Source organism: Paenibacillus sp. P46E (assembly GCF_001909095.1).
GTDB lineage: Bacteria > Bacillota > Bacilli > Paenibacillales > Paenibacillaceae > Paenibacillus_AQ > Paenibacillus_AQ helianthi.
In genome coordinates this window covers 1-57,178 of sequence record NZ_LVYZ01000026.1, presented here as the reverse complement: position 1 = coordinate 57,178, position 57,178 = coordinate 1, and the positions used below count along the sequence as shown (strand labels likewise).

At 46.2% G+C, this 57,178-nt stretch carries 64 protein-coding genes, 1 tRNA gene and 2 pseudogenes (1 of these 67 cut by a window edge); 9 read left to right on the top strand and 58 right to left on the bottom strand.

From position 1 onward, the window contains the following. From fliG to A3849_RS05380, 13 genes are all read right to left on the bottom strand, one after another. Window positions 1-391, bottom strand: the start of a protein-coding gene (gene fliG / locus A3849_RS05440) for a flagellar motor switch protein FliG (protein ID WP_074088093.1). Its footprint begins 626 nt before the window's first position; only the first 391 of its 1,017 coding nucleotides appear in the window; its start codon is at window positions 389-391; its stop codon lies beyond the left edge, outside the window. 4 nt (window positions 392-395) lie between these two features. Continuing rightward, a complete protein-coding gene (gene fliF, locus A3849_RS05435; RefSeq protein WP_074110505.1) occupies window positions 396-1,985 on the bottom strand; it encodes a flagellar basal-body MS-ring/collar protein FliF in 1,590 nt (529 codons plus the stop codon). Between the two features lie 34 nt (window positions 1,986-2,019). Next, window positions 2,020-2,328, bottom strand: coding sequence for a flagellar hook-basal body complex protein FliE (fliE, locus tag A3849_RS05430; protein WP_074110504.1), 309 nt, complete (start codon window positions 2,326-2,328; stop codon window positions 2,020-2,022). A 33-nt stretch (window positions 2,329-2,361) separates the two neighbouring features. Next, the gene (gene flgC, locus A3849_RS05425; protein ID WP_074110503.1) at window positions 2,362-2,811 is read right to left on the bottom strand and encodes a flagellar basal body rod protein FlgC; all 450 of its coding nucleotides are present in this window, start codon (window positions 2,809-2,811) and stop codon (window positions 2,362-2,364) included. Window positions 2,812-2,817: 6 nt separating this feature from the next. After that, window positions 2,818-3,225, bottom strand: coding sequence for a flagellar basal body rod protein FlgB (gene flgB / locus A3849_RS05420; protein WP_074110502.1), 408 nt, complete (start codon window positions 3,223-3,225; stop codon window positions 2,818-2,820). A 378-nt stretch (window positions 3,226-3,603) separates the two neighbouring features. Continuing rightward, entirely contained in the window at window positions 3,604-5,004 is a 1,401-nt protein-coding gene (hslU, locus tag A3849_RS05415) for an ATP-dependent protease ATPase subunit HslU (protein ID WP_074110501.1), read from the bottom strand. Window positions 5,005-5,036: 32 nt separating this feature from the next. Then, window positions 5,037-5,579, bottom strand: coding sequence for an ATP-dependent protease subunit HslV (hslV, locus tag A3849_RS05410; protein ID WP_074110500.1), 543 nt, complete (start codon window positions 5,577-5,579; stop codon window positions 5,037-5,039). 113 nt (window positions 5,580-5,692) lie between these two features. Continuing rightward, window positions 5,693-7,051, bottom strand: coding sequence for an FADH(2)-oxidizing methylenetetrahydrofolate--tRNA-(uracil(54)-C(5))-methyltransferase TrmFO (gene trmFO, locus A3849_RS05405; protein WP_074110499.1), 1,359 nt, complete (start codon window positions 7,049-7,051; stop codon window positions 5,693-5,695). Window positions 7,052-7,075: 24 nt separating this feature from the next. Next, complete coding sequence (gene topA, locus A3849_RS05400; protein ID WP_074110498.1) at window positions 7,076-9,172, bottom strand: type I DNA topoisomerase; 2,097 nt, start codon at window positions 9,170-9,172, stop codon at window positions 7,076-7,078. Window positions 9,173-9,204: 32 nt separating this feature from the next. Next, a complete protein-coding gene (dprA, locus tag A3849_RS05395; RefSeq protein ID WP_074110497.1) occupies window positions 9,205-10,323 on the bottom strand; it encodes a DNA-processing protein DprA in 1,119 nt (372 codons plus the stop codon). 202 nt (window positions 10,324-10,525) lie between these two features. Further along, the gene (sucD, locus tag A3849_RS05390) at window positions 10,526-11,455 is read right to left on the bottom strand and encodes a succinate--CoA ligase subunit alpha (protein ID WP_074101788.1); all 930 of its coding nucleotides are present in this window, start codon (window positions 11,453-11,455) and stop codon (window positions 10,526-10,528) included. Between the two features lie 30 nt (window positions 11,456-11,485). Further along, on the bottom strand, window positions 11,486-12,643 hold the full coding sequence (gene sucC, locus A3849_RS05385; protein WP_074110496.1) for an ADP-forming succinate--CoA ligase subunit beta: 1,158 nt from the start codon (window positions 12,641-12,643) through the stop codon (window positions 11,486-11,488). A 351-nt stretch (window positions 12,644-12,994) separates the two neighbouring features. After that, entirely contained in the window at window positions 12,995-13,459 is a 465-nt protein-coding gene (locus A3849_RS05380) for a MarR family winged helix-turn-helix transcriptional regulator (protein WP_074110495.1), read from the bottom strand. A 147-nt stretch (window positions 13,460-13,606) separates the two neighbouring features. Between A3849_RS05380 and A3849_RS05375 the strand changes: the two genes are divergently transcribed. Then, complete coding sequence (locus A3849_RS05375) at window positions 13,607-14,035, top strand: organic hydroperoxide resistance protein (protein WP_074107692.1); 429 nt, start codon at window positions 13,607-13,609, stop codon at window positions 14,033-14,035. A 98-nt stretch (window positions 14,036-14,133) separates the two neighbouring features. On the opposite strand, the gene A3849_RS05370 is transcribed toward A3849_RS05375, so the two are convergent. From A3849_RS05370 to A3849_RS05320, 11 genes are all read right to left on the bottom strand, one after another. Further along, window positions 14,134-15,804 (bottom strand): YifB family Mg chelatase-like AAA ATPase, encoded by a 1,671-nt coding sequence (locus A3849_RS05370; protein WP_074110494.1) that lies wholly within the window; start codon window positions 15,802-15,804, stop codon window positions 14,134-14,136. Window positions 15,805-16,003: 199 nt separating this feature from the next. Then, the gene (locus A3849_RS05365; RefSeq protein ID WP_074110493.1) at window positions 16,004-16,513 is read right to left on the bottom strand and encodes a metallophosphoesterase; all 510 of its coding nucleotides are present in this window, start codon (window positions 16,511-16,513) and stop codon (window positions 16,004-16,006) included. Window positions 16,514-16,558: 45 nt separating this feature from the next. Further along, a complete protein-coding gene (locus tag A3849_RS05360) occupies window positions 16,559-16,975 on the bottom strand; it encodes a hypothetical protein (RefSeq protein WP_083613373.1) in 417 nt (138 codons plus the stop codon). A gap of 130 nt (window positions 16,976-17,105) precedes the next feature. Further along, window positions 17,106-17,492, bottom strand: a complete 387-nt coding sequence (locus A3849_RS05355; protein ID WP_074110491.1) for a YraN family protein — start codon at window positions 17,490-17,492, stop codon at window positions 17,106-17,108. After that, window positions 17,489-17,791, bottom strand: coding sequence for an EscU/YscU/HrcU family type III secretion system export apparatus switch protein (locus tag A3849_RS05350; RefSeq protein ID WP_074110490.1), 303 nt, complete (start codon window positions 17,789-17,791; stop codon window positions 17,489-17,491). The genes A3849_RS05355 and A3849_RS05350 overlap by 4 nt, the downstream gene beginning before the upstream one ends. Beyond that, the gene (locus A3849_RS05345; protein WP_074110489.1) at window positions 17,788-19,998 is read right to left on the bottom strand and encodes a hypothetical protein; all 2,211 of its coding nucleotides are present in this window, start codon (window positions 19,996-19,998) and stop codon (window positions 17,788-17,790) included. Before A3849_RS05345 ends, A3849_RS05350 begins: the two co-directional genes overlap by 4 nt. Window positions 19,999-20,150: 152 nt before the next feature. After that, the gene (locus A3849_RS05340; protein WP_074110488.1) at window positions 20,151-20,762 is read right to left on the bottom strand and encodes a ribonuclease HII; all 612 of its coding nucleotides are present in this window, start codon (window positions 20,760-20,762) and stop codon (window positions 20,151-20,153) included. A gap of 203 nt (window positions 20,763-20,965) precedes the next feature. Beyond that, on the bottom strand, window positions 20,966-21,826 hold the full coding sequence (gene ylqF / locus A3849_RS05335) for a ribosome biogenesis GTPase YlqF (protein WP_074110487.1): 861 nt from the start codon (window positions 21,824-21,826) through the stop codon (window positions 20,966-20,968). Between the two features lie 29 nt (window positions 21,827-21,855). Further along, window positions 21,856-22,476 (bottom strand): signal peptidase I, encoded by a 621-nt coding sequence (gene lepB / locus A3849_RS05330; RefSeq protein ID WP_074110486.1) that lies wholly within the window; start codon window positions 22,474-22,476, stop codon window positions 21,856-21,858. 191 nt (window positions 22,477-22,667) lie between these two features. Continuing rightward, a complete protein-coding gene (rplS, locus tag A3849_RS05325) occupies window positions 22,668-23,012 on the bottom strand; it encodes a 50S ribosomal protein L19 (RefSeq protein WP_074088051.1) in 345 nt (114 codons plus the stop codon). A 148-nt stretch (window positions 23,013-23,160) separates the two neighbouring features. Next, window positions 23,161-23,448, bottom strand: a complete 288-nt coding sequence (locus tag A3849_RS05320; protein ID WP_074110485.1) for a hypothetical protein — start codon at window positions 23,446-23,448, stop codon at window positions 23,161-23,163. 364 nt (window positions 23,449-23,812) lie between these two features. On the opposite strand from A3849_RS05320, the gene A3849_RS05315 reads away from it, so the two are divergent. After that, window positions 23,813-24,697 carry a hypothetical protein gene (locus tag A3849_RS05315; RefSeq protein ID WP_074110484.1) on the top strand — a complete coding sequence of 295 codons (885 nt, stop codon included), beginning with the start codon at window positions 23,813-23,815 and terminating at the stop codon, window positions 24,695-24,697. 90 nt (window positions 24,698-24,787) lie between these two features. Here the strand turns inward: A3849_RS05315 and A3849_RS05310 are convergent, their stop codons facing one another. After that, window positions 24,788-25,039, bottom strand: a complete 252-nt coding sequence (locus tag A3849_RS05310; protein WP_074088046.1) for a hypothetical protein — start codon at window positions 25,037-25,039, stop codon at window positions 24,788-24,790. 229 nt (window positions 25,040-25,268) lie between these two features. On the opposite strand from A3849_RS05310, the gene A3849_RS05305 reads away from it, so the two are divergent. Beyond that, the gene (locus tag A3849_RS05305) at window positions 25,269-25,475 is read left to right on the top strand and encodes a hypothetical protein (RefSeq protein WP_074110483.1); all 207 of its coding nucleotides are present in this window, start codon (window positions 25,269-25,271) and stop codon (window positions 25,473-25,475) included. 170 nt (window positions 25,476-25,645) lie between these two features. Here the strand turns inward: A3849_RS05305 and A3849_RS05300 are convergent. The 9 genes from A3849_RS05300 to A3849_RS05260 all read right to left on the bottom strand — a co-directional run bounded on the left by A3849_RS05300 (window position 25,646) and on the right by A3849_RS05260 (window position 32,994). Next, window positions 25,646-25,719 (bottom strand) — tRNA-Pro (locus A3849_RS05300). An 818-nt stretch (window positions 25,720-26,537) separates the two neighbouring features. After that, the gene (gene trmD, locus A3849_RS05295; RefSeq protein ID WP_074110568.1) at window positions 26,538-27,290 is read right to left on the bottom strand and encodes a tRNA (guanosine(37)-N1)-methyltransferase TrmD; all 753 of its coding nucleotides are present in this window, start codon (window positions 27,288-27,290) and stop codon (window positions 26,538-26,540) included. Then, window positions 27,290-27,814, bottom strand: coding sequence for a ribosome maturation factor RimM (gene rimM, locus A3849_RS05290; RefSeq protein ID WP_074110482.1), 525 nt, complete (start codon window positions 27,812-27,814; stop codon window positions 27,290-27,292). Before rimM ends, trmD begins: the two co-directional genes overlap by 1 nt. 105 nt (window positions 27,815-27,919) lie before the next feature. Further along, window positions 27,920-28,150, bottom strand: coding sequence for a KH domain-containing protein (locus A3849_RS05285; RefSeq protein WP_074088041.1), 231 nt, complete (start codon window positions 28,148-28,150; stop codon window positions 27,920-27,922). A gap of 22 nt (window positions 28,151-28,172) precedes the next feature. Beyond that, window positions 28,173-28,445 carry a 30S ribosomal protein S16 gene (gene rpsP / locus A3849_RS05280; protein WP_019910363.1) on the bottom strand — a complete coding sequence of 91 codons (273 nt, stop codon included), beginning with the start codon at window positions 28,443-28,445 and terminating at the stop codon, window positions 28,173-28,175. 377 nt (window positions 28,446-28,822) lie between these two features. Next, complete coding sequence (ffh, locus tag A3849_RS05275; protein WP_074110481.1) at window positions 28,823-30,208, bottom strand: signal recognition particle protein; 1,386 nt, start codon at window positions 30,206-30,208, stop codon at window positions 28,823-28,825. Window positions 30,209-30,229: 21 nt separating this feature from the next. After that, a complete protein-coding gene (locus tag A3849_RS05270; protein ID WP_074088036.1) occupies window positions 30,230-30,586 on the bottom strand; it encodes a putative DNA-binding protein in 357 nt (118 codons plus the stop codon). 149 nt (window positions 30,587-30,735) lie between these two features. Then, window positions 30,736-31,383 carry a PAQR family membrane homeostasis protein TrhA gene (trhA, locus tag A3849_RS05265; protein WP_074110480.1) on the bottom strand — a complete coding sequence of 216 codons (648 nt, stop codon included), beginning with the start codon at window positions 31,381-31,383 and terminating at the stop codon, window positions 30,736-30,738. Window positions 31,384-31,476: 93 nt separating this feature from the next. Then, entirely contained in the window at window positions 31,477-32,994 is a 1,518-nt protein-coding gene (locus tag A3849_RS05260; RefSeq protein WP_074110479.1) for a carboxypeptidase M32, read from the bottom strand. Between the two features lie 172 nt (window positions 32,995-33,166). Here A3849_RS05260 and A3849_RS05255 point away from each other — a divergent pair, with 172 nt between their 5' ends. From A3849_RS05255 to A3849_RS05240, 4 genes are all read left to right on the top strand, one after another. Beyond that, complete coding sequence (locus tag A3849_RS05255; RefSeq protein ID WP_074110478.1) at window positions 33,167-33,628, top strand: nucleoside deaminase; 462 nt, start codon at window positions 33,167-33,169, stop codon at window positions 33,626-33,628. A 448-nt stretch (window positions 33,629-34,076) separates the two neighbouring features. After that, window positions 34,077-34,655, top strand: coding sequence for a beta-class carbonic anhydrase (locus tag A3849_RS05250; protein WP_074110477.1), 579 nt, complete (start codon window positions 34,077-34,079; stop codon window positions 34,653-34,655). A gap of 197 nt (window positions 34,656-34,852) precedes the next feature. Beyond that, window positions 34,853-35,290 carry a hypothetical protein gene (locus A3849_RS05245; RefSeq protein ID WP_178382613.1) on the top strand — a complete coding sequence of 146 codons (438 nt, stop codon included), beginning with the start codon at window positions 34,853-34,855 and terminating at the stop codon, window positions 35,288-35,290. Between the two features lies 1 nt (window position 35,291). Further along, window positions 35,292-35,588 carry a YxcD family protein gene (locus A3849_RS05240; protein WP_074110476.1) on the top strand — a complete coding sequence of 99 codons (297 nt, stop codon included), beginning with the start codon at window positions 35,292-35,294 and terminating at the stop codon, window positions 35,586-35,588. A 50-nt stretch (window positions 35,589-35,638) separates the two neighbouring features. Here A3849_RS05240 and A3849_RS05235 read toward each other — a convergent pair whose 3' ends face one another. The 7 genes from A3849_RS05235 to A3849_RS05205 all read right to left on the bottom strand — a co-directional run bounded on the left by A3849_RS05235 (window position 35,639) and on the right by A3849_RS05205 (window position 41,996). Continuing rightward, a complete protein-coding gene (locus A3849_RS05235; protein ID WP_074110475.1) occupies window positions 35,639-36,655 on the bottom strand; it encodes a S66 family peptidase in 1,017 nt (338 codons plus the stop codon). A gap of 135 nt (window positions 36,656-36,790) precedes the next feature. Beyond that, window positions 36,791-37,156, bottom strand: a complete 366-nt coding sequence (locus A3849_RS05230) for a hypothetical protein (RefSeq protein WP_074110474.1) — start codon at window positions 37,154-37,156, stop codon at window positions 36,791-36,793. A 79-nt stretch (window positions 37,157-37,235) separates the two neighbouring features. Continuing rightward, entirely contained in the window at window positions 37,236-37,583 is a 348-nt protein-coding gene (locus tag A3849_RS05225) for an Asp23/Gls24 family envelope stress response protein (RefSeq protein ID WP_074110473.1), read from the bottom strand. Between the two features lie 102 nt (window positions 37,584-37,685). Further along, entirely contained in the window at window positions 37,686-38,792 is a 1,107-nt protein-coding gene (locus A3849_RS05220; RefSeq protein WP_074110472.1) for an AI-2E family transporter, read from the bottom strand. Between the two features lie 34 nt (window positions 38,793-38,826). After that, window positions 38,827-40,245, bottom strand: a complete 1,419-nt coding sequence (locus tag A3849_RS05215) for a sensor histidine kinase (protein ID WP_074110471.1) — start codon at window positions 40,243-40,245, stop codon at window positions 38,827-38,829. After that, window positions 40,223-40,927 (bottom strand): response regulator transcription factor, encoded by a 705-nt coding sequence (locus A3849_RS05210; RefSeq protein ID WP_074088018.1) that lies wholly within the window; start codon window positions 40,925-40,927, stop codon window positions 40,223-40,225. The genes A3849_RS05215 and A3849_RS05210 overlap by 23 nt, the downstream gene beginning before the upstream one ends. A gap of 229 nt (window positions 40,928-41,156) precedes the next feature. Next, entirely contained in the window at window positions 41,157-41,996 is an 840-nt protein-coding gene (locus A3849_RS05205; protein ID WP_074110470.1) for a DegV family protein, read from the bottom strand. A gap of 165 nt (window positions 41,997-42,161) precedes the next feature. Between A3849_RS05205 and A3849_RS05200 the strand changes: the two genes are divergently transcribed. Beyond that, window positions 42,162-42,380: a hypothetical protein gene (locus A3849_RS05200; RefSeq protein WP_074110469.1), complete on the top strand. Its 219-nt coding sequence runs from the start codon at window positions 42,162-42,164 to the stop codon at window positions 42,378-42,380. Between the two features lie 188 nt (window positions 42,381-42,568). On the opposite strand, the gene A3849_RS05195 is transcribed toward A3849_RS05200, so the two are convergent. Next, window positions 42,569-43,555, bottom strand: coding sequence for an aldo/keto reductase (locus A3849_RS05195; protein WP_074110468.1), 987 nt, complete (start codon window positions 43,553-43,555; stop codon window positions 42,569-42,571). Between the two features lie 160 nt (window positions 43,556-43,715). Then, entirely contained in the window at window positions 43,716-44,402 is a 687-nt protein-coding gene (locus A3849_RS05190) for a metal-dependent hydrolase (protein WP_074110467.1), read from the bottom strand. A 204-nt stretch (window positions 44,403-44,606) separates the two neighbouring features. Here A3849_RS05190 and A3849_RS05185 point away from each other — a divergent pair, with 204 nt between their 5' ends. Further along, window positions 44,607-45,395: a PaaX family transcriptional regulator C-terminal domain-containing protein gene (locus A3849_RS05185; protein WP_074110466.1), complete on the top strand. Its 789-nt coding sequence runs from the start codon at window positions 44,607-44,609 to the stop codon at window positions 45,393-45,395. Window positions 45,396-45,514: 119 nt separating this feature from the next. Here the strand turns inward: A3849_RS05185 and A3849_RS05180 are convergent, their stop codons facing one another. The 15 genes and pseudogenes from A3849_RS05180 to A3849_RS05115 all read right to left on the bottom strand — a co-directional run. Beyond that, window positions 45,515-47,440 carry a thioredoxin domain-containing protein gene (locus tag A3849_RS05180; protein WP_074110465.1) on the bottom strand — a complete coding sequence of 642 codons (1,926 nt, stop codon included), beginning with the start codon at window positions 47,438-47,440 and terminating at the stop codon, window positions 45,515-45,517. A gap of 35 nt (window positions 47,441-47,475) precedes the next feature. Beyond that, on the bottom strand, window positions 47,476-47,637 hold the full coding sequence (locus A3849_RS32740) for a DUF255 domain-containing protein (RefSeq protein WP_074110464.1): 162 nt from the start codon (window positions 47,635-47,637) through the stop codon (window positions 47,476-47,478). A gap of 390 nt (window positions 47,638-48,027) precedes the next feature. Continuing rightward, window positions 48,028-48,438, bottom strand: coding sequence for a hypothetical protein (locus A3849_RS05170; protein ID WP_074110463.1), 411 nt, complete (start codon window positions 48,436-48,438; stop codon window positions 48,028-48,030). Window positions 48,439-48,681: 243 nt separating this feature from the next. Further along, window positions 48,682-48,834, bottom strand: a complete 153-nt coding sequence (locus A3849_RS32735) for a hypothetical protein (RefSeq protein WP_178382612.1) — start codon at window positions 48,832-48,834, stop codon at window positions 48,682-48,684. Between the two features lie 41 nt (window positions 48,835-48,875). Continuing rightward, on the bottom strand, window positions 48,876-49,277 hold the full coding sequence (locus A3849_RS05165; protein ID WP_074110462.1) for an Imm7 family immunity protein: 402 nt from the start codon (window positions 49,275-49,277) through the stop codon (window positions 48,876-48,878). 205 nt (window positions 49,278-49,482) lie between these two features. Beyond that, window positions 49,483-50,205, bottom strand: coding sequence for a HEAT repeat domain-containing protein (locus A3849_RS05160; protein WP_074110461.1), 723 nt, complete (start codon window positions 50,203-50,205; stop codon window positions 49,483-49,485). A gap of 177 nt (window positions 50,206-50,382) precedes the next feature. Beyond that, a complete protein-coding gene (locus A3849_RS05155) occupies window positions 50,383-50,673 on the bottom strand; it encodes a DUF255 domain-containing protein (RefSeq protein ID WP_256700659.1) in 291 nt (96 codons plus the stop codon). A 119-nt stretch (window positions 50,674-50,792) separates the two neighbouring features. Next, window positions 50,793-51,893: a DUF1648 domain-containing protein gene (locus tag A3849_RS05150; protein WP_074110460.1), complete on the bottom strand. Its 1,101-nt coding sequence runs from the start codon at window positions 51,891-51,893 to the stop codon at window positions 50,793-50,795. Window positions 51,894-52,590: 697 nt separating this feature from the next. Continuing rightward, window positions 52,591-52,767, bottom strand: a pseudogene (locus A3849_RS05145) (DUF255 domain-containing protein); the annotation flags it as partial. A gap of 206 nt (window positions 52,768-52,973) precedes the next feature. Continuing rightward, entirely contained in the window at window positions 52,974-53,693 is a 720-nt protein-coding gene (locus tag A3849_RS05140) for a hypothetical protein (protein ID WP_143191744.1), read from the bottom strand. A gap of 465 nt (window positions 53,694-54,158) precedes the next feature. Beyond that, entirely contained in the window at window positions 54,159-54,851 is a 693-nt protein-coding gene (locus A3849_RS05135) for an abortive infection family protein (protein ID WP_218619209.1), read from the bottom strand. Window positions 54,852-55,084: 233 nt separating this feature from the next. Next, window positions 55,085-55,621 (bottom strand): hypothetical protein, encoded by a 537-nt coding sequence (locus A3849_RS05130; protein ID WP_074110458.1) that lies wholly within the window; start codon window positions 55,619-55,621, stop codon window positions 55,085-55,087. Between the two features lie 254 nt (window positions 55,622-55,875). After that, window positions 55,876-55,959, bottom strand: a pseudogene (locus A3849_RS05125) (DUF255 domain-containing protein); the annotation flags it as partial. Between the two features lie 77 nt (window positions 55,960-56,036). Then, a complete protein-coding gene (locus tag A3849_RS05120; RefSeq protein ID WP_074110457.1) occupies window positions 56,037-56,513 on the bottom strand; it encodes a hypothetical protein in 477 nt (158 codons plus the stop codon). 41 nt (window positions 56,514-56,554) lie between these two features. Next, on the bottom strand, window positions 56,555-57,178 hold a 624-nt coding region (locus A3849_RS05115; protein ID WP_218619208.1), incomplete at its 5' end, for a hypothetical protein.

Here is a 57,178-nt window from a genome sequence, read left to right as displayed (position 1 = left end):
CATTTTCATTCTGGATAAAGTTCAGGATTTGGTTCGGATCAGCCTTACGGGCAAAATCGAACGGCCGTACCTGAAGAGTTGCCGTCAGGCGGTTGATAACTTCCATCGCCTTGGTCGAGCCAAGCGCTTTTTCCAGAATTTCTTTGGCGTAATTGATACCGCCTTGGGATATATATTCTTGGGCGAGACAGATTTGATGAAACTCAGCCATTATGGACTCTTTTTCCGAACTGTCTACTTTACGGACATTTGCGATTTCCAGAGTCAGCTGTTCGATCTCCTCGTCCCTCAGATGTTTAAATATTTGTGCCGATACCTCGGGCCCAAGTGTGATAAGCAGGATAGCCGCCTTTTGACGGCCGCTAAGCACCTGCTGAGCGGCTTTTGCCATTATTTCACCTCTGTTCGTCTGCTAGCCATGTACGCAGCAGATTTACGAATTCATCCGGCTTCTTCTTCGCCAGACTTTCCAGTTGCTTACGAACCTGACTTTCGTTCGTCACGCTCTCCATATTAATCGATGGGAATTCGGTAGGAATCTGAAGCGGAATATCTTCTTCCACTTCTTCTTCAGCCTTCTTCTTACGGCTGCGATAGATAAGGAACCCACCTCCTGCACCGACCAGTAAAGCCGCTGCGGCAATAGCCCAAATCATCCACGTTGCAAGACCGCCTGCAGCTGCGTTAGCATTCGCACTTCCGAATTGTTGGGAATATACCGAAACTTTTTTAGCTAAGTCTGCGTCTGTATAAGTGACACCAGAATCAGCTAGAGACGCCCGAACGATATTCACCAAAATATTCTGAATGGCTGCCGAAGTAGCGGCATCCAAAGTTGTTTGTCCTGTAGGTGGTTCAACCGCAACATTTATGGTTAAATCTTTAACAGAATATGGACTTGCAATAATATCCTTAGTGATATGGTTCACTTCAAAGTTTCTTGTCTCCGAAGACTCCTCAGAAGAAGAATTTCCCGAACCTGTATCCGCTGGATAACCTGCGACATCTTGAGAGCCTGTACCTGCAACCCCTCCGGTAGTCTTTCCCTTACCTGAATAGGAATTGCTGATAATCTGCGAGCTGATCTCAATCCCTTTCATATTCTCCGTATCTACCGGCGTTACCAGTTTCTCCTGTCTGTTCTCCTTATCAAAATTCAATTGTGAGAAGACTAGGACATCAACTTTATCCGGACCCGTGAGCGTACTAAGGAACTGTTTTACATTCTTTTTAACTTCCTCTTCAAATTTCTTTTTGAGAGTGAAATTTTCTTCAACCTGACTAGAAACTCCCGCTTGTCCGCCTTTAGCTGTCGGCATCAATTCAACTTCATTATTGGCAATCGTAATGTTGTCAATCGGCAGGTTTGGCACAGCAGTCTTCACAAGGTTAAAATAACCATCGATATTTTCCTGTGAAGGTCGAAATCCAGGGTCAAAGCTAAGCACTACGGAAGCAGAAGCCTGCTCTTGATCCTCCTGTGAGGCAAAAACAGTTTCCTTGGGCAGATTGATCAGAACCTTGGCATCTTTAATACCCTGCATTCTTCTCATTAGCTGCTCTACTTCACCATTCAGCGCATTGTTGTACTTCACATTAAACTCACTGTCTGTTGTACCAATCATCGACGATGATTTATCAAAAACCTTATATCCGATTGAACCCCCCTGCACAATCCCCTGCGAACCAATGTCCACTTTGATCCGGGCGGCATCTGTACTAGGGACAGATATGCTTTTACCGTCAGGACTCAGGCGATAAGAAACTCCAGCTGTGTCCAGGTAACTCATTACTCCGGCTGAATCGGTACTATCTAAATCTTGAAAAGCCACTTCGTATTCCGTCTTCGATAATTGCATCGATAAAACTACGATTATGATTATGATGATAAACAGTGTGGAAAAAAACATTATTTTCTGTTTACCGCTGAATCTATTCCAATACTGGGTAATTTTTTCCCGGTACTGGGCAAATCTTTCATTCACAGTGTCACCCCATCCGAAACTAAGCTAGGATTATTTAGATTTGAGTTCTCATAATTTCCTGATAGGCTTCAATCACTTTGTTCCGGACTTGTGTAGTCAACTGCAAACTCAGCAATGCCTGTTGGGAAGAAATCATTGTTTCATCAACATTGACTTCACCCAGAACGAATTTGTTATTCATATCTTTTGCCTGCTGTTCTTGACCCGCTACCTGATCCAATGCATTCTGCAAATACGAACTAAAGCTCTGGCCTGAACCTTCAACGGATGTTGACTCAGCAGCTGGGGTTTTCATTGCTAACGGCTTGATTGCCTGCGCCCCGATACTTAAATTTTGTATCAACTGTTTCCCTCCTGATGTGTTTTATATTTTATTTTACCGCCCGATTTCGAGCGCTTTGCTTACCATGGATTTGGATGCATTCAGCATCGTGAGGTTAGCTTCATAGGATCGAGTCGTAGACAGCATATCCACCATTTCTTTGGTGATATCCACGTTTGGCATGTACACATACCCATCGGCATCCGCATCCGGGTGACTCGGATTGTACACCGGCTTCAGTGGTGATGAATCTTCAATGATGGACTGTACTTTAACCCCTTGGCTTCCACCACTATTCATTTTCGAATTCAGGATATTGGAGAAACTGTCATTCTGTGCTGTTTCAAGTACAACCATTTTTCGCCGGTAAGGAACGGCTTTGCCATCAACTACAGAGGCTCGTGTTGTCTCTGCATTTGCAATGTTAGAGGAAATCACATCCATTCTTAACCGTTGGGCGGTTAATGCAGAAGCGCTGATCCCAAAGCTGCTACCAAAGTTCATGTCTCGTTATCTCCCTTCAACCACTGTACGCATCATTGTAATCTGGCTGTTCAACTGCTCTACATATGCATTGTATCTGAGCTGATTTTCAGCACTTAGCGCCTGCTCGCGATCCATATCCACATTATTGTCGTTATTGTTCATTGAAGTTGTTTCATCTGTACTGACTACTGCTGCTGGTACTATAGTACCTGTTCCGAATTGGAAGTGCCGGGAATCTGTCACCTTCGCATTAAGTGTTGACTTAAGTCCACTCTCCTGTTGCTGTAAAAAGCTCTCAAAATTGACATCAGAGCGTTTAAAATTAGGAGTGTCAACGTTGGCTACATTATTAGCCAGAACACTTTGTCGTTTGGTGGCGGCATCTAGGCCTCCCTGCAATCTTTGAAAACTGACACTGTTCAATAAACCCAATGGAAATCCCCCTTCCAAAACCTTTGTGATGAATAGAATTCCACAAACTCCTTACGAATTCCTGCTTGTTTCGACAAAAAAGGCTAAATCCCTTCCACACTTGCCGAATATAGGTCGAAAGTTGTCGATGGACAAAAATAATGTCAATCTCATATACATTGATTCTCTTAGAATTTGTATATTATTACAATAAGAAATAAGCCCTATCTTTTCGGAAAAGAGAGGGCTTAAAGCATGTTTTTTCTATTTTTTTACTTTTAAACACCATTAAATGACTTATTTTAACATATAATTACATAAAAACCCCCGATTAAGAGGGGTTTCTGTATGCAGCTAATTCCAAATACCTAAATTTGAATTTTCTTAAGTCTCAATGTACTACAGGATATATTGGCTTAAGTCGCGATCCTGTGCGATTCCTGCCAATTTTTCACGAACATACTCTGGAGTGATGACCATTGTATCCAAAGTGAGCTCTGGAGCTTCAAAAGATAGGTCTTCCAGCAGTTTCTCTAAAATAGTATGCAGTCTACGCGCACCTATATTCTCCATATTCTGATTTACTGAGGCTGCAATCCTAGCGATCTCATAAATCGCTTCCTGCTGAAACTGAACTTCGATATTTTCCGTTCTCAGCAGATTGACATATTGCTTTGTTAAGGCGTTCTCCGGTTCAGTCAGAATAGAGACAAAATCCTCAAGTGTCAGACTGCTCAGTTCCACACGGATCGGAAAGCGGCCCTGCAATTCAGGTATAAGGTCAGAAGGTTTGGCTACATGAAAAGCTCCAGCGGCCATAAAAAGTACATAGTCAGTCTTAACCGGACCATATTTGGTCATTACTGTAGAACCTTCGACGATAGGCAAAATATCGCGTTGCACCCCTTCTCTAGAGACATCCGGTCCCGAGCCCTTGCCTTGACTGGCTACTTTGTCGATCTCGTCTATAAAAATAATCCCAGACTGCTCGGCACGTGCAACCGATTCCTGAATAACATCATCCATATCGATCAGCTTTGCGGCCTCATCCTGGATCAGGACCTTCCGTGCTTCCCTGATCGGAAGTTTGCGCTTCTTGGTCCGCTTCGGCAATAGACTACCGAACATTTCCTGCATGTTCATGCCCATCTGATCATTTCCTTGTCCAGCGAACATGTCAAGCATATTAGGTGTCGTATCTTCAACGTCCACCTCGATGATGTCGTCCTCCAGCTGTCCTGCAAGCAATTTGAATTTGACTCCACGGCGGCGCTCACTAAGACTGCCATCTTCCGTTTCTTCTTTGGCATCATCGCTTCCGCCGTTATTCCCGCCAAAAATCATCTCAAACGGATTCCGCTGTGATTTATTCTTGGATCCCCCAGGTACCAGAATCGACACAATCCGGTCATTGGCCATTTCTTCAGCACGGTCCTTGACCTTCTCGGTACGCTCCAGTTTCACCATACGAATAGAGGTTTCCACCAAATCACGGACCATTGACTCTACGTCACGCCCCACATAACCAACCTCTGTAAACTTGGTAGCCTCTACTTTGATAAACGGGGCATTCACCAGCTTGGCCAGACGCCGTGCAATCTCGGTCTTGCCGACACCGGTAGGTCCAATCATTAAAATATTCTTTGGGACAACCTCATCCCGCAGTTCTTCAGACAGTAGCGAGCGGCGATAACGGTTGCGGAGCGCAACAGCCACTGATTTCTTGGCCTGCTTCTGTCCTACAATATACTTATCAAGTTCTGCTACGATTTGCCGGGGTGTAAGCGATTGATTCACCATTGTGACTTCCTCCCTTTTCTGTGGCACCGTGCCTACAGTTCTTCGACAATAATATTTGAATTGGTATATACACATATCTCGGATGCAATCGTTAACGCTTCTTTGGCTATTTCTGCAGCGCTTAGTTTGGAGGCATGCCGTTTCAAAGCGCGCCCTGAAGCGAGCGCAAAATTACCTCCTGAACCGATGGCAAGCACATCATCATCCGGCTCAATAATTTCTCCATTACCGGAAATCAGCAGCATACCCTCTTTATCCATCACGATCATCAGCGCTTCCAGCTTCCGCAAAATACGGTCCTGGCGCCAATCCTTGGCCAGTTCCACAGCCGCACGCTGTAAGTTTCCATGATGCTCTTCCAGCTTGCCCTCGAACTTCTCGAACAATGTAATCGCATCCGCTACGGATCCCGCAAAGCCGGCGATAACCTGCCCTCTATATAAACGACGTACCTTTCTGGCCGTTGTCTTCATAATCACACTCTCGCCAAATGTAACCTGGCCATCCCCGGCTATTGCCGCATGACCATTATGTCTCACCGCACAAATTGTAGTTGCATGAAAGCTTGGTAACATAATTTAAGCAACCTCCTAAAAGTTTTGTGAGCGTTACCGCCTGGGAACATCTACGTACAAAACTCGCTTCGAAAGCTCAATCCTAAGTTTTGCATGTTACTGTATATCTTATTTTATTGAGAAGTCTGATCCGCATTCTCTGGCACATTGTGCGGAAGGCCAGCATGAGCGGCGTACGATGCAAGACTATCCAGGGCACGATGAGCAAGAAACTCATTTTTTTCTTTTTTGCTGCGGATTCTTTGCGCAAGCTTGGGCAATAGGCCAAAATTAGCATTCATCGGCTGGAAATGTTCCGGATCGGCAGACGTGATGTAAGCAGGCATACTGCCCAGTACCGTCTCCTGAGGGAAGATGAGGCCTTCTTCACCAAGCGCTGCCCTTGCAGCATTCATACCAGCAATCAACCCTGATGCTGCGGACTCTACGTAACCTTCAACTCCTGTCATTTGACCGGCAAAAAACAGTCTTTCCCGGCCCTTCATTTGATAGGTAGGATGCAAGAGTTTCGGAGAATTAATAAATGTATTACGGTGCATTACTCCATAGCGGACATACTCGGCATTCTCCAGGCCCGGAATCAGGGAGAATACCCGTTTCTGCTCGCCCCACTTCAGATGTGTCTGGAAACCAACCAGGTTATAAAGCGTTCCGGCAGCGTTGTCCTGACGTAACTGTACAACCGCGTAAGGCAGCTTGCCTGTATGGGGATTCAAGAGACCCACCGGTTTCATGGGGCCGAACAAGGCGGTCTGTTTGCCGCGCTTCATCATGATTTCAATCGGCATACAACCTTCAAAGTAAATCTCTTTCTCAAAATCTTTGATTGCTGCTGTCTCTGCAGAAATTAGCGCATCATAAAAACGGTCAAATTCCTCTTCCGTCATCGGACAGTTCAGATAAGCCGCCTCACCTTTGTCATAGCGGGAGGCCAGATATACCTTGCTCATGTCGATGGTATCCTTTTCAACGATCGGAGCGGCGGCATCATAGAAGTAAAAGTACTCTTCACCTAGCAGGCCTTTGATCTCAGCGGATAATGCCGGAGAAGTCAACGGGCCGGTTGCAACCACAACGATCCCTTCCTCCGGTATATGCGTAAGTTCTTCATTTATGACTTCTACTAGGGGATGATTATGCAGTTTGGCAGTAATTTCACCGGAGAATCCATCACGGTCAACAGCAAGCGCTCCGCCAGCAGGAACTGCGTGACGATCGGCTGCACCCAGCACCAGTGAATCCAGTCGCCGCATTTCTTCCTTAAGCACCCCAACCGCATTACCCAGCCCGTTGGCACGCAACGAGTTGCTGCATACCAGTTCTGCAAATTGATCGGTATGATGCGCAGGAGTCTTCACAACAGGTCTCATCTCATATAATCTAACCGGAACCCCCCGGGATGCTATCTGCCAGGCCGCTTCGCTCCCTGCGAGACCGGCCCCTATTACTGTAACCTTAGCTAATTCTGTCAATTTCCTTTCCTCCTGTAGAGACATTTATTCTGCCAGTTCTTCGCCCTCAAGTACAGCCTCGGTATGATCGCAAGAAGTGCACTGGAGCTTCGTCCCCTGCTTGTTACGCTTCTCAATCATCCAGGAGCCGCAGACCGGGCATGGTTTAATGGATGGTCTGTCCCACGATACAAAATCACAGCCAGGGTATTGATCGCAGCCATAGAAAACACGGCCCTTTTTACTGCGGCGCTCCACGACTTTACCTTCATGACACTTCGGACAACTTACCCCAATATCCTTGATAATCGGTTTGGTATTCCGGCAATCCGGGAATCCGGAGCAAGCCAGAAACTTACCGAACCGTCCAAGCTTATACACCATCGGTTTGCCGCATTTCTCGCATAGCTCATCCGACACTTCATCTTCAATTTCAATTTCCTTCATTTCTTCCTCAGCAAATACCAGCCGCTTCTCAAAGGACGTGTAGAATTCAGCTAATACTTTTACCCAATCCTCAGCGCCTTCTTCTACATGGTCAAGATCGCCTTCCATATGCGCCGTGAATTCTACATCCAGAATCTCAGGGAAAAATTGTTCCATCTGCTCAATGATTAATTCTCCAAGTTCTGTCGGCATGAACTTCTTCTCTTCAATCGCCACATAACCACGCTTTTGGATCGTTTCCAGTGTAGGGGCATAAGTACTTGGACGCCCTATTCCCAGCTCTTCCAACGTTTTGACCAGACGTGCCTCTGTGTATCGCGGAGGCGGCTGTGTAAAATGCTGCTTCGGCTCAATTTCATGCTTAACCAGGTCATCGCCCGCCTTGAGCGGAGGTAAATACTTTTCCTCATCCGTGGTTCCGTCATCATTACCTTCAACATATACCTTCATAAAACCCGCAAAAGACACTTTGGAGCCGACGGCTCTGAATACGGCAGCACCAGCGGTAATATCTACCGAGAGCGTATCCAGAACTGCAGAAGACATCTGACTGGATACAAACCGCTCCCATATCAGCTTATACAGCCGGAATTGGTCACGGCTCATGTATTCTTTAACCATCTCTGGTTCACGGAGTGCGGATGTAGGACGGATAGCTTCATGCGCATCCTGAGATCCGGCAGCTTTTTTGGAATATTGACGAGGTGTCTCAGGGACGAATTTCTCACCGTATTTGGATAGGATCAATTCCTTGGCTTCATCCTGCGCGGTTACGGATAGGCGGGTGGAGTCGGTACGCATATAAGTAATCAAACCGACTGTTCCTTCTTTGCCCAGCTCAACACCCTCATACAGCTGCTGAGCCACAGACATGGTTTTGGCTGCGCGGAAGCCCAACTTCCGTGCTGCTTCCTGCTGAAGGGAGCTCGTCGTGAAAGGTGCGGAAGGATGCCGTTGTCTCTCTTTCTCTTTTACTTCACTTACCTTGAAGGCAGCATTTTTGATTGCTTCCAGTACTTCCTGAACATCACTTTCCTGACCCAGTTCTTTCTTTTCACCGTTCAGTTTGTGGAACTTGGCTTCGAAGAGAGAATCCCGAATGCCCAGCTTCGCGGTAATACTCCAATATTCCGTAGGTTCAAATGCCGAAATTTCATTCTCACGGTCCATAATGATTTTGACGGCAACAGATTGCACTCGGCCGGCAGACAAACCTTTTTTGACTTTCTTCCATAATAGTGGGCTAATCTTGTAGCCGACCAGACGATCCAGAATACGCCGTGCCTGCTGAGCGTTAACCAGATCCATATTAATTTTGCGCGGTGTCTTGAAGGCATCTTTTACAGCCTGCTTTGTAATCTCATTAAAGACGACCCGGCATTCCTGTGTGTTGTCCAGATCCAGCGCATGCGCCAGATGCCAGGCAATCGCTTCACCTTCGCGGTCCGGGTCAGCCGCCAGATAGACTTTTTTTACTTTTTTGCTGGCGTCCTTAAGTTCCTTCAAAATCGAACCCTTACCACGGATCGTAATATACTTGGGATTGAAGTCATTTTCCACTTCTACACCAATCTGACTCTTCGGTAAATCCCTGATATGTCCCATAGAAGCCTTTACGATATATTTACTTCCTAAATATTTGCCAATTGTCTTCGCTTTTGCCGGCGATTCGACAATAACCAATGCTTCCGCCATAGGTTGTTCCTCCTAAAAGTGTTCCTTCTATATTAAATTACCTTATAAATTGCCCCTGGTAATTGTGATACCGCTTTTTTTATGATTAAAGATAACAGAACTGAATGCAAATGTCCAAAATCCCATCCCGTTCTGTGCAGCAGCTCATCCAGTGTAAAAGGGCCTTGATGCAGTATATGGTATAGGTGAGACTCCTCACTTGTCAATTTCTTTTCCCTGAGCCTGTCTTCCCCTACCGGCAGCAAACCGGCATTTTCTGTATCTCCTATTGATTTTGCAGGCAAGTGTGACAGGTATTCTTCAATAATATCGGAGGCTCCGGTTACGAGTTTTGCCCCTTGCTTAATTAAGTCTAGGGCTCCCCGGCTTTTGGGTGAAGTGATAGGTCCCGGTACGGCAAACACATCTCTCCCGGCTTCAAGGGCGGCGTCAGCGGTAATCAGTGAGCCACTGCGCGCATCCGCTTCGACAACCAGCGTTCCCAGAGTAAGTCCCGCAATAATGCGATTCCGCTGAGGGAAAAGTCCGGGATGGCTTTGGGTTCCCAGCGGATACTCACTGAGTACCAGGCCTTCACGCGAAATTTGCCGCTCCAGCTCCCTGTTCTCCGGAGGATATATCCTATCGAGTCCTGTAGCAACCACGGCAACGGTACCGCCTTTGCTCCCCAGCGCAGCTTCATGACAGACACTGTCAATGCCACGGGCAAGTCCACTTACCACTGTGAAACCTGCCGCACTAAGCTCTGATGCCAGTATTTCACCAACCTTACGCCCATAGGCCGTTGGCACACGGGTTCCAACCATTGCGATTGAAGGACTGGAAGCTAGCTTCAGATTGCCTCTGTAATACAACACCCAAGGGGGTTGTGGCGTTTCTTTAAGTCGCTCCGGATAATCTTCATCAAACAGAGTAACCGACTCTACACCGCTTTTCTTCATTAAATTGCAGCGGGTACAAATCCATTCTTCATTAAAATCAGCAGCTAGCTTCTGAGCAACTTTCGCAGGGATCCCCGATTTTACCCAATCCTCAAAGTTACACAAAAATGCATTTTCCGTCAAAAGTCCCGCTTGGAGAATTCTGTCGATGGTTTTCCAGCCTACACCCTCTACTTCATTCAATCCGATCAGCAGTATGCGTCTTTCCATATGTATTTCTCTCCTTTTGATGAAGGCAAGCCTCCTAAATTAAATAAGCCATTCCACCTGAGGTAAGGTATAACAGGAATCCTCCTAGTAAAAAAGGCCGGACGCCAAAAAAGCAACCTATTATCCCCATGAAAGAGAACAAAAGGTTGCTTACCTTATAAGCTGATTATACCTAATCTGGACACAATTGTATTGTGAAATATCAGTGAGTCGTAAAAGCGTTCAGAATCCCGCGTTCTTCCAGGACACTCACTAGGGTAGAGCCCATTTCGGCTGGAGTTGGCGCAACTTTAATACCGCAGGATTCCAGTACAGCAATTTTTTCGCTGGCCGTCCCCTTCCCCCCAGAAATAATTGCTCCGGCATGCCCCATCCGTTTACCCGGAGGTGCGGTTACCCCTCCAATAAAGCCGACAACTGGCTTAGTCATATGCTCTTTGATCCACTCCGCCGCTTCCTCTTCCGCTGTACCACCGATCTCTCCGATCATAATGACAGCCTTGGTTCCAGGATCCTCATTAAACAGCTTCAAAATATCGATGAACTCCGAGCCTTTTACAGGGTCACCACCAATACCGACTGCCGATGACTGTCCGATTCCGCGCTCTGTCAACTGGTGTACCGCTTCATAGGTAAGCGTTCCACTGCGGGATACAACTCCCACATAACCAGGCATATGAATATATCCAGGCATGATGCCTATTTTACATTCCCCCGGTGTAATGACACCCGGACAGTTAGGGCCGATCAGCACGGTAGGGCGTCCCTCCATATAGCGCGATACTTTTACCATATCCAGTACCGGGATTCCTTCAGTAATACAGATGACCAGCTCAAGGCCGGCATCCACCGCCTCCATGATCGAATCCGCCGCAAAAGCCGGCGGGACATAAATTACACTTGCCGTCGCCCCCGTAGCTGCCTTGGCAGCTACAACCGTATCGAATACTGGCAGACTGACCTCACTGCCATTGTCCAAAGTAATATTGACAGTGGTCCCGCCTTTGCCTGGGGTAACCCCGCCTACCATCTGGGTACCGTAATCCAGGGCTCCCTTGGTATGGAACAAGCCGGTCGAGCCTGTGATCCCTTGCGTGATGACCTTCGTATTTTTATCTACAAGAATGCTCATCTATAGTCACATCCCTACTTAGAATTGTCTTTACACAAGAGCTACAATCTTACGGGCTCCATCTGCCATAGAATCCGCAGCTACGATATTCAGCCCCGAGCCGGCAAGAATCTGCTTGCCCAGTGCTACATTGGTGCCTTCAAGACGGACAACAAGCGGCTTGGTCAGTCCAAGCTGTCTTGCAGCTTCTACTACTCCGCTGGCAATAACATCACAACGCATGATTCCGCCAAAAATATTGACGAATATTCCATTAACTTTGTCGTCGGACAAAATAATTTTGAATGCCTCAGTAACCTTTTCAGTGGTGGCACCGCCCCCTACATCCAGGAAGTTAGCCGGTTCACCGCCATAGTATTTGATAATATCCATAGTGGCCATGGCCAGACCCGCACCGTTCACCATGCATCCGATGTTGCCGTCCAGGGCGATGTAGCTCAGATCGAATTTGGAAGCTTCAATCTCCTTCGCATCCTCTTCGTCCAGGTCACGCAGCTCCAGAATGTCCTTGTGCCTGAACAAGGCATTGGAATCGAAATTCAGCTTGGCATCGAGTGCCATAACGTTTCCATCCCCGGTAACCACGAGAGGATTAATCTCAGCAATGGAGCAATCCTTATCCACAAAAGCCAAATAGAGCGCTTGCATGAACTTGACCGCTTTATTAACCAATTCTGTTGGAATCGCTATACTGTAAGCTAATTTCCGGGCTTGAAACGTCTGTAATCCTACCGCCGGATCAATAATCTCTTTGAAAATCTTCTCAGGATGCGTAGCTGCAACCTCTTCAATCTCAGTTCCGCCTTCCTCCGATGCCATCATCACCACACGGCCGGAACCACGGTCAACAACAAGTCCAATATAGTATTCCTTTACAATCTGACAGCCTTCCTCAATCAGCAGCCGTTTCACTACCTTGCCTTCCGGCCCCGTCTGATGGGTAATCAGCGTCTTCCCGAGAATCTCTTCCGCATATGCACGAACCTCTTCGCTCGTTTTGGCGACCTTTACGCCTCCGGCTTTGCCGCGTCCGCCAGCATGAATCTGCGCTTTGACCACTACCACCGGGGTACCCAGCGACGCTGCGGCCTCTACCGCTTCCTCCACTGTATAAGCTACTTTTCCGTTCGGTACGGCCACGCCGTACTTCTTAAGTACTTCTTTTCCCTGATACTCGTGGATATTCATACCGGAAGCCTCCTAAAGTATTGCGGTGGCGAAGCAGGCAGCCTGCTGCCATTCCGCTTTCCGTTTTGATTGTCCAAAGCCGGGTCCAGACCGGTAAAATATAGTAATATCCCGGTACATACAGAATACCCATGCCGGAATCATTTGAAATCGGCACAGGTTTCTGTCTATGACTTCCGGGGCGAAAATATCGATTTGAAATAATTTCCGCCCAGAGCCATAATATGAAACCCAGAATATTGTAACATGTTTTAAAAACGCTTTCCTTAAAAACTTTCATGATTTATACATACATTTTCGCTCGATTTCATGCCGGAATGCGAACGATTGCATTGACTTTACATAAACAATCTATTTAACGGCATTGGTATTGGCTTCATGTACACGGGCAAGCAGGTCCTTGAATTGACCCAGCAGAGCCACAAATTCATCTGCTGATAGCATTGTACCTTCCGCCATTTTACCGGGGATGCACGCCGCTTCACTCCGTAGAGCCTTGCCCTGTTCGGTCAGTGAGATCAGTACCTTCCGTTCATCCTGAAGCGATCGTTCGCGAAGAATCAGACCGGCAGCCTGGAGTCGCTTCAGCAGCGGCGTTAATGTGCCTGAATCCAAAAAAAGTGCATCGCCCAGCTCTTTAACTGTACACTGGCGGCGTTCCCACAATACAAGCATTACAAGGTATTGGGAATACGTTAGTCCAATCTTGTCCAGATGAGGCTGGTACAGCTTCGTAAATTCACGGGAACAGGCATAAATGGTAAAACACAGTTGATTCTCAAGCAGCAGCTCGGGAGTTGTAGTTGTCTCTTGCATATTTTCTTCACCTGCCTTTGTGACATTATTTTATCACAATTTCTAATTAATATCATGTTAATAGCAAAAAATATATTGACTATTATTTTATTTGTGTTAAATTAAATTGTGTACAATACATTTACGAATGAACGGGAGCGATTAGTAATGATGACTATCCAACAGAAAATGTACGAAACTACAGTAAAAGCAGTAGGCGGAAGAAATGGATATATAGAATCCGAAAGCCCAAAACTAAATCTAACCATCAGTACTCCACGTGAAATGGGCGGTGCCGGCGGCGAAGGCACTAATCCGGAGCAGCTATTTGCAGCTGGCTATTCCGCTTGCTTTGACAGTGCACTGAACATGGTAGCCCGTATGGGAAAAGTAAAAATCGAAGGCAGCGAAGTCACGGCTACCGTCAGTTTCGGAAAAGTTGAGGATGGAGGGTTCGGTATCGCCGTTAAGATGGATGTCCTGGTTAAAGGCGTCGATAAAGAGACCGCAGCACAATTGGTAGAAGCTGCTCATGGTGCGTGCCCTTACTCCCGCGCAACCCGCGGTAACATTGCAGTCGAGTTGAATGTGCTGTAAGCACTAATTGCACATCTCGTTAACATAGCACAAGCCGTCCGGTCTCCCGGACGGCTTGTTTGTATAGCTGAAACCATAAGGCTCTGTAAATTACAGAATCACTCATCTACTATAACTTGCCTGTCCAAATTACGGTATTGGACAGCTTCGGCAAGATGAGATGAACCGATATCTGCTGCACCTTCAAGATCAGCAATAGTACGGGCCAGCTTAATGATCCGGTCATGCGCCCGCATACTTAAGCCGAGACTTTCCAGAATATCATTCAGTAATTGTCTTTCGTCCTTTTGAAGCCTTGCATAACGGCGCAGAGCAGTCCCTGAAAGCTCGCTGTTCCATGAGATCGGCAGACCTCTGAAACGTTCCTTCTGAATAGCTTGTACCTTAAGAACCTCGGTGCGCATCTCCGACGAAGATATCGAGGCCCCCTGCCCCTCCCAGTCTCTCGGACGGGGAACATCCACCTGCATATCAATCCGGTCCAGCAGCGGTCCGGAAATTTTGCCACGGTATTGGGCGATCTTTGCCGGACTGCAGGTGCATCGCTTCGTCGTCCCTACGCTCCCTAAATATCCACAGCTGCAAGGATTCATTGAACATGCTAGTAAAAATTGTGCCGGAAATGTAAATGCAGCCCGGGCGCGGCTGATCGTTACCACTCCATCCTCAAGGGGCTGACGGAGCACTTCAAGCACATTGCGGGAGAACTCGGGCAACTCGTCCAAAAAGAGAACACCTCGATGTGCCAGGCTCACCTCTCCCGGCTTGGGAATCCCCCCGCCACCGATCAGTCCTGCAGCTGAGATCGTATGATGGGGGGAACGAAACGGGCGGCTCCGCAATAATCCAATGTTCCCCTCCTTCAATTTGCCTGCAGAGCTGAAGATTTTGGTCACCTCCAGCGACTCATTATCATCAAGTTCCGGAAGTATGCCTGGAAGCCGTTTGATCAACATGGTCTTTCCCGTTCCCGGCGGACCCATCAGCACAATATTGTGCATCCCGGCAGCAGCTATCATCAAGGCGCGCTTCACATGGTTCTGCCCGAGAACATCACTATAGTCCTCCGTCATCATCTTCACTTCGGAGCTTAATGAATCAGTGTGTGCATATTCAGGAATGAATCTTAGATGATTCAGAGACAGCACTTTAACTGGTGGCTGGTCTTTTTCAGTCTGACCAGCACTAATTGTGACAGGAAATGGAAGCTCACTCAGTTGTGAAGAAACGGTAGACAAGGGATGAACAGTTAATTGCTCCCGATCTGTATCCGGTGACGGCAGCTGCCGTAAATGCTCCGCTGCATATACGGTCATTCCGCTGATTAATGACGCTTCGGCGGCATTTCCCTTCGGAACGAGTACACCCTTCATGCCGTTACGGCGGGCTGCTTCTACCATAGACAACACTCCGGTAACCGGCCGCAAACTTCCGTCGAGCGCCAGCTCACCAATTAATAACAGTTGTTCCGCTTCAGGCATAACCAATTGCCCGCTTGTGGTCAAAATACCAAGGGCAATGGCAAGATCGAATGCAGAACCTTCCTTACGGAGGTCAGCTGGAGCCAAATTTATGGTGACCCGCTGCTGCGGATAACGGTAACCACAATTTTTGACGGCGGCACGCACTCTCTCTACAGCCTCCCGGATTGCTGAATCAGGCAAACCAATGATGCTCGTCTGCGGCAGACCATTGGCCAGATCGATTTCCACACCAATCATGACACCCTCGATCCCATATAGGCATGCGCTGTGCATTTTCCCATACATGACAAAAACACCTCTTCTCTTGATATACGCCCACGATGGACGGACTAAATTCAAGAAAAAGGGTGCTTCCTCAATTTCCGGTTATTCTATTATCCTTAGTATACTTATATTCCATGAGCTTAATCAAGGGTTACCGTTATAAAAATGGATATCACCCCATATTGCATAAGTATGCAATCTTCGAAATACAAAAATTTCGTTATCCTTCCTCATTCACCACAACATAATCTCTGATTTGGGTAAAAGATAAAGGTGTATAGTCCCAGTGTTCTACGCAAATGTTAAAATAATTCTTCCCCTCATACTTCTGTCCATGAATATGGCCGTGCACATTTACGTAGGGCATATGCTTATTCATATACATGGGCTCGTGTGAAAGAAAAAAGAAATCTTTATATATTACAGGATACTCACTGACTTCATTAAAACCGGCTTCGAGCCACCAGTTCCTGCCTCTGCTGCGGTCGTGATTGCCTAGGATCAGGATTTTATAGCCTTTGAGGGCAGATACAATCTCCCGTGTTTTTTCCAGGTTCAAAAAAGAAAAATCCCCCAAGTGAAAGACTGTATCTTCTGTACCGACCACAGAATTCCACTTCTCGATCATCACCCGGTCCATTTCTTCCACACTGCCAAAGGGACGGGACTCAAAATCAATAATCAGTTTATGCCCAAAATGTTGATCTGAGGTAAAAAATATATTTGACATTCCTATCCCCTTCTTCTGTACTCAGAAATAGCTTCTGTGGACACTTCAATCGTTCCAGTTCCGTTTGGCAGAACGCTGACTGTTCGTATCCAGCTTAATCAACTCCGCTAACGGAGGCACTTCCTCATGCTCTATAAGCCAGTGGCGCATCTCTTTGATGGCTTCTACCTGCCCGTTTCCTTTGTCGCGCCAGGTCAGAAGCTCAATCACCCGGATGACTAACGACAAAAGACTGCTATTGCTACTCTGGGTTTTTTCAGCCCGGATTTTTTGGAATAATGCTTCATTCTCCCAATCAATCAAAATCTCCTCCGCTATGGCTGGCCTCATAACGGTAAAGGTCTTATTACACTTGCTGCAGCAAATAACGGACACAGGCTCTCCGCCCAGCTCTACTGCAATTTTGGTGTTACAATATTGGCAAGTAAAATTCACCTGTATATCCAACGGTTGATTGCTCACTCGGACAGCCCTCCTCATGGTGCATTAAAAGTTACAATAATGTTTACCCATTTCCTTGAAGAAATGACCCATAGTACGGAGGGTATGTCAAGACTGTATGTTTGAAAAGTCAACAAAATGTATAAAACTTTCAAAAAGCCTCCCGTATATGATGCAGCGATGCAATACTCCTATCCTCATTCAGCATTACTGTGATGACGTCAAAAGAGACCCGGCGTTCATATACGTTCTTCATATGCATGTATACCTGGGCGGTCGCACGCACCTGACGAATCTTCCGCTCATCCACAGATTCTTCCGGGGTACCCTGAAGCGGGCTTCCGCTGCGGCTCCGTACTTCAATAAAAACAAGCATTTGACCATATTCTGCAATTATATCCAGTTCCCCGCTGCGGCAGCGCCAGTTACATTCTATAATCCGGTAACCTTGTGCAGTTAGGTATTGCAGAGCGGCTTTCTCGCCATCAGCACCTTTTTGCTTGCGGGTATAGGGCTCTTCAGATGAAACCTCACTCACTTCTGCCTCCGTTCTCCGGCAGAGCGGTCACTCTGGTAAACAAAGCTCAGAATTTCCGCAACCAGCTGGTAGAGCTGTGGAGGAATCTGCTGGTCCAGGTCAAGCTTGGAGAGCACTTCTACCAGGGCAGCATCCTCTTGGACAGCCACCCCGCTGTCCTTCGCCATCTGCAGAATCTTATCTGCTACCGCACCTTGTCCTTTGGCGACTACAACTGGTGCTTCACTTTGACCAGGTGAATATTTGAGGGCAACCGCTTTTTTCAGGTTTTGAGAAATTTCATCGGCGGAATCACTCATATGCGGTAATCCACTCCTTTGTAGGAATCAGGCACATAGTCTGCCAGTCTGCCTGGGCCGCCCGCAGATGCAGCACTAGGCTGCGGCAGAGGTTCTGTTCTTAAGCTGGACAGCTGATATCCAATCGATTCCACTGCTGCTCCAATTTCATCCTTACGTTCTTCGAGCAGTTCTAATACCCATGGCGTATCGTTATGCAGCTTCAGACTTACGATTCTGTCCACAACCTGCACATCTACCAGTGTCTGTCCCAGCTGCTTCATATCCAGGTCAAACCACAAGCGGCAGTTCGATGCATCGAGTTCGCCTTTGCGCCCCCGTCTCGATTGAATATGGACAGAAGCCGTTTCCTGGCCATCTGGACCGTGTAGCGGCAGGAACATCGTGACTTGCGCAAACGGAGTCGTACGATCCGTATTCAGGAGCAGTTGCTGTCCCGTCAACTGCAGTACCAACTGGCCCGCGGCTTCCTTGACCGCGGGCGGTACTTCACTGCTGCCCAGCACTTGCAGCAGTACGCCCTTCAGCGTATCGGCAGCCGTATCATCGCCGATCGCCCCACTCGCCAGCGCGGCCTGCGGAAGCGCTGCCTCACGCACTGCCGCCGCTGCCGGCACTGCAGCGGCCCGCACCTCCGCGGCGGCATGCCCGCCGCCGCGAACGGCCTGCTGCTCGTGCTCCGCACCGAGCAGCTTCAGCACCCGCCCCACCCACGACTCCACGTCGTGGATGGCTGCGGTGCCCGTCTGCTGCGCCGCAGCCGCAGACGGCCCTTCCCCGCGCTGCCCTGCAGGCGCGGGGGCTGGATCTTGCCCCGCCGCTACTGGCGGGGCTGTAGTGCCCTGCGGCGGCTGTGCAGCCGCTGGGGCAGGGGGTTGCCCCGCCGCGTCAGCGGGCGGGGCAGAAGCGAGCTGCGGCAATGCGCCGCGCAGCTCGGTGAGCACGCCCTGCAGCTTCGCGAGCAGGGCTGTACCTTTGCCAGCAGAGTTATCTGCTGGCGGCAATGCGGTTCGTTCCGGCTGGGTACCGGAACGAACTTCAGCCCCTTCTGCCTGCTCTGCAGAAGAAGGATTACCTGCTGCGGTTCCAGATCCCGCAGCGGCAGGCTGGGCATTATCTGCTTTCGGTGTATTGCCCGCCTTTATAGCAGGACCAGTCTCAGCAGCACCCTCTTCTCCATCCGACGCAACGGGAACCGTCCCTGTTCGGCCAGTAAAGGCCGCAGCCGATGGTTCCGCAGCATCAGCAGATGTATTGACCGCCACTGCTGCAGCTTCGTTCCCGGCAGGCTGCATGGTTTTCACAATGCCACCCGAAGGCGTTCCGGGAACGTCAGCCCCTTCAGTAGCCAATGCTGAATCGGCTGCTGCTACTGACGCCGCTGCTACATCTGTCCCACTTACTTTGACTGCAGCAACTTGATTGGCTGCATGATTACCAGGAGCCGCCGAATTTCCGTTTCCGGGGACTTCTGATGCCACAGAAGCCGCAGCACCTCCATTCACAAGCGTTCCTGCTGCCGGAGGAGTAGCCGTTCCTGGAATAACAGCCGATGCAGGCTTACTGGAAGCATTCGTTGCGGCTGTACTTATTCCCGCCGCTTCATTCTCCTGCTGAGCCCATTGTCCGATCGCCGTTTCAAGCTTAGCTACAAGCTGATGCAACTTAGGCCCGAACACCGCTTGCTGCAGACCTTTCACACTCTCTGCCGTGACAGGAAGTCCACGTTTTACCGAGATGACTGCCGCCTCCAGCCACTCAGACGCCGGAATATTCGGCGGTTTAGCATTCATTACTGCATCCAGCTTCGCAGCCGTTTCCTTGGTCAGGGCGACGCCGCCAGATACCATAGCCTGAATGATTTCCTTTCCTGCCTTGGAATCGGTAAGCCCCAGCGATTCGAGTGCTTCCCCCATACTTTGCGACGAAGCCAATGCAGCCTCACCGGAGGAGACAGGTTTTAATACGGGCAAGCCGCCTTCTCCCGGAGGAGCAACCTGCAAATTCAATGTTTGTCCAGGCTGCAGCGGTGTCTCCAGCTCCGCACGGACAGGCGTACCTTGAATCTGTACCACGGCCTCTTTGCCGGAATCCGACACACTGAGCACCACACCGCGGACCACCTGGCCTTCCTTTAGCTCTACCGCCTTGGGCTCACCCGGTTTATTGTCTCCAAGTAATCCGCGAATCAAAGATCCGATGTTCATGCCTATCTCCCCTCCTTTCGTATATCTTTTCAATTTATATCGGTATTTCAGAGCATTTTATAAGATAGCCCCTGAATCTAAGCTCCTCTTAAGTGCAGTCATCCTAACAACTTATATAATAGGAAGTGTTGTATCCATCCATCTCTTTCAACTTAAAACAATGTCAGTTCATCCGATAGAATTCTCCCCAGAAAGCTGCGGCGGTGCATAGGAGTCGGTCCCAGAGCAAGAATCTGTTCCCTATGCAGTTTAGTCGCGTAACCTTTATGTATTTTAATACCGTAGTCCGGGTATAAGTCTTCCCACAGGCCTTCGCACAACCGGTCACGCGTAACCTTTGCCACTATTGAAGCAGCCGCTATAGACTGGCTATTGGCATCCCCTTTGATAATTGCAAGCTGTGGCAAGGGAAGATCCACCTTTTCCGCATCGATCAGCATATAGTCAGGGGGATGTCCCAGACCTTCTACCGCCTTTTTCATCGCGAGCCTGGAAGCCTGCTTGATATTGATCTCGTCTATGACCATGGAGTCAACATGACCTACACTTACCGCCAGCGCCTGCTCCATAATCTGCTCGAACAGGTTCTCCCGCTTTTTCGCTGTTAGCTTCTTAGAATCATCTACACCCTCAATAATGAGGCCTTCCGGCAAAATCACCGCAGCCGCTACCACATCGCCGAACAGACAGCCTCTTCCTACCTCATCAACTCCTGCTATTCTCCGGTAATCCTGCTCCCAGCATCCCTTTTCGTAGCTTAACATATCTATTGAACTCACTGTTTCTCCACCACCAATTCTAAAATCCCATTCCTTGTACAAGCCAGCTTATCATAAGAATACGCCCTGGTCATCCCACTTTTTGCTCAAACTAGCTCTGCCAATTTCAGGACCATTCATTCACGCATGCATAGCAAAAAACCACCCCAATGACCCGGATGGTTCTTCCATTCCTCATGCTTCTGTATTTAAGGTGTCTCTAGTGTAAAGCGACCCAGCTTCCCTGCCCGCAGATCATGCAGCAATAGGCGTGAAGCCTTCTCCAGGTCCACCCGTCCGCCGCTGATCAGACAACCCCGCTTACGGCCGACAGCTTCCATAACAGCAACAATTTCGTCCGGATTCTCCAGATCTTCAGGAAGCTTCTCGATTCCAAAACGTTCCTGGAAGCTTGTTCCGTAATCCTTGACCAGATACTTCACTGCAAAAAAGGCGATATCCTCTATATTCAAGATCTCTTCTTTGATCGCACCGGTTACCGCCAGACGGTAGCCCACATCCTGATCCTCGAATTTCGGCCACAGAATCCCTGGCGTGTCCAGAAGCTCCAAATTTCCGCCCGTCTTAATCCATTGCTGCCCTTTGGTAACACCCGGGCGGTCACCCGTTGCCGCGATGTTTTTGCCAGCCATCCGGTTAATGAGCGTAGATTTACCCACATTGGGGATCCCAACGATCAGTGCCCGGCTTGGACGCGGATTCATCCCTTTGGCAATCTGCCGGTCGATCTTCTCCTTCAGCAGCAGCTTAACCTGCTCAGGAATCTCTTTGATGCCCGTGCCAGTAGCCGCATCTACCGGATGCGCAACATGGCCCTCCGCCCTGAAATAGGCCAGCCATTTCCGTGTAGCTTCAGGGTCAGCCAAGTCCGCTTTATTCAGAATAATCAGTCTTGGCTTGTCCCGCAAAATATCGTCAATCATCGGATTGCGGCTGGATAGCGGCAGACGGGAATCGAGCAATTCTATACACACATCAATCAGCTTCAGCTTATCCTCGATTTGCCGCCTAGCCTTCGTCATATGACCGGGAAACCATTGAATGGCCATTGCCGTCACCTCCTTTGACTTCCGTCAACTTAATGTTTAATCATAGTAATATCTTTGACCGGCCAAAAGATCAGGTCTGCACGTCCAACAATATCGCCCAGCGGCACATAGCCGATCATCCGGCTGTCCTTACTGTCAGAACGGTTATCCCCCATAACAAAAACATGCCCTTTCGGAACTGTTCCATCCGTAATGTCTTCGTTCGGGAAATTCGTGTTGTTGTATAATGTGTTATTATTATGCGCCTGGTCAATCGCACCCTTGATGTAAGTTTCATTTACCGGTTCACCGTTTACAGTAACAACATCGCCTTCGACTTTTACTGTATCCCCAGCTACGCCGATTACACGTTTGATGAAATCCTTACCTTCAGACGGTACATGGAACACAATAACCTCACCCCGCTGAGGCGAACGGATGTCATATAAGATTTCATTGACAATCACACGTTCACCGGTATGGAAATTCGGCCGCATAGAAGGTCCATCCACAATAAACGGCTTGAACAAAAGCCAGCGTATCAAAATCACCAGAATCAAAGCAATTGCAATTGCTTTAATCCATTCCAAAACTTCATTTTTGGGTTTGCGGGGGTTCTTGCCGTCAGGCTCCACGATTTCACCTTGTCCCTGCTGAAAATCCTGCTGCATAGTTCACCATCCTCTCTATATGCTACCCTCACTATACAACAAAAAAACTCCTGCCAAAAACTCCTCCACGAATACTCCGTCAGGAGGCCTTTTCGGAGAAGCTGATCCTAAGGCATATATGTTCTAAACCATATTAATAGAAGAATAAACGAAAGGGGCTTGAAATCAAGCCCCTTTCCTTTGCCGCAATATTAGCGACGGATTTCTTTAATTCTTGCAGCTTTACCGCGCAGGTCACGAAGGTAATACAGCTTCGCACGACGCACTTTACCACGGCGAGCCACTTCGATTTTCTCGATCTTAGGCGAGTTGATTGGGAAAGTTCTTTCCACACCAACACCGTAAGAGATTTTACGAACCGTAAAAGTCTCACCAATTCCACCGCCGCGACGTTTGATTACAACGCCTTCGAACAACTGGATCCGTTCACGAGTTCCTTCGATAACTTTTACATGCACTTTCAAAGTATCACCCGGGCGAAAACTCGGGATATCTTTGCGAAGTTGCTCTTGCGTAATTGCTTGTAGGATATTCATTTAGGACTTCCTCCTTCCGTACAGGTGTTCTTGCCTCTTCCGGAGAGACCATCGCTCTCCCTCATTATCCGCAGAGGACCACCGTATTCCACACAACAGAAATAATAATATCATAAGCCACGAGAAAATACAACTTATTTTTTGAGATTCAGAGAGGCATCATATCCCGCTTCTTCGCCTTAACTTTACAGTCCTTGCACAAGCCGACAACCGTCCCGTTATCCTGAGCGTAGAAGATCAGCTTACCGTTTTTCTTTTTACACGAAGAGCAAGGCTGTTCCTCGGGACTCTGCTTGGCTTTACGGTGACGGTCCATTGAAATTACATTACTGGCAGTACTGTTTTTCGGTCTTGAAGATTGTTTTCTCGGGCTAAAGTAACCAAAATATACAACCGCACCAACTAACAACACAACTACAACTGCCACATATTGCATCTGTATCATCCGCTCCCTTGACTGGTGTCAGTCTAATAGTAAACAGACCATCCCGGGCTTCGCATGGCGACGATAACACTTCTCCAGCGCTGAAGCAAAGCTTAATCAAGCTGGCTGCAACAGCCCTACATCCAAATATATGTTAGCCGTTTGCTTCAACCTCGCTAATCACAATGACTTCACCTTCAAAACATCGCTTACATTGATTATTCTAGCATACCTCTTCGATGAAATGTAGCAGATCAAGGCATCCTAGACTTTAGTCCAGCACAGTAACCCGTCCCCGGCCCGTTTTTCAATTTTTTCCCATAAGATATAGTATGGATTATACATAAGCAACAAGCAAATACGGGAGGGTCTGAAATTGAAAAGAAATCATAAACCAGCAATCATCGCGGCGGTTGCCGTTCTCTCTATTGCACTGCTATCCGGTTGCCGTGAGCTTCCAGGCAAAGAAGCTGCGGACCAGCAGCTTGAACAACGATTAAACGGGAACTTCCAGCAGGAAACCGTCGAGGCAGTAAAGCAAGGTTTAGGCGAGGCGACCATAGGTGTGGAGCAGGCTGTTCAGAATGGTGCTGCAAAGATGGCAGAAGAGATAAAAGCTGGCAGTTTAAGCAAAGGGCTCAATATTACTAAAAAAGCCGGTTCTGCATCAGCACTGATTCTGGAGAATAGCGTTGGTGAAGTAAAGATCACTTCCGGGAACAGCGATTTCATCACCGTTAAAGCAACGGTCGTCACACATCCCGGTCTCAATCAGGAGGCAGAACGGGAAATTCTAGAGAGTGCAGAAGTTACAGTTCAAACTGACGGCAATGAGCTTAAGGTATTGACGCATGCCATGAATGAGCCCAAAAAAGATCTATGGACCTGGGCCCAAAAGAAGTATGGCTCCTCGGATTTCAGCATCAATTATGAGATTGAGGTACCTTCAACTATGAATGAATACCGTATCAGTAACAATGTTGGGGCAATTCGGCTGAATGGCCTGAATGGCACCTTCCACATAGACAGCAATGTAGGCGCAATAGTTCTCGAGGCTGTTCAATTCAGTGGAAAATCAACAGTTAAATCCAATACGGGGAGCATCGAACTGGATATCCGAAGCATGGAGACTGAAAGCTCACTTAAGGCAAGCAGTGATATCGGCCAAATTACCGGAAGCGAATCTAAAAAGAAGGAAATAAATGGCGGAGGCCCAATTATCTCACTATCCACACAAATCGGTTCCATCACAGTTCAATAGCATATGATATCTGTGGGGCTGTGCCAGCCTCACTATGACACACAAAAGAAGCCAGTCTCGCTTGAGATTGGCTTCTTTGTGTGTCTGGACCTAAATCAGTGCTATGGCAAGCAAAGTGAACAAGCTTAACGTCAGGATCTCACTGCCGTACCCGTAGAACCCGCCATAGTAATTACCGTAAGGATTAAATGCCGATGTCTTCATTTTACCGTTGCCCTTTGTTTTCAAATATACATTGTTTCTATCCACATTCACAATGATTCCTTCATGCCGCTTACCGTCTGTAGTCATGATGCGAACTCTTTTGTTCATACAATGCAGACAATTATAATAGGCTTCCACCTCAGAACCCCTCCTCATTCGAGATGCTGTATGGTATGCGGAGGGGGATAAGCCGGGAACGGCAGCAGCCGTGTTGAAGATAGCAATAAAAAAAATAGCTGTGAAACAAAGAACTTGTGAACATTGTGTATCATTTTAGAGAAAAAGGAGTTATTATTATTATAATATTCATAATTAGAGCGCTTACGAAGGATGGACAAAATTAAATTTATCAGAGGAGGCAATTCTCATGAGTGCAGCTGGCAAAAGATTTATCAATGAAGGGGTGCTTCGTATCGCCTGGTTCATCATCTTTGCATCGCTTACCTATACTGTACGGAACTACACATGGGTGGTCGTATTATTTTCGGTGGTAGCTATCTATGCGCTCGGCTCGGGGATTGTGATGCTTGCCAAAGATCACCGGAATCACCGCGATCACCGTTCTAGGGTTTAGACGGTTAAGTTCCATTAGATTCCGTAACACTTCCTCTGGACCTTTGGTTCAGCAGGGAGTGTTTTTTATTGCGATCACTAGCACACCACGCGCATAGCAAAAAGAATCACGTCGTTTCCGGTATCTTAACCGATTGAATGTGATTCTCTTTTGTCTTGATATCCATTTGATCGGAGTAACAGGATTTGAACCTGCGACCTCACCCACCCCAAGGGTGCGCGCTACCAGGCTGCGCTATACCCCGACGCATATGTATTGCTGCCTCTTGTTCAATATACGCATCCAACGCAATAGTAGAACCGAAGCGCCACTGATTTTCACCTTCATTTTATGTATACCGCAGAATTATAATAGATTCAAGTGAAATTTTCATAATCTCAAAACTATTTTTTTCTTAAAATTTATGGTTTTTTGGAAGCAGCTGTGCTATACTCTTGGCACAAGGAAAGGAGGTGCGTTCACATCAATCATGACATGTTGAACGTATCCCTTACCCGGACCAACGGCTGAAGTTCTGGCCCTGGTGGCGCGGGATACGGATCAAAGTTTTAACTAGCGCCTCGGGTAGAGAGACCGTCTTCGGACGGTCTTTTTTATATTTCAAATCTCTTTATGCCATGCCTTTGATCCCGATATAAAAAACCACTACTCCGGCAGGTCAGCTGAGGTAGTGGTTTTTATTCATACTATATTGGTCTTATGATTTACGATTGGTATAGAAATCGATAATATCATTTACTGTGCGGAGCGGCTCCGCTTCCTTGTGGACAGTGTCCACGTCTGGCTTGAATTCTTCACGCGTATTCGTAGTCACTAGTGTTCATTCCTTTCGATAGTTGAAATAACTTATTCTGAGCTTCATTTTCCGTCGCCTCTTCTAATTACCCAATAAACAGGATAGTAACGCACATCTGCTCGCATTTTTTTGATATTCTATGGGTCTCATTTTCCTTTCAGCCTTTGCATAGATTTGTAATACCGGAAAAACACAACAAAAAACGCCTCATCAACATAGTATATGCCAACAAGACGTTATATATTCCATTTTATAGTAAATATCCACTAAAGTGTATCACTGCTTAATCTCTTCAGTCGTTCCAGAGCAGTCTTATCCTTCACCGTCAACTCAGCTGTCTCTAACAGGTCCGGCCTGCGTTCCAAAGTACGCTGTAGTGCCTGTTCACGCCGCCATACTTCGATGTTTGCATGATGTCCGCTAAGCAGTATATCCGGTACCTTCCACCCTCGAAATTCAGCCGGACGGGTATAATGCGGGTACTCCAGCAGACCGGTACTGAACGAATCAGTCACTGCAGAGGTTTCATTGCCCAGCGCGCCGGGCTGCAGCCTTACAACTGAATCGATCACTGTAAGCGCAGGAAGCTCCCCCCCGGTAAGTACGTAGTCTCCGATCGACAATTCATCCGTCACCAGATGCTCTCTAATCCGCTCATCGTAGCCTTCATAATGACCGCAGATAAAAATGAGATGCTCTTCCTGTGCCAATTCCTCTGCCATCTGCTGAGTATACGTCTGGCCCTGAGGGCACATCAAAATGATGCGCGGTTTCTTCTGATCTCCGGATTCAGCAAGCACATGCTCCACCGCGGCAAAGATAGGGTCTGGCTTCAACACCATCCCACCTCCACCACCATATGGCGTATCATCCACACTGTTATGCTTGTTTCCGGAGAAGTCACGGAAGTTAACCGCGTTCAGTGAGACAATCCCTTTTTCTCGTGCTTTACCTAGAATGCTAGTGCCGAATACACCTTCACACATTTCAGGAAAAAGCGTCAGCACATCAATCCGCATCATGGCAGCAGCCCTTCCATCAGATGCACCCTAATTTTCTTCTCCTGAATATCTACATCTAATACAACATCTTTGATCACCGGAATCAGGATTTCCGGACCTTTGGCCGGCTTTACCACCCATACATCATTGGCACCAGGCTGAAGAATTTCAGTTATTTGGCCGAGGGGTTGACTGTCGTCCACATCGGTATACACCTCACAGCCGACAATCTGGTGGAAGTAGTATTCATTCTCTGGCAGCTCAACCAAATCGTCACTTGGAACCTTCAGCATGCTTCCTTTATATTTCTCGACCTGATTAATGTTGGTGTAACCCTCCAGCTTGGCAATATACATTCCTTTATGCTCTCTTGCCGTTTCCACCGTAACCTCGAATTTCGGGCTTCCATCGGCGGGAACCACAAGCAGTTTTTTACCCGGTGCAAATCGGACTTCTGGAAAATCAGTAGAGGATAATATTTTTATCTCCCCGCGAATTCCATGTGTATTGACCAGCTTGCCTACGTTCAGCTCTTCCGTCATCTGATCCTCTCCTTTACTTATAGTTGTGCAGCATGTTCCTGCTTATATATTTCAACAAAAAGGAGCCGGGATATACTATCCCTAGCCCCTCATTGAACGCATTCTTTAAGATAAAATATCCACGGTAACGCGTTTATCGCTCTTGACTGCTGCAGATGTGACCACGGTACGGAACGCTTTGGCGATCCTGCCCTGCTTGCCGATGACCTTGCCGACATCATCTGGATGCACAGAAAGCTCATAGACAATCAAGTGTTCCTTCTCCACAGTCCGTACAGCCACATCCTCTGGATGATCCACTAAAGCCTTAGCAATAACTCCAACTAATTCTTCCATAGAGGACCCTCGCAATCAGTCATTATTTCTGTTGCTTCAGCTCATGGAACTTCTTCATCACGCCTGCTTTGGAAAGCAGATTGCGGACGGTATCAGATGCCTGCGCACCTGTTTGAAGCCATTTAAGAGCTTTTTCCTCATCGATCTTAACTACTGCCGGTACTTCAATCGGATTATAATAACCGATTTCCTCGATAAAACGACCGTCACGAGGGGACCGGGAATCGGAAACCACTACACGATAGAAAGGCGCTTTATGTGCACCCATTCTTTTCAGACGAATACGTACTGCCACGAAATTCACCTCCTTATAAGAATATCGAAAATTTTACAATATGTTTGAGAAACCTTTTTCGATCCCTCCCAAACCCTCCCTTAGCCAAGGGAGGGCCCCAAGGGCTCCGCCCTCTGGACACCCGGCTAAGTGCAACTGGCGTGGGCATTCAGACTGGCTCTACCTTGGAATGTTGGGAGTAGGAACGCTTGCCGTCCCTGCGGGACACGCTTAACTGCAGCGGCACCTAGCGACAGGTAAAGCTTTAACATTTAAGATCAAAAAGACTAGGATCAAAAGACTTAAGATCAAATCACTAAGATCAAAACCCTGATCATCTGATGTTGTACAATGTCTGATCTATATGAAGATCAAAGGACTGAGATCAAAAGATGTGATCAACGGAAAGGGAACTTCATTCCTTTACCGCCAAGGCCTTTGAGCTGCTTCATAGCGTTTTTCTTGCCGCCCTTGCCTCCGCCGCCCATCATGCCGGAGAACTGCTTCATCATCTTACGCATTTCATCGAACTGCTTGATGAGGCGGTTGACCTCAGCCACGTTGGTACCGCTGCCGGTAGCAATGCGTTTGCGGCGGTTGTGGTTGATGATCTCAGGATGAGCTTTCTCGGCCTTGGTCATGGAATGAACAATGGCTTCGACGCGGCCCATCTGCTTGTCGTCGACCTTGAGGTCCTTCATACCCTTGGCTTTGTTCATACCAGGCAGCATGTCGAGAATCTGGTCGATAGGGCCAAGCTTCTTGACTTGATCCATTTGCTCCAGGAAGTCATCGAACGTAAATTCTGCATTGCGCATCTTACGTTCCATTTCCTTGGCTTTTTCAGTATCGATGTTGGCCTGTGCCTTCTCGATCAGCGACAGCATGTCACCCATTCCGAGAATACGGGATGCCATCCGCTCAGGATGGAAAGGCTCCAGCGCATCAATCTTCTCACCTAGTGCAGCGAATTTGATCGGGCAGCCAGTGACCGCCTTGACAGACAACGCGGCACCCCCGCGGCTGTCGCCGTCAAGCTTTGTCAGGACAACCCCGGTAAGCTCGAGCTGCTTATTGAAGCTGTCGGCGACGTTAACGGCGTCTTGACCCGTCATGGCGTCGACAACAAGCAGCACTTCGTCAGGACTTACAACGTTATGAATCTGCTTCAGTTCTTCCATAAGCTCTTCATCAATATGCAGTCGGCCTGCAGTATCGATAATCACGTAATCCAGGTTGTTATCCTTCGCATGCTGAACAGCTTGTCTGGCGATTTCCACTGGACTCGTCTGATCACCCAGCGTAAATACAGGAACCTTGATCTGTTCACCCAACACCTGCAGCTGCTTGATCGCAGCCGGGCGGTAAATATCGGCAGCTACCAACAGCGGGCGGTGATTCCCCTTCTGCAGCAACTTAGCCAGCTTGCCTGAAGTGGTCGTCTTGCCCGCCCCTTGCAGACCAGCCATCATGATCACGGTCGGCGGCTTATTCGACTTCGCCAGCTTGGCCTGGCTTCCACCCATAAGCTCTGTCAGTTCCTTATTGACGATATCAATAATTACCATGCCGGGAGTAAAGCTGTCCATTACATCCTTGCCAACGGACTTCTCCTTCACCTTGGACACAAAGTCCTTGACTACCTTGAAGTTAACATCGGCTTCCAGAAGGGCCAGCCGTACTTCGCGCATGGCTTCATTTACGTCATCTTCGGATACTTTACCTTTGCCACGCAGCTTGCTGAACACATTCTGCAATCTTCCGGTTAAACCCTCAAACGCCATATGCAGCTTTCTCCCTTCATGCTACTCTAACCTCTGCAAACGATCCACGAGCTCCGTGAACCGTAGTGTATATTGCTCAGGCAGCATCCCATTCTCCGGCAGTCTGCGCAGTTCTTCTAAGTATTTGTTGCGGCTCTCATGCTTCGTAAGCAATCCGAGCTTTTCTTCGTAATTCTCCAGAACCTGCTCCGCACGCTTAATGTGCTCATACACGGCTTGGCGGCTAATTTCAAATTCAGCGGCGATTTCTCCCAGGGAGAAGTCATCGTGAAAATAATATTTAAGAAACGTTTGCTGCTTATCTGTAAGCAGGCGTTCATAAAAAGCAAATAACAGGTTAATCCGGTTGGTTTTCTCGAGCCTATTCTCCTGACTCATTAAGGGCACTCCCTTCGTCAAGGAAAAACACTTTACAGCTTCACAACGTCCCTTATGATACCTAAAACAAAGAAAGATGTCAAGCCTTTTTGCTTGTCATCTCATTCTTTGTTCTAAAAGTGTATTTCCCCATGGTGGTGAGCACTCATTCAGTGAATTGGCAGCACGTAAAGAAGCACTACAAAAAAGTGTACGATGGTGCCTCCGAGAACAAACAAATGCCAAATTGCATGATGGTAGGGGAATCCCCGCCACACATAAAAAACCGTTCCCAGTGTATACAGCAACCCGCCAACCAGCAGCCAGGCCATGCCCCCATCTGCCATCACCGCTGAGAGCGGGTTCCAGGCAATCACAATCATCCAGCCCATGGCGATGTAAAAAATGGTGGACATAAAGAGGAATTTCTTAACGAAAAAGGCTTTGAAGAAAACACCGAACACTGCGACACCCCAGGCTATCCCGAACAAGGTCCACCCCAGCGTCCCCCGGATCGCCACCAGCATAAAAGGTGTATACGTACCGGCAATAAACAAGTAGATGGAGGAATGATCCAGAAATTCAAAGAAGTCCTTGGCTTTCCCTTCCCTAAGACTATGCACCAGTGTTGAATTAATATACAGCAGCAGCATCGTAGTACCGTAAATGGTGAAGCTGACCACATGCCAGGCTGTGCCGTTCTGTACAGCGAAGACGACCAGCAGCACAAGCGCTGCTATGCTTAATACTGCTCCAACTCCATGCGTTACCGCATTTGCGACCTCTTCCTTGCGGCTGTACGTGTGTGTATTTGCCATTCCACTATTCCTTCCATTCTGCGCTTTCCTTCTATTATATTCCCTTCTGCGAAGTCCTTCCACTTTGTTGCACATACTGGGACCGTAAGCTGGTTATAGTTTATACAGCTCCGTATATTTAGCTTCTAAATAGTCGGCAAGATAATCAGGATTCAGCGGCTCGCCCGTCACCTGTTCAATGATTTGGGATGGAGTCAGACTCTGACCGAAACGGTAGATCTTGTTTGTTAGCCATTCCTTGATCGGCAGCAGGTTACCGGCTGCGATCAGATCTTCAAGCTCCGGCAATTCTTTGCGTAGTGTATTCAAAATTTGTGCGGCATACATATTTCCCAGTGAATATGAGGCAAAATAACCGAAATCCCCGCCGGACCAGTGAACATCCTGCAGCACTCCCAGGGCATTGCTCGGAGGGGTAATCCCCAGGTATTCCTGATACTTGGCATTCCATACCCCAGGCAGATCCTTCACTTCCAGACCTTCATTATAAATAAGCTTTTCAATCTCATAACGGACAATGATGTGCAGGTTGTATGTCAATTCATCGGCTTCAATGCGGATGAAGGAATTCGCTACACTGTTGATTGCACGGTAAAAGTCTTCCACTTCGACATTAGCCAGCTGATCAGGAAAATGCTGCTGAAGGTCTCCGTAGTAGCGTTGCCAGAAGGAACGGCTGCGGCCAATCATATTTTCCCATAGTCTGGACTGGGATTCATGAATACCCATGGACGCCCCTTGAGCCAGCGGTGTGCCTACAAGATCCTTGCTGATATTCTGTTCATATAGAGCATGTCCACCTTCATGCAGTGAGCTGAATACAGCGCTTAAGACATTGTCCAGCAAGTAGTTTGTCGTGATTCGCACATCTCCCGGGTTCAGCCCGGTAGCGAACGGATGCACACTTTCATCCAGTCGTCCGGCTTCAAAGTCGAAGCCCATTTGCTCAAGAATGAATAACCCGAACTTCTCTTGCTGCTCCTTAGGGAAAATCTGGGCCAGGAACGCTGTTTCGGGCTTGTTCTTGGATGCGGCTATAGCCTCGACAAGCGGAACGAGGCGGCTGCGCAGACGTCCGAAGATATCATCCAGCTTCTCAACCGTCAGATCGGGCTCGTACATGTCAAGCAGAGTATCATAGCGGGAGTCCTTCACACCCCAATGGTCGATAAACTCCTGTGTGAACGCAACAATTTTGCTTAGGTAAGGTTCGAAGGAATCAAAATCATCACTTTCCTTGGCTTCCTCCCAAATCGTCTGGGCATGTGCGGTGAGCATGGAGTACTCCTCGTAGCTTTTGGAAGGTATACTCTGGCTTCGCTCATACTCCTTGCGGCAATCCTTCACGATCTTGTTCTGGATGTCGCTTAATTGGGTCATAACTTCCGAGCGGCTGAAATATTTCGTGAATTCGCCCATTTCCGGAGATGTCTGCAGTCTGAAGATCTCGCCGCTGATCAGCCCGATGGTATTGGATCGAATCTCCACACCTTTGCGTGGGGCGCCTGTGCGCAAATCCCAATGCAGTAAACCAATCGCTTCTGTATACCCGCTAATTTTGGATAATAGACCGCTGAATTTCTCCCACTCTTCCTGGACCAGTTGTTCCATGATTGAACACCCGCTTTCTCTATTTTTACCAGCTCCTCTTGATGATACTTTTTTAAATCTATATAATCAACCGCACCTGCATGAATATGGCTTAAACAAGATTATTCCGAATACGGTCTGCGTTTTACAGATCTATTTCTGTTATAGTTGCTTTACCTAGGAGGTGCTATTTATGATAAAAAAAGATGAACAATTTATTAAAGTTGCGATTGAAATGGCTTTAAAGGCTAGAGAAGAGGGAAATGAACCATTCGGTGCAATTTTGGTGAAAAATAATGAAATAGTAATGTATGGAGAAAATAAAATAAACAGTCATTGTGATCCAACACACCATGCTGAAATTGGACTAATACGCACCTTTTGCTCTGAAAACAACATTTTTGATCTGAATGAATATACTTTGTACACCAGCTGTGAACCTTGCGTAATGTGCACAGGAGCTATGGTATGGGCTAATTTAGGGAAAGTAGTCTATAGTGTGTCCCATGATCAGCTAGCAGAAATTGCCGGCAGCAATATAATGATTTCATGTAAAGAAGTTATCGATAAAAGTCCGCATAAACCGGTCGTAATTGAACAAGTACTAAATGCCGAAGGCCTAAAAGTCTTCGATGGTTATACATTCTCCCATTAACTCCTGAATATTTTCAGGGACCTGTATATTTGAACTTCTGTCCTAGATACCCGATCTACTCCTTTTCTATTGAAGCGTCCAGATGAAGCGTCCAGAAAAAATAACGGAATGTTGACGCCGGTTATATAATCCGTATAATCAACTTCAGAGGATTATATCTTCAATTTGAAATAACCCACTCAAACTTCATCCAAGGGAGTGTGAGCTGCGTATCACCGGTATGCCTCTGAAGTCCAACGGAACCATATGCAGCGTAGCCACCAAATAATGTGTTAACATCCTTTCTATTAAGTACATATGTGCGAAAAGGGTGTTTAAGGAGTATATTAAGAATTAACATTCTCGGAGCAGGATGCTCACAAAACTTGGCGTATGCTTTTGAGGCAGGTTTATTTCGAAGCTGAATCGCAGGGTGTACCGCTAAATAACTTTTAGGAGGCAGCAGGTCATGAGCCAAATCACTGATATTATGGAATTTAACAAGAAATTCGTCGAACAAAAAGAATACGAAACCTATCTGACCAGCCGCTTTCCTGACAAAAAGATGCTGATTATCACCTGTATGGACACAAGACTTGTAGAGCTTCTGCCAAAGGCTATGAATTTCAAGAACGGGGACGTCAAAATCATCAAAAACGCCGGTGCCGTTATATCCCAGCCTTTCGGCAGCGTAATGCGCAGCGTGATGGTAGCCCTGTATGAGCTGGATGCGGATGAGGTAATTGTCGTAGGTCACTATGAATGCGGGATGGCTTCACTAAATGCAGACAAAATGATCAACTCCATTAAATCACGCGGAGTATCCGAGCAGGTGTTGTCCACTCTGGAGAACTCGGGAATTAAGCTCACGAAGTGGCTGCGCGGGTTTGACAATGTAGAAGAAGGGGTAATTCAGACTGTGGAGCTGATTAAGCGCCATCCTTTACTCCCCCCAAACGTACCTGTTCACGGCATGATCATCGATCCGGCTACCGGAGCGCTTGAACTGGTGTCTGACGGTTACGTGGAGAACAAGGCAACTCTCTGATAATCTGCTGCTTGCGTGGATCAAACGATCCGCGCATTTTTTTTGCCCCCAGCCCCCTCTCCTTCCACTATCTGTTAATTGTAATTGTGATATTTAAAATTGAAACTTCCTGTTGTGTGCTGCGTATTACCGGGCAGATACACAAAATTCATGTGGAGCAGTTGCTTCCAACACCTTTAGGAGGGTACTTGTACTCAATGAAACCAATGAAACGCGTAATGATGATTCTTATGGCTTTTACCCTGTTTTTTGCAGTTACCGCTCCGGACTTTGCGGATGCGAGACGCGGTGGCGGTGGCTTCAAATCAGGAACCCGCGGATACACCACGACTCCGAAGAAATCAACTACAAATAATGTGAAACAAAGCGATAGCACGGCAGGAACAAAAGCCGGAACAGCCGGCAAAGCAATCCGTGGATTTTTCAGCGGCGGAAGCTTAATGAAAGGTCTGATGATCGGCGGAATCGCCGGCCTCCTCTTCGGTGGTATGTTCGCCGGCATGGGCGCCTTCGGGAACCTGATCGGATTCGCCATCAATATGCTGGCCATCTACCTGGTCGTAATCATGATCATGTCCTTCTTCCGCCGCAGAAAAGAACGGCGCAGACTACAGGAACAGGGTGGACGTTACTAACATGGGGACTACCACTCTTAGCATGGACGAGATTATTAATGCCATCTGTATGCATATGGCTGAACGCAAGAGCGTTCGGGTACAGGATGTCCAGGTGGAGCTTAGCTGGGAAGAAGAAACCGGATACACCGCAGAAGTGTGGGTAGAAGGCCGCAGCCAGTTCCTGGTGGAGTCCAATATGATCGAAGCAATCCTACGCTACACGCACAGTGAGTATGGCATTCGTGCCTACCGTGAAGATGTCCGGCTGGAACTGGATGACGAGATCACGGCGGTTGTGAATACGTCAACTGTATAGTTCAAAAAAGAGACAGCACCTTGGCTGTCTCTTTTTTTCCGGTGATGCTTCTATTCATAAAAATATTGTGTGATTACCCCTGAGCCACCGGCAACATTTACCTCGGCGTATGCTCCATTGATCAGCGTCATTTGCGGGGGAACATGACCATAATCCAAATCGTAAACAACGGGTAACTGCAGTTCTTCGGACAATTCTTTATATGCATCCTCTGCCGTGTAATTGTCTATGGGTGTGTTGGTGCCGCCTCTGCCAAACATCACACCGGAACAGTTCTCGAACCAGCCCGCCAGCTTCATCTGCACCAGAGAGCGGCGTAGATCCACTGAGTTCAATTCACAATACTCCAGATACCAAATGACCGGTTCCTGATGAATGAAGGCTTCTTGAAAGTGACGTACATCGCCGTAAGGTGTGCCTATGATATGACGGATGATATCTACGCAGCCGCCAAGCAGCCGGCCCTTGAGAGACACAGCAGCACCTGAGACTGTCTTCCACTGTGTTCTGGTATTTAGATGGAATAGGGACGGTGAGGGTTCCGCCCCCTCCACCTCCTGATGGTAGTTCAGCGAAGAGCGCTGGACGACCGATTGTCCACTCGCGGTGGATAACACCGTCTGCCACATCCCTGTAGTCTGGTCTGTAATCTTTCCACGCAAATCTCCAAAACTTGGTCCATGCGCGGTCGCTACCCCTGTCCGCAGGGTGATCACAAGCAGCAGCAGGCTAATATCGGAGAAGCCCATGATCCATTTGTTCCGCACCTTCCCAAAGTCGATATGCTCCAGCATCTCGACCAGCAGCTCTCCGCCCCAGGGCGGAATGATCAGGTCAATCGCGTCATCACTCATCATCTGATTGAACTCAGTGCCACGCTCCTTGCCGGACGCGGATTTGGCCTTGTCATGCTTATAGACCGTATCGCCGCAAATAACCTGAAACCCTCTCTCCCTCATACGGTTGCAGGCTTCCCCAAACAGTTCCACAGATCCTGGGCCAACCCCTGCCGAGGATGCGGTCACACCAATGGTTGCTTTTTTTTCAAGTACAGGGTATGTAATCATCTTGAACCTCCTATAACTTACTTGCTTTATACTTAGTCTATCATTCTCCGGCGTTTTCTGGGCAAAAAAAAACATGAACTTAGATTCGGCACACTGCCGGTCATCCGGTTCATGTCTTTTGGAACTTAGAAAGAGTCAGATCAAGGATATGGCCAGCAGTTCGAACAGCACCAGCGGCAGAATCCCATTATTATTGACGGGTCCAGGGTAAGGGTAGCCCGGGCCTGGATAAGGCTGGTAATAGGGATTGTAGTATGGATTGTAATATCCGCGCTCCATATCTGTGGTCCCCCCCACCATGAGATATAGATGTTTGCTGTCCATTCCGGCAATCGTTCCTTCATGCATCTGACCGTCAATCGTCTGAACATTGACGGTGTGGTTGAGATAAGGCTTACAGGAGTGGTGCAGGGAATCGCGGACCCGGTGCAGATGCTGGACAACGGCGGGATCGGCCTGATAGATCAACGTTGCAGGCTGGCCGGACTGATAGAATGACATAGCTTTATAACCTCCGTAAATGGATTTGCTCCATTCTATGCATCTGCCCAGAGCACGGTGCCTATGTGGTGAGCCAGGTTTATGGAAGAGCCAGCTTCTCCACCCGAATGTTCACAACAGCCAGCGTCAGGCCAAGCATGTTCTCCACAGCACTGCGGACATTATGCTGCAGACTTTTACATACCTCTTGAATCCGGCAGCCATAATCCACTATGATTTGAAGATGAACGGCAACCTCCTCCTCTGTCACTTCCACGGACATTCCTTTTGCCCCGATTTTACTTCCCAGAAGTTTGGCCAGATTCCCCGTAACGGAACTCCCGGACATTCCTGCGATCCCCGGAGTATCCATAACTACATAGCTAATAATTGCCGATATCACCCGATCAGAAATATCAACGAGCCCTTTTTGAACACCTTGATCCATGGTAAGTTCCTCCTCAAAGTTTGATTAGTTCAAGCATCATCCGAATCACTTCGTACAAAATTCATTTCGAAAGCATGCGCCTATTACTAAGTACAGATAGGTTTACTCTCCTGAATCCGCAGCCAGCTGAGGCTCTTCCGGCCAGCGCTGCCGGATAAACATCTGGTACAGCTTCACTGTAATAATTTTGAGCATCATATAGACCGGAATAATCAGGAGTATACCGATAATACCGCCAAAATCCCCACCGGCCAATACCAGAATAATCGTAGTAATCGGATGGATATCAAGGCTTTTTCCAAAAATATAGGGTGCTACCAGGTTATCCTGAATCTGCTGGGCAACAAGCACAACCACAATGGACCAGACTGCCGTTGAAGGTGACTCAAACAGTCCGATAATTAAGATAGGAACTGTTGACAGAATGGCTCCTATAAAGGGAATAAAGTTCATCAACACAGCTAGCAGTGTCAGGAGAAGCGCATAAGGCAGGCCTATAATCAAAAACCCTATATACATCAATACGCCAAGGGCCAGATTCACCAGTACTCTGCCTACGATAAATCCGCTGAGCGCCCCGTCAATGTCGGAAACCACCCCAGCACCTTCAGCCTGAAAACGTTTTGGGAAAAAGCTCACCACTTTTGCGCCGAATTTACCACCTTCCTTGAGCATGTAGAACAAAAGAATAGGAAAAGTAAACAACACCATGGCAAAATTGGATACAAAAGAGAACAACTCCGATACAGAACTCGACATCAGGGAAAAGCCTTTATTCAGATAATCCATCAGTTGGCCCGCCGGATTCATATCCGCAGGAATCAGCGAAGACAACAGCTTGCTGTCCTCCAGCTTCTTCAGTTGTTCGCCCACTGCCGTGAACACGTTTGGCATATTATTGCCGAGATTCACCAGCTGATTCTTCAGCGATGGCCAAACTCCTACACTGAAGCAAATGAACAGCACGGCTATGATCAAATAGACCAGCAAAATAGCTGCCGTACGGTTCAGCTTCCGCGACTCCAGCAGATCAATCAGCGGCCGCAGCAGATAATAGAAGAACACCGCCAGCATTAAAGGCACGATGACCACACGGAATAACGAGAAAACCGGTGTGAAAATAAAATTCACTAGGGTGCCTACATAAATAATTCCCAGCACCAAAAGCACAGCGATACAAATGCGGATAAACAAATTTAATTTGGCCATGACCCTCTCCCGTTCCTGAATTCATCCTGCCGTCCTACTTTGGAATACGGACAGTGAATACCGTTGGTTCTCCCTCTCTGCTCTCAAGCGTAAGCGAACCTCCCATCTTCTCTACGTTTTTCTTCGCAATGGATAATCCAAGCCCGGTTCCGCCACTTGCCGTCCGGGATTCGTCCCCACGTACAAACGGATCGAAAATCGTTGACCAGAGCTCTTTGGGGATGCCTATTCCGTTATCTGCAATCTCTATACGAACCTCTGTATCCTCCGGGATGACGGTTACCCGCAGGCTGGTCCCTTCGGGATTGTAGGCCAGCGCATTGGAGATCAGATTATTGATAACACTTGCGAACAGCTCCGGATCATAGCGGGCATATACTTCTTCATCTGGAACCTGAAGCTGAAGCTGGAAGTCCTTTTGCTCAATTTCGCCATAGGTATCAGCAACAATCTCCCGCAGATGATCCCCCAGCTCCAGCCGTTCGGTATGAAGAATGAAATCCGGGGAGTCCAGCTTCAGCAGCTCCAGCATATGCTGGATCAGCTTCGTCACCTGCACCGATTTGGTATAAATATAGTTCAAGTATTTCGTCTGGCGTTCAGGATCAGTCCCCCGTCCTTCCATCAAAGCCTGTGCATAGCCCTGGATACTCGTTATCGGTGTTTTCAGATCATGGGACAAGTCCACCATCAGCCTCTGCTTGCTTTTCTCAGCCTTCCGCTTCTCTTCTGTTGTCTTCTCAATCACGTCGGCCATATAATTGAAGCTCTCACCGATCCGGAGGAATTCTGTCTCGGCATACAGCGCAATCCGTGTGCTGTAGTGCCCTTCCATCATCTGCTTCAGACCGAGATTCAGCACCCGGAGCGGCTTCTTGATGCGTCTTGTGACCCAATAGCTGTATACAAAAATCAGCATGAGAATTAATCCGCTGACCATAAACACATAGAAAAACACAGAATGATTCAGGTAAGAAACCAATACAACGTTGTTAATGGATACTTTGATTACACTTCGGGGGATTTTGAGCAGCAGCCAGGTTGCCTGGCCCTCTCCATCAAGTTGGGTAATCGAATAGTAATAAGGCTGATCCGTGCGGTTCTCTAATCCCAGAAAGAGACTATTCTCATCATAGGAGAGGGGCTGATCCTGCTTCTCTCCTATGACGCGGATCACCTGTTTATCGGAATCAAGGAGCTCCAGCCACCCCCCGCTATGCAGCAGCCGTCTGCTCTGAGGGCCCTCGCCCAGCTCTTCCCGGTAATCCCCAGCCTCAACGGAAAGATTCGGGTCCGTGAGCTGTTTGTTCAGAATCAGATGGGTGATATCCTTCTGGATGAACAGGTAGACTATCAGTACAATCATCAGCAGCATACAGTTGAACAGCAGGAAATCCAGCGTAAGGGACGTTTGCAGCGGACGGTTATCCCTACTTTTCCACGGGTGCTTCAATTTTGTACCCCAATCCCCTGATCGTCTTCAGGTATTCCGGCTTCTTGGAATCACGTTCAATCTTATCCCGGATATTACTGATATGCACCATGATGCTGTTATCTTCATAGACGTAAAAGTCTTCCCATACGGCTTCGTAAATCTTCTTCCGGGTGAAGACCCGGCCCGGCTGTTCCATCAGCAGTTCCAGAATTTTGTACTCTGTAGAGGTCAAGCTAACCGGCTCTCCTGACACCTGTACCTGACAGCTGCTCCGGTCGAGCAGCAGGCGTCCGAGCACGATCTGCTCTTTCTTCGCTTCTTGTACCGCCGGGGCGTCAAACTGGTGAACCCGCCGGAGCATTGACCCCACACGGGCGACAATTTCCAGCGGATTGAACGGTTTGGAAATATAGTCATCCGCCCCCAGCTCAAGCCCCAGGATTTTATCATGATACTGGCTTTTGGCTGATAGAAACAGCACTGGAAAATGATTGTTTTCACGGATTCGCTTCAGCAGCTGCAGCCCGTCCATGCCCGGCATCATAATATCGAGAATCGCCAGATCAACGGTATGGCTCTGCATCAGCTTGAGCGCCTCGTTCCCGTTCTGTGCTTGCAGAATGTTGTATTCCTTCTCCAGATAGAGCTGCAGTAGCTCTACAATTTCCGATTCATCATCGGCAATCAGAATGGTATACATCGTGAATCCCCCTCTATCTTTTTCCGCAAGGTGCGTTAATTGTAACTATAGCCTGCCATTCTTTATCCTGCCTAAACCAAATCTTAAGAATAGATAAAGTTTACTGAATCAAGTGGAAAGGAATTGAAGGATAATATATAGCATAAAACATATAAAATCTTAAATTTAAAAAAGCCGCACACCGGGCGAATCCCAGGTACGGCTTGACTGGTGAGGTGCGGAGCGGTGGTTAAAAAGCCACGCCGATTCCGCCTTCTCCGGCATATGTACCCATCACAGGTCCCATACTGGAGAAGAGGATCTCTTTGAAGGGGTGCTTCTCAAGAATACGCTCCTTGATCTCCAGCGCAAGTTTTTCACAATTGCTGTGTACAATAGCGATAACCGCCTTTTCGTAATCATGCTGTTTGTCTTCGAGCTTAGCCAGCAGATGGGTTAGTGCCTTCGGAAGACCCCGTGTCTTCTCAACCACCTCGACAGTCCCCTCGTCGCTGATCTTCAGCAGCAGCTTAATATTCAGCACGGAAGCCACTGCACCGGATAACCGGTTCAGACGTCCGCCTTTGATTACATTCTCCAGGGTATCCAGGGTAAAGTAGGCGGTCACTTCCTCCGCTTTGTTCAGAACCATAACCTTAAGCTCTTCCAGGCTTGAACAGGTCAGTGACCATTTAGCCGTCATGGCGACAAGGAGGGATAAGCCCCCGGAAAAGGTTTTGGAATCTATAATTTCAATCGCATTGGGATGACCTTCTTCTTCATACATCTCCTTGGCAATCAATGCGGTCTGATAAGTGCTGCTTATATTGGATGACATACAGACGACCATAATGTCAGTGCCTGCTTCCACTTCTTTGAACTTGTTCAGGAAGACTTGCGGACTGGGACTGGCCGTCTTCGGCAGCTCTTTGGAGTCCCGCATTCTGGCATAAAAAGCCTTCGTATCCGTATCTTCGGGCATAAGCTCATGCTCGAAGTGAACGGGCAAGTGAATGATATCAACATTATATTTCTCCGCATATTCAAGGGGTAAATCCGAACCGCTGTCGGTAATGATCTTGATGGGCATCAGAGTGCTCTCCTTTCAATTCTATACTATTATAGCCAGCCTGTTAGGCAATCAATAGTACATTTTATAACTTGTCAAAAAGCTTGTTTTATGCTTTCCGATCTTTCTTAACGGTTCGTGATGTGATATGGTGAAAGTATAAGCCTACAGAAATGGAGTGTAATCATGAGTAAGGGAAGAGTATGGAATAAAGGCAAACATAACGGAAGAGGTCTATCGAAGAAAAATATAGCGTCAGAGGAAACAGAGGGCCAGGCGCAGCCAGCAGAGGCTCCTGAGGAGAGTTTCATTCCGCGCATTGATACGGTCAAGCCGATGAACCGTAGCAACTGGGTAACCCGGCCGTCCCGGACGACTCCTAAGGAGCCGGAGAAGAAGTCATAAACCCGTTAAGGAATTGAATTTCCAGCGAGAAATATAAGGATCATATCTGGCGTGAAGCGTACAATATTGCGGCAAAAAACAGGCAGCAGCGTAATTCCTACGCCACTGCCTGTTTGTCGTATCCTCATAGACATTCATAACTGTTCCCTGAATCTAATGTCAGATCACTAATCGCCAGACTTTTGTAACTAGAGATTCACACTCTTCATACTCTGTTCCGGATATCGGGTTCCGGCAGCCACTCCTAGGGGAGCAGCATCATTAATACTCTTGAGATCGTCATCATTTAGGCTGACATCCAGTGAACCGATGTTCTCTTCCAGATATTTCATCCGCTTCGTACCGGGAATCGGAATAATGTCGTCACCCTGCGCCAGCAGCCAGGCCAACGCCAGCTGAGAAGGCTCGCAATCCTTCGCTGCTGCTATCTCACGGATGCGCTTCACCAGATCCAGATTCCTGGCGAAATTCTCCCCTTGAAAACGCGGAGAAAAACGACGATAGTCGTCTTCCGCCAAATCCTCGAATGTTTGAATTTGACCGGTGAGGAATCCCCGGCCCAGCGGGCTGTACGGAACAAAACCGATGCCAAGCTCACGGCAAACAGGCAGGATCTCATCCTCCACGTCGCGGCTCCATAGCGAGTACTCTGTCTGCAGCGCCGTGATTGGATGAACCGCATGGGCGCGGCGGATTGTTCCGGGAGCCGCTTCTGACAAACCGAGGAAGCGGACTTTCCCGGCCGTTACGAGATCAGCCATTGCACCTACAGTCTCCTCGATCGGTGTGTTAGGATCTACCCTGTGCAGATAGTATAAATCGATATGATCTACGCCCAGACGCCGAAGGCTGGCATCACAGGCAGACTTCACATATTCAGGACGGCCATTTACACCGAGCATTGTCCCTTCTGCACTCCGCACATTGCCGAATTTGGTGGCGAGCACCACATGATTCCTGTGCCCCTTAATCGCTTGTCCCACTAATTCTTCGTTCTTCCCGACCCCATACATATCTGCTGTATCCAAAAAAGTCACACCCAGATCAAGGGCCCGGTGGATGGTGCGGATGGATTCCGCTTCATCCCGACCGCTGTAAAAGTCGGACATCCCCATGCAGCCCAGTCCCAGCGCGGAAACCTGCAGCTTGCCACTTCCCAGAATTCTGGTTTTCATTTCCAAACCGCCTCCTTTATTCTAATTATCATACCATAGGAGCTTCCAATGCTTAAATTTCAGTCCCGCTAATGATGTAAATAGGAACACAAAAAAGAACACCACCAAAGTGATGCCCTTCATCTCAAACTTATGTTATTTCAACCTATCATCGGCTTTCTTACAACTCAAGCGACTCCCCATAGGCAAGCGGTGATCCCTTGATCCCGGCCTCGCTCAGTGCCTGAACAAAAGCTCCAACATCCTGCACGATGGGCGGAAAAGTATTGTAGTGAATCGGCAGCACGTGTTTGGCTCCCAGCCATTTGGCGGCGATTAGCGCATGCTCAGGACCCATGGTGAAATGTCCACCAATCGGCAGAATCGCCAGATCGATGTCATAGAGCTCGCCGAACATTTTCAAATCTCCGAAAAGTCCGGTGTCTCCCGAATGCAGAACGGTGCGTCCTTCCGCCTCAATAATGAAGCCCGCAGGTGTACCTCCATAGATGCGCTGTCCATCCTCTAATGTAATACTTGAAGTGTGGAACGCATGGATCATCGTCGCCTTCGCAAAACCAAAATCAACCGTCCCCCCGATGTTCATCCCAATGGTCTGGACACCCTTCCCTTCCATATAGCCTGCCAGCTCCACATTCGCCACAACCGGTACATTATTCTGCAGTGCAATCGGTGCTGCATCCAGAATATGATCCACATGAGCATGTGTCAGCAGCACCATATCCGTCTGAATATCCTCCGGTTTGGTAACCGCAGCAGGATTGCCTCTGAGAAACGGATCGATAATCAACGACTTACCGTTCACCTCAATCTGTATACAGGAATGGCCATGATAAATGATTTTCATAAGTATCTCTCCTCTTCTCAAGTAGAATTTCAATAGGACAAATGGACTCATCCGTGCAAAAACTCAAAGTTTGCGATACAATGACACCAAATAGTTAGAAGTCCGGTCATCACCTGAAAACAATGATATAACATAAAATATAACGTTCGTATGTTTTTATGATATATCCATCAATGCCTATTGTCAAGAGAGGTGTGAAGAACGTTGCTGTCCGTTGAAAAAACCATGCTGTTTCTGTTATCCAAAGTGGAGCAGATGGGCGCCCAGCAGTTTGTAGAGATCTACCAACAAAGGGGGTATACCTCCACCTATATCCGCAATGCCTTATCCCGCCTGAAAAAGGAAGGTTATATTGCATCCCCGTCGCGCTCATGGTATCAAGTTACAGCAGCCGGCCTTGCATACATCATGGCGATTAACAGCAAGCCCGCCCGTTATCAGGAGCAGTGGGATCAGACCTGGGATGTGGTCATGCTCGAAGTCCCTGAATCCGAACGCAAAAAACGCGACCTGTTTCGTTCGGCGCTTTTGCAGCTAGGCTATGGACCTCTATATAATAGTGTGTACATTTCTCCATGGAATTACCGCAATGAAGTGGCTGCACAGATCCGGAAGCTAGAGCTGGAAGGCAAGGTATCTATCCTGCAGGGCCAATTCCTGGAAGGCTCGATTACACCGCTCAAAGCACAGTCCATCTGGCAACTCGATAAGATCCATACCTTATATCAGGAGAAATCAGACTGGCTGCAGCAGGAGTTTGCTCCTTTGATGCATGAGGCGCTTGAAGCCGGGCAGCCTTTACAGCTTTTCCGGTTATATCTGCAGATGGGCGAAGAATTAAGCGGGATGTTCATGACCGACCCGTACCTCCCGGATGAACTGCTGCCGGACGATTGGTCAGGCAAACGCGTTCTTCAACAAATGAAAGAACATGCAGCTACACTCGCTAGAGCGATTCCTGAGGATTCTTTTTATACACCATTTATCAGATGAGCCGAATGAGCTGCGGCAGATGAAGAAGCTGACCAATGGTTGGCTTTTTTGTGGTGCGCCGGAAGTAAGCATAAACTACAAAAAGCAGCCCAAACTGCAGGCTGCCCTTCATATTAACGCTAAACTTCTCGATGACCGGAGACTAGAAGCTCCCTGACCGCTTCCATATTCGTAACCGGAGCACGGCAGGCGAAGTTCTTGCAGATATAAGCCGTGGCTTCACCGTTTATGGCCGGTTTGTCCGCCAGATGCGGCAGCAGACGGAGAATCCCTTCGGCATCCCCTTCCCAGTTGACAAGGAGTGCAGCATCCGGCAGATACGCCTGCTGAACCTGGGCCAACATGCTGTGGAGGGCAGCGTCTTCCCGCTTGCCGGACAGCACCCATTCCCTGCCGCCAGAAGCCATCGCCAGATGGGCCTGCAAATACATGGCGTAGCCCGGCGGATAAGCAGATGCTGCCGCAGCCATCACTGCTGCTGTATGCTCAGCAACCATCTTCAGTTCTACATCCTGGCTCATCACCGACAGCTTCCATAGCAGCTTCGCAGCCACCGAGTTTCCCGAAGGAAGCGCTCCGTCATACCACTCTTTGGAACGGATCGGCAGTTCTTCCCCATCATGCCCCGTGAAAAAGAATCCGCCGTTCTCCTTATCAACGAACAGCTCCAGCAGTCCATCCTTCAGGGTCAACGCCCGCTCCAGATAGACGGATTGACCCGTCGCCTCGTACAGCTCAGTCAGGCCCCAGATCATAAACGTATAATCATCCAAATAAGCGGGAATCGCAGATTCACCGTCCCGGTATCGGGCCAGCAGCCTGCCGTCATCCCGCCGCAGCTTGTCCCAGATAAAGTCTGCCGCTGCTATTGCGGCTTTGGCATACTCAGGCTTTTGCAGAGTCTTCGCTCCCTTCGCCAGCGCCGCAATCATCAGCCCGTTCCAGGAAGTGAGCACCTTGTCATCCTTTGACGGATGGACACGCTGCTCCCGGTAGGCGAACAGCTTCTCACGCCACTCCTCCATCCTTGTCCGGAGACCCAGCGGATTCATACCCAAACGCTCCGCCATCTCGTCAGGCAAGTCCCGCAGCAGATTCGGAATATTCTCACCTTCAAAGTTCCCCTCAGGTGTAATTCCGTACACATGGCAGTAGGAGTGCATATCCTCCAGGCCGAGCGCCTCTTCAATCTCGTCACGGGAGAAGACGTAGAACTTCCCTTCCACCCCTTCGGAATCGGCATCCTCCGCTGAGTAGAAGGCACCCTCCGGCGAAGTCATATCACGCTCAACATACGCAAAGATCTGCTCAGCGACCTCCGCATACAACGGTTTCTTCGTGATCTGGTAAGCCTCCAAATAAGCAATCGCCAGCAGTGCATTATCGTAGAGCATTTTCTCAAAATGCGGCACCAGCCACTCCCGGTCCGTGGAATAACGCGCGAACCCGAAGCCCACATGGTCGTACATGCCGCCCCGGTACATCGACTCCAGCGTCTTCTCGACCATACGCAGCGCTTCCGGCTGGTTGTATGTCTGGCTATAAGCCAGCAGGAACGACAGATTATGAGGCGAAGGGAACTTCGGCGCATTGCCGAACCCGCCATAATCCTCATCGAATTGACGGTGGTACAGCTCATAGGCTTCGTGCAGCAGCTCTTCCCCGGGAATTCCCCCACTGCCTTCACTGTCACCTAGCGAGTTCTTGCGGTCCAATGACTGAAGATCCGCGAGCAGATCGTCTCCTAGCTTGTCCAGTGCTTCACCATCCTGCTCCCATTTGCGGTGAATCTGCTCCAGCACATCCATCAGCCCAATGCGCCCGAACATCTGCCGCTTCGGAAAATACGTCCCCGCATAAAACGGCTTTTTCTCCGGCGTCAGTAGCACCGTTAGCGGCCACCCCCCGCTCCCCGTCAGCGCCTGACACACCGACATATACAGCGCATCAATATCCGGCCGCTCCTCGCGGTCTACCTTGATGGCGACATAGTGATCGTTAAGAAGCTTCGCTACTTCCTGGTCTTCGAAACTTTCGCGTTCCATTACGTGACACCAATGGCAAGTTGACTAATCCACCACTACGAATACCCAACAGATAAGAAAATAGGTTTATTTTCTCGTCTCGCGGTATCAAACGCTTCTTCACTCCACGCATACCAGTTGACTGGATTATGTGCATGTTGGAGCAAATACGGCGATTTCTCGGCGATTAATCTGTTGGGGTTGTGATTCGTTGTCATGGGGCATCACCTCTTTTCGTTGTAGGATTGTTGGAAAAATAAAGCTTAGTGGTATTTTACCCAAATGGGTGGGGAAAGTCGCATGGGATAGAAAAATGTAACTCTTAAGAATAGGGTTACCTAAGATTGGGTTGAACTGAAAGTGTTGTTCTCAAGCGGTTATTGATTTCATTAATAAAAACCATTGGACTTTGTAAAATAGCAAAAAAAGAAAAAACGGCAGCTATGAAAAACAAAAGTTCCCCGTCAGTTCAGCTACTTACACTCTTTATGATGCGGTTCACGGCAATGTACCTAAGCACAAAGTACAGTTTGACCATATAATTTACATCAAAAATATAAGAACAAAGCCACCCCTGACTATTGAGTGGTTTCTTTGGATAGAACACGTTATAGTATATGTTCCTTATATTTTTCTTTGAATTGTTCAGGTATTTGTTCGTAGATTTGAAGTGGTATTCCGCATTCATTTTTCAGCCTTATTTCTTGATCTTTCTCATATTTATCAAGAAACTCCCAATATGCAATAAACACATCATCTTCGTATATGAACTCCATCCACCCATCTGCAAACAATTCATCGTTGGAATTAAACACCATGATACTAGAGAAGTTCTCAACTGCACCATCTAAGTATTTGGTTCTATGACCTTCTATACAACATTCAGACCAATCAAATTTATATTCATCTTGGATTATCCCATAACATTTTAAGTCCTCGGATAACTGCCTTTCCACTTCTGCTCTCAAGTTAATACCCATACAATCAGCAAAACTTAAATTTATATAATCTGGTTTCACCTGAGTTCCTCCTAACCAAAAAGTTCCTTCATCGTTTAACCTTGATCCACGAAATAGTCATACGGGAGATCACTCTTATCATGTTCTGGCTCATTAGGTTCATACCAGTTCTTATTTCCTTTATTTGCTTCTAGCCTAGAGCATTTACCGAACACGCATCCACATGTACCATTATCTAGCCAAAAAAAGCAATACTTCTTTGGACACTTCATCAGCCGTGTACCTCTCTAGTAACTTGCAATGTTATTCTTCATCTTCGTTTGTATGTCTGATTCCTCCGCCAAAAAGCCAACCCTTAGATTCCATCCAATCAATAAACATTTCATAAAACTCTGCTTGATCTATATCGCCATCTTTTGCGAAAACATAGCCCTCAATTCTAATACCTTTACTCATTGAACTTACCCCTTATAATAAAATAGTGCTTATACATAACCTTAAAGACATTCATCTTCTATTACTGGTATACAAGGCGATAAATAAGGGTCTTCACGAAGTGTTACTTGACCACGAACCAATACATACACTTGAAACTTATTATCGAATCCACTTTTGTCTTCATCGTCCCAAATATGTAGAAGTCCATATGAACCTGATGCTTCTTCTGCAATATAGCGATATAGATACAATAAGTCGTTAGCTTCTTGTGCTTTATGATTAGTTAAGCCTGATACAACCACTTGATATTCCCCATTTACTGCGTGTAGATGAAGAATACCATTACACCATTGGAGATTATGAATATATTCATTAATGTTATGAATTTTAATTTCCAAATCCTTTTCATCATCACAGGTTGGTGTTTCTCGAACAGTCACCCATCCATGATATTCATACATTACATATTCACCCACTTAGATAAAATCATTCTTTCATATTGTACCATATGCTGGAAAGGGGCGTATGCCCCGTGTCCAACGGACTTGGCCAGTGCAGGGTTGTCTGCTAACTCTACTTCCTCGAAATGCCGCTGCAGACCAAGGGCCGTATGGCCCATAGCGTTAATACTCTGTTATCTGAAGGAACCAACTTCTTTGAAATAGCCTAACGCTTGGAATTACGTTTGTTTATGCTTTCTATAGCAAAGTTCGATGATTCTCTAATATCACGTATTTTATTTACAGATAACTCATTTAAAAGATCCAAATCTTCAACAATCCCAATATCAGATAATGTAGAAATGGAATAAATGATAGAATCTTTATTCTTCTTAATATCCTCTTTGAATCTTAGTATTAATTTCAGAATAATTTTTCTAGCTTTTGGATTTCTTGTCTTCTTAAGAGCATTAATTGCAGAGTGCCTTATTATCCAAACTTTATGATGTACAAATTGAAAAATTTGGTCTAATTCTATTGAATTAGGCTTATTTAGTTCCGAGATTCGATCTAACATGCTACTAATCACATATTTGTCCGATTCTAGTTTTAATTGATTAATTAGGAACTGAAGTACCTCATCGTTCTCATGTATTTGTAGTAATTCAGAAAGAATGAAGTATGCAGCTTTCCTAAATGACTTCACCTCCTGACCACCAGAACTTCTAATCTGTTCTACTAAAATAGGAATTAAATCTTCATCAATTAATAACTCCGCTTCTCTATGTGCATTAAAACTGATTGATTCGTCTGAACTTTTAGCATTATCAATAGTGGTCATTCGATTAATAAGATTTCGTATGTATTTTTCTTTGTCTTCATCTCTATCTTTATCTATATCTATATTTTTAGAAAAATCAAGAAAGAAATTTATGAGTTTCCTCTTCATTTAATCCCTTCTTTCGGTTTTCGGTTCTTTCAGATAACACTGTATTTACGAACTTCACGAAAATTATCCAATTTAAAGTATTCGCGAAGTAATTGAACTATCCTGCCCGTAAGTTTAATACACTAGCGACACACTTATTTTGAATTGTTATTTTAAAATGGTAAGAATCTGATGCATTTAACGAGGCGTCAAAATAGATTCAACGAGGAAGGAAAAGAATGTGATAAAGGAAAGTAATTTAGTAGGGGATGATGTAAAACTAAGAGTAAAAAGAGTGGAATTCGCCGACGTGGTACCAATGGTAAGTTGGCCGACTGACAGGAAGATCGGCTTGTTTTCAGACTTCGCTTTGGTAAAAGCTTCTTTCCCCCATAGATACCAATCCACGGGGTTGTGGGCGTGTTGTAGTAGATAGGGGGACTCTTCATATATAAATCGATTAGGCTGTTGGCCTTCTTTGATCACCATTTATGTAGCCTCCTTATGCGGCATGTGCCTCTGTTAGTATTACCCGTTGAATGGCAAAAAGACACCAACAAGGGCTAGTGCCTCGGTTCGCTTATGTTCGAGTCCATTAAAGGTGAGTACTAACCTCTAAGCCTTGTTACCACAACTAACAGTACAATAATTCCGAGCAAAATCAGCCAGCTTACTGGGTGACCGAAATTTAATCCCCAGCCGACTCCGAACCTTTTCTCGACGATTAGGTTTGGATCCTTACGATTGAAATAAATCATACCTAACAGCCATTTATCATCATCATGGACAGGTCTGACATTGGCGCTATCGGCAGATCGCTCCAAGCGGCTTTCGCTCTGACCCGCCCAGAACGATATGGCGAAGTAGTATAGCATGATGAAGGTTATTATGATTAGGATAATGGGGATAGCGAAATTGATGTTAAGCAGAGATATCATGTTTAGTTGCACGACCGAGAACAGGATAACTAATAAGAAGTTTGCTGTAATCATAAAATATGACCAAGCACGGCGGAATGTTACGTCTTGTCTGATGGAACGGTTAGGATCAGCGGCTTGAACCTGTGGCTTCACTCTGCGAATACTCCAATTCTCAAATATGAACAAAAGTGTTATGAACACTTGTATTATCGCAGGCATAAACACAGAACTATAAGATTTAGCTGCATAGCGGTCTGCGTCCCAACTGCTGTTGAAATGGATCGGAATCTGATCTGGAATCTGATCGTAGTGGCGTAGCGCAGTTACAATACTAACAACAATAACTAAAACATGAATGATGAACCAAATACTAGACAACCCAATGTTTCTTTTCTGAAATTCAGTATCCACTGCCATGATCGATGGTTCCTGAGCAATCGGCAGCATAGGTAGTAAACTCTTCATTTTGAAATGATAGCTAATGTTTATGACTAGGGAGATTACGACCATGGCGAGAGAATAAGTAACAATGATCCAACTTTGTTGCTTGGAATGTTCATCACCGTATATTAGGCAGAGGATACAAACAATGAATAAGATGGTATGCAAGGTGGCACTAATCTTAGCATATGACTCCCGCATCTGGCGCAGAGGCTCACTGTGGAATTGTACAGCGCTGACGGTGACCCCAAAACTAATCGTCTCTCTTGTTAAATAAGGCATGCCTACCATGAGTACAATGGTAGGTACAAATACAAAGATCATTATTATAACAGGCATTATCGTCATATCATTCGCCTCCTCTTATACATAAGTGTGTATTCGAAAACTCTATAACCCTTATATTATCGGCGATTCACCACTTTGCCTTTTTGCGTATGATTAACCTATTAACTTAGAATAGGTAATCGGCTTGAACATAAATTAATTATAATCGATTTCAGTGACTACATGGGTGAAATTAACATTTATCCAGACCTTTTGTTACGCAGAGCTAATCATCTGAAAACTGAATTATGGCAAGTACTTTATGCAATAGAAAAAGGAGCCCTTTTACAGGCTCCCCTTCGACGGTGTTTGATCGTTCGAGTATCTTTAAAAGTCACACTTCACATCATTAGAAATACTTGGGCACCGCTAGTTCACTTTCCGTTTTAAAGGAATGCTACTAGGCGTGTGTGTTCAGAGATGCTCTGCGACACAACCCCTCGCTTTCAATTGACTTAGTGATTAGTTAAATTCCTCTTGTAGCCCTTGCACCGAATGGTCCAACGGAACCACACCTCTCTTCACACCGTCAAAAATATCTTGCACAGATTTCAAGCTTCTTATACATCGTATGCTCAAACAATTTTAAATCGGGATCGTTAAATATTACCATATTATTCTAAATAAATGAATGACCACACTTTGTTGTCCGTTAATAAAGGAAAGTAATTTAGTATGGGCTGAAAAACTAAAATTAACAGGAGTGGAATTCACCGAAATGACACCAATGGCAGGTGCTATAACCAACGGATAAAAAGATCGGCTTGTCCTCAGCCTTCGCTTTCGCAAAAGCATCATCTCCCCATGGATACCAATCCACGGGGTTGTGGGCGTGCTGGAGCAGGTAGGGTGATTTTTCGTTGGCTAATCTATTGGGTGCATTGTGGGTTGTCATGAGGCATCTCCTCATTTCGGCTGATTTTGGGTAAAGTACATCTAGGGTTAGTTTACCCAAAAAGCTGGGGGAGGGCTCAAGGGATTGTAAAAAGAGGTAATCCAGAGTGACCTTTACCCAATTACTTCGTAAAAGACCGATATCCCCGACTCAAAACGTTACTAAGTGTTTTTAATTATTATTCAGTATTCGTTATTTAAATGAAGTTAGAAAGATCCACGAAACATTAAAGATCTTTCCCATATCACTTTTCCACCCTGGTATACCTTTACTTCATTAATAGCTATTTTTATTGTGTTTATTAATTTTAGAACCACTTTGATATAATCTGCTCCTTCAGGAAGAACTTCCGTAATATGTTCTCTCCCTTTGTAAGTATATGCAATAATAACAGATAAAGGATTGTCACTTGTTGCGCCTTGTCTTTCTATTGTCGCGTGTATTCCGCCTTGTCTCCCGTTATCCCAGCCAGTATCATCTTTAATATTGATCCATTTGGGAAGCGGTTTGTGCACATAACTATATACTGCTGTGATACACTCACGAACATCGTCAACGTATTTTACAGCAAGTTGAGCCTCTAGAAAAAGGTTAACTTGATCAATCTTTGTATGTACGTATATTTTTCTTTGCTCTTTTAAACTTAAGACAACCTGCCATACACCTTCGCCCCAGTTTATTCTAGGTAATCCTAATCTCTCAACTGCTAGATTGACATCGTTTTTAAAACTATATCCTATCTTCTCATCTTCTAAGGCTTCTCTGAATAGCATTTCAAGCACTGTCCATCCAGTAATGATTGTCCATCTTATATAGCTACTCCTATCCCATGAGTTATTAGCTTGTCTTGATAGTGAACAAGCATGGAGTACATCTGTCCATAAGTGGTATTCAGATGAATCTATATGTCTAACAATTTCATTCATTTCAATTAACCTTCCCTTCACCAGAAGAGCATGGGTATTATGGATAAATAAGAACGATATTGCTGCAGGGATTTCAATAATTATAACGTAATATTCACGAAGTTCGTCAAATCAACAAATCTGAAGGAGATGCCTCATAGAGATATTTCAGTTAACGTTCTTGTGTTCACGAACCCGAGAGGCTTAAGGCAGCGCCAACTGCCGGGTGGCTCCACCACTTAGCCTTACAGCGTGTCTGCCTGCAATCACTCCCCCGAATGCCCTTGGCAGACCAAGGGCCATCAGACCCGCAGCGTGAATACTGTATTAGGTGATGTGCCACACTTCGGAGGATTGCTAAAAAGGAAGTTCCCAATCTTCTATTTTTTTGTTTGAGCTTTGCATTTTTATTTCAATTGATTCAATGAATGAGATCGTGGTTGAAATATTCTTGAAAATGAGCATACTCTCATGATAATTAAGGATCTAATTATCATGTGCAAAGCTTCTATTATTCCTTACATCATTAAATGCATCTAATATAGAGATTGAGTTTTTTAATATCATTTCAGTCATTTCAGACTCAATATAGCTATTCTTTCTTAAATATTTGACATACTCACCATAGAAGCTATGAAGCGGTTTATTGTTATCGTATGTGATTCCGTGCTTATCACATAAGCTTCTTACATATTTCACTACATAAGTATGCAATCTATCTAGAGCAACCTCAGGTTCATTCTTCTCAATACTATCTCTAATTGTCCTAGCCAATAAACTAAAATCATTATCACCGATATCCGGTTCCATTAAATTTTCAATATGTTCTGAAATTCCATCATTCTTTAGAGCTTCTAAGAACTTCGTGCATTCCTCATATAAAGCATTTTCTTTAGGTTCAATATCAATTTCCAAGAGGCTTTTATTAGTTTTCCAATGTTCTAAAAGTTCTAATGTCAATTTAGCTACTAAGTAATTAGATTCAAGCTTCCAAAAAGCTCTTAGTCTATTTGCTTTCGAATCCCCAAATATTGAATAACGCTCTTCGTAAATATCCTTATCTACAATCTCTAAAATGAATTGAGCAAAGGTCCTATTTGAAAAACCTAAAACATACCCACTACCCATTTCGAATAGTTTTTCTATTTTGGTTTTTTGAATTTTCGAAAGATCCGACATGAAATGAACTCCTTATTCTTGTTAATGTTTTGTGGCATTTCACCTAACGTTGGTGTATTCACGAACCCTTACTGGCTTAAAGGGACGTCAGCCCCGGGTCCGACGGACTTAGCCAGTGCAGGGTTGTCCGGCTGCTCCCACTTCCTCGAAATCCAACTGCCGGACCGAGGGCCGTATGGCCCAATGCGTGAATATAGTGTTATCCGATGCCACCTCTTCTTGGAAAACTCAGACTAGGATGTATAGAATCTATAATCTTGTATTTTTTCATCAAATTCAAAAAATCCTGTTGAAGGATAATCATTACCTACTATTGTAAAGAATCCAACTATTTCATTTAGGTCGATATAATACAATTTTTCATTTCGCATTCTATCGGAACAAAAGAAAAATCCATCAATTACTTCTGTAGTTTCATCAGTTGAGATAAGAAATATATAGCTGTGTATTATTTGATTATATAATTTATCTGCTCCCATTTTTTCCTCTATTGGACTTTCAAATTCAAATAATTCATCAATTCGATGCCAGTTTAATCTTGTTACATTTTCAATGTTCTTATGCGTTCTCACATTCAATTGATATCCTTTTGTTGCCGATGATAGTTTTCCAGCTTCTTCGAGTTTTCGAATAATATAAAAAGAAATCATGATATCCTTTTCAAAAGACACAGCTAGTTCTTCAGAAAAGGGCGTTTTGGGGTATACGTTTTTTATCTTTTCAGTAAGTTCTAATAGATCATCTTTCCAGTATGATGACTCCCATATCATATTATTCGTCTCCTTTGTTTAGGTGGTTTCGGATAATGTAATATTCACGAACTTCGTCAATCTACAGAATACAATTAATAAACGAACAAACCGAAACTCATTTGGACCTATAGACTATGTTCTTATTATACTATGAAATGGAAAAATACTAATAATAAAACAAAAAACCTTCGCCAATTCCAATGGCGAAGGCATCTTAAAATTGATTCACACGAACATCTCACCAATGACAAGTACGTGTGAATCAACAACTAGCTATACCCAATAGATAAGAAGACAGGCTTGTTGTCGCGCTTGGCGACTTCAAAAGCCTCTTCCGACCAAGGGAACCAGTTAACTCTGCCTTGTATCCAAAAATTGTATATAATGAAATTTTCTCATCTGTCGTATCTCCTTCAACAACTAGCAAAAATAATTAAAAATACTCAATGGAAAGCTGACTGTAATTTTCTGGATGATAGTCCTTTCCTGTAAACAATTGAAGTAGCGTTGGTATTGTATAGTGGGCAGATTTGTTTCTAAGTTTTTTAGCAACATGATTCCACCAATCCAAGTCTTTACTGTCAGGGATAATATTTTTAATTCCCGGGGCCTTCAGCAATTTACTTATTGAGTCGTATTTATTCAACTGGGTTTTGGAAAGCTTTCTTGGAATTCCATTATTAATTGGATCAAGAATGGCTAACCTCAAAGTATGTTCCAATAATGTAGAAGAACATATAATCGAAGCATAAAAATTCCCAAAGATAAGTGATGAAGCTGCATTTAGATAAAGCATATTGATAGATGGTTCAATCCAGGGCAATGGCTCTGGTAATTCCTTGAATAACTGTTGTACATTACTTGAAATATATTTAAAATAATCGTCAATAACCATAGGTTTAATTGTCATATGCTACTCCTCCATTAACTTTATGCTATTGAGATGATCGTCTAACATCTGGTTAGTTTTTTTATTCTTGTTAAAGTCCAAGCTGCGGTTTGTCCAAATTCATCTACTGTTGATGTTACCGCGGCATAGACAAGGCAATTCTTAACTAGCTCCATTTCCTTGATTTGAACTATATTTTTTTCAGATAAGTCAATAATAACTGTAAAACCATTTGCAGTATCGATAAGAGTAATTTCCATAAAACTAAAATCTATTGCTTCGATAATGTAAAAACTCTCCCTAGATACGAGATCGGTTCCTGGTTTAACGGTTATATCCAAATTGAATAGTTGGGAAAGAGCATTACGTTGTTTGAAAATCATATCTTCAAAATTCTTTACATATTTATTTTCCGAATCGTTTATTTCATCTATTGCTTTATTCGCAATATCATCAAATATATCCAGTGTCATTTCCTCTTTAAAGCCTATTGAAATCTTCAACAAACTTTTAAAACTATTCATGACACTTAGAGCTTCTCTTTTCAGAATCATATTATCTTTCTTTTTAAAGTTATCATTATAATGGAGACAATCGTTTCTTATTTTACGTATATCATTCATTAGAGAATAAGAATTTTTTGAAATTAATTTGGCTTCCAACATTAAACTTAATCTATTATACTG

What these genes read in the sequence shown, in the direction of transcription:
- flgC (WP_074110503.1), bottom strand. Translation starts at nt 2,811, where the DNA reads ATGAACTTTGGTAGCAGCTTTGGGATCAGCGCTTCTGCATTAACCGCC.
- hslU (WP_074110501.1), bottom strand. Translation starts at nt 5,004, where the DNA reads ATGGTGAATCAATCGCTTACACCCCGGCAAATCGTAGCAGAACTTGAT.
- hslV (WP_074110500.1), bottom strand. Translation starts at nt 5,579, where the DNA reads ATGTTACCAAGCTTTCATGCAACTACAATTTGTGCGGTGAGACATAAT.
- topA (WP_074110498.1), bottom strand. Translation starts at nt 9,172, where the DNA reads ATGGCGGAAGCATTGGTTATTGTCGAATCGCCGGCAAAAGCGAAGACA.
- dprA (WP_074110497.1), bottom strand. Translation starts at nt 10,323, where the DNA reads ATGGAAAGACGCATACTGCTGATCGGATTGAATGAAGTAGAGGGTGTA.
- sucD (WP_074101788.1), bottom strand. Translation starts at nt 11,455, where the DNA reads ATGAGCATTCTTGTAGATAAAAATACGAAGGTCATCACGCAAGGGATC.
- sucC (WP_074110496.1), bottom strand. Translation starts at nt 12,643, where the DNA reads ATGAATATCCACGAGTATCAGGGAAAAGAAGTACTTAAGAAGTACGGC.
- A3849_RS05380 (WP_074110495.1), bottom strand. Translation starts at nt 13,459, where the DNA reads ATGCAAGAGACAACTACAACTCCCGAGCTGCTGCTTGAGAATCAACTG.
- A3849_RS05375 (WP_074107692.1), top strand. Translation starts at nt 13,607, where the DNA reads ATGATGACTATCCAACAGAAAATGTACGAAACTACAGTAAAAGCAGTA.
- A3849_RS05370 (WP_074110494.1), bottom strand. Translation starts at nt 15,804, where the DNA reads ATGTATGGGAAAATGCACAGCGCATGCCTATATGGGATCGAGGGTGTC.
- A3849_RS05365 (WP_074110493.1), bottom strand. Translation starts at nt 16,513, where the DNA reads ATGTCAAATATATTTTTTACCTCAGATCAACATTTTGGGCATAAACTG.
- A3849_RS05350 (WP_074110490.1), bottom strand. Translation starts at nt 17,791, where the DNA reads ATGAGTGATTCCGCCGATGAAATTTCTCAAAACCTGAAAAAAGCGGTT.
- A3849_RS05345 (WP_074110489.1), bottom strand. Translation starts at nt 19,998, where the DNA reads ATGAACATCGGATCTTTGATTCGCGGATTACTTGGAGACAATAAACCG.
- A3849_RS05340 (WP_074110488.1), bottom strand. Translation starts at nt 20,762, where the DNA reads ATGTTAAGCTACGAAAAGGGATGCTGGGAGCAGGATTACCGGAGAATA.
- ylqF (WP_074110487.1), bottom strand. Translation starts at nt 21,826, where the DNA reads ATGGCCATTCAATGGTTTCCCGGTCATATGACGAAGGCTAGGCGGCAA.
- lepB (WP_074110486.1), bottom strand. Translation starts at nt 22,476, where the DNA reads ATGCAGCAGGATTTTCAGCAGGGACAAGGTGAAATCGTGGAGCCTGAC.
- rplS (WP_074088051.1), bottom strand. Translation starts at nt 23,012, where the DNA reads ATGAATATCCTACAAGCAATTACGCAAGAGCAACTTCGCAAAGATATC.
- A3849_RS05320 (WP_074110485.1), bottom strand. Translation starts at nt 23,448, where the DNA reads ATGCAATATGTGGCAGTTGTAGTTGTGTTGTTAGTTGGTGCGGTTGTA.
- A3849_RS05305 (WP_074110483.1), top strand. Translation starts at nt 25,269, where the DNA reads ATGAGTGCAGCTGGCAAAAGATTTATCAATGAAGGGGTGCTTCGTATC.
- trmD (WP_074110568.1), bottom strand. Translation starts at nt 27,290, where the DNA reads ATGCGGATTGATGTGCTGACGCTTTTTCCTGAAATGTGTGAAGGTGTA.
- rimM (WP_074110482.1), bottom strand. Translation starts at nt 27,814, where the DNA reads ATGACGGAAGAGCTGAACGTAGGCAAGCTGGTCAATACACATGGAATT.
- A3849_RS05285 (WP_074088041.1), bottom strand. Translation starts at nt 28,150, where the DNA reads ATGGAAGAATTAGTTGGAGTTATTGCTAAGGCTTTAGTGGATCATCCA.
- ffh (WP_074110481.1), bottom strand. Translation starts at nt 30,208, where the DNA reads ATGGCGTTTGAGGGTTTAACCGGAAGATTGCAGAATGTGTTCAGCAAG.
- A3849_RS05270 (WP_074088036.1), bottom strand. Translation starts at nt 30,586, where the DNA reads ATGAGTCAGGAGAATAGGCTCGAGAAAACCAACCGGATTAACCTGTTA.
- trhA (WP_074110480.1), bottom strand. Translation starts at nt 31,383, where the DNA reads ATGGCAAATACACACACGTACAGCCGCAAGGAAGAGGTCGCAAATGCG.
- A3849_RS05260 (WP_074110479.1), bottom strand. Translation starts at nt 32,994, where the DNA reads ATGGAACAACTGGTCCAGGAAGAGTGGGAGAAATTCAGCGGTCTATTA.
- A3849_RS05255 (WP_074110478.1), top strand. Translation starts at nt 33,167, where the DNA reads ATGATAAAAAAAGATGAACAATTTATTAAAGTTGCGATTGAAATGGCT.
- A3849_RS05250 (WP_074110477.1), top strand. Translation starts at nt 34,077, where the DNA reads ATGAGCCAAATCACTGATATTATGGAATTTAACAAGAAATTCGTCGAA.
- A3849_RS05245 (WP_178382613.1), top strand. Translation starts at nt 34,853, where the DNA reads ATGAAACCAATGAAACGCGTAATGATGATTCTTATGGCTTTTACCCTG.
- A3849_RS05240 (WP_074110476.1), top strand. Translation starts at nt 35,292, where the DNA reads ATGGGGACTACCACTCTTAGCATGGACGAGATTATTAATGCCATCTGT.
- A3849_RS05235 (WP_074110475.1), bottom strand. Translation starts at nt 36,655, where the DNA reads ATGATTACATACCCTGTACTTGAAAAAAAAGCAACCATTGGTGTGACC.
- A3849_RS05230 (WP_074110474.1), bottom strand. Translation starts at nt 37,156, where the DNA reads ATGTCATTCTATCAGTCCGGCCAGCCTGCAACGTTGATCTATCAGGCC.
- A3849_RS05225 (WP_074110473.1), bottom strand. Translation starts at nt 37,583, where the DNA reads ATGGATCAAGGTGTTCAAAAAGGGCTCGTTGATATTTCTGATCGGGTG.
- A3849_RS05220 (WP_074110472.1), bottom strand. Translation starts at nt 38,792, where the DNA reads ATGGCCAAATTAAATTTGTTTATCCGCATTTGTATCGCTGTGCTTTTG.
- A3849_RS05210 (WP_074088018.1), bottom strand. Translation starts at nt 40,927, where the DNA reads ATGTATACCATTCTGATTGCCGATGATGAATCGGAAATTGTAGAGCTA.
- A3849_RS05205 (WP_074110470.1), bottom strand. Translation starts at nt 41,996, where the DNA reads ATGCCCATCAAGATCATTACCGACAGCGGTTCGGATTTACCCCTTGAA.
- A3849_RS05200 (WP_074110469.1), top strand. Translation starts at nt 42,162, where the DNA reads ATGAGTAAGGGAAGAGTATGGAATAAAGGCAAACATAACGGAAGAGGT.
- A3849_RS05195 (WP_074110468.1), bottom strand. Translation starts at nt 43,555, where the DNA reads ATGAAAACCAGAATTCTGGGAAGTGGCAAGCTGCAGGTTTCCGCGCTG.
- A3849_RS05190 (WP_074110467.1), bottom strand. Translation starts at nt 44,402, where the DNA reads ATGAAAATCATTTATCATGGCCATTCCTGTATACAGATTGAGGTGAAC.
- A3849_RS05180 (WP_074110465.1), bottom strand. Translation starts at nt 47,440, where the DNA reads ATGGAACGCGAAAGTTTCGAAGACCAGGAAGTAGCGAAGCTTCTTAAC.
- A3849_RS32740 (WP_074110464.1), bottom strand. Translation starts at nt 47,637, where the DNA reads ATGACAACGAATCACAACCCCAACAGATTAATCGCCGAGAAATCGCCG.
- A3849_RS32735 (WP_178382612.1), bottom strand. Translation starts at nt 48,834, where the DNA reads ATGAGTAAAGGTATTAGAATTGAGGGCTATGTTTTCGCAAAAGATGGC.
- A3849_RS05165 (WP_074110462.1), bottom strand. Translation starts at nt 49,277, where the DNA reads ATGTATGAATATCATGGATGGGTGACTGTTCGAGAAACACCAACCTGT.
- A3849_RS05160 (WP_074110461.1), bottom strand. Translation starts at nt 50,205, where the DNA reads ATGAAGAGGAAACTCATAAATTTCTTTCTTGATTTTTCTAAAAATATA.
- A3849_RS05155 (WP_256700659.1), bottom strand. Translation starts at nt 50,673, where the DNA reads ATGGTGATCAAAGAAGGCCAACAGCCTAATCGATTTATATATGAAGAG.
- A3849_RS05150 (WP_074110460.1), bottom strand. Translation starts at nt 51,893, where the DNA reads ATGACGATAATGCCTGTTATAATAATGATCTTTGTATTTGTACCTACC.
- A3849_RS05140 (WP_143191744.1), bottom strand. Translation starts at nt 53,693, where the DNA reads ATGAATGAAATTGTTAGACATATAGATTCATCTGAATACCACTTATGG.
- A3849_RS05135 (WP_218619209.1), bottom strand. Translation starts at nt 54,851, where the DNA reads ATGTCGGATCTTTCGAAAATTCAAAAAACCAAAATAGAAAAACTATTC.
- A3849_RS05130 (WP_074110458.1), bottom strand. Translation starts at nt 55,621, where the DNA reads ATGATATGGGAGTCATCATACTGGAAAGATGATCTATTAGAACTTACT.
- A3849_RS05120 (WP_074110457.1), bottom strand. Translation starts at nt 56,513, where the DNA reads ATGACAATTAAACCTATGGTTATTGACGATTATTTTAAATATATTTCA.